Origin of the sequence: Vampirovibrio chlorellavorus, assembly GCF_003149375.1 — a bacterium.
Lineage (GTDB): Bacteria > Cyanobacteriota > Vampirovibrionia > Vampirovibrionales > Vampirovibrionaceae > Vampirovibrio > Vampirovibrio chlorellavorus_B.
The window spans coordinates 173,015-215,583 of record NZ_QFWH01000006.1; the positions used below are offsets into that span (position 1 = coordinate 173,015).

Below are 42,569 nucleotides of genomic sequence, written 5' to 3' on the forward strand. Positions count from 1 at the left end.
GAAGATTGAATTCCCCGGCAGGCTAAATCGCCCAACGGCAGGGCTGAATGCCCGACGAAGCGGGGGGATGGATTAATCGTCGGAGCCGGGGCTGATGGGCAGGGGGACCGTCACCTGATTTTCGGGCTCTTCCTGTAGCTCCAGACGGCGTTTTTTGGCCTCTTCTTCCGCTTTTTTCTCGGCGGCGGATTTGGGCACCACCGGGCGTTGATCCACTACGGCGCCAGCCCCGGCGGGACGGGCGTTCAAGGGGGCCTTTTTAATTTCTGCGGGTCTCATGGGCTGAACGGACGGGGTATTAACTGGGCTGGGCGTGGCGGCCGGTACTGGGCCCCCTGCACCGGTCTGGGCCGAAGCGGGTTTGCTTTCCGAAACGGCTGGGCTGTTGACTTGGGCGTTGGTGGACGCTTGCTGGCTGTCTGTGGCTGGGGCCCCATTGGTGGATGCGGTGGGTTGTGTTCCGGCCGTCTCCGTTTGCGTTTGTGTTACAGCCTCCGCGGTCGGTTCCGGCTTGGGGGCGGTGGCGGCATCCAGGGCCCTGCTTTGGGCCATGCACTGTAAAAAGGCCTTGTCCTTGGCGATCCAGTACAGGCCGTTGAGTTGAAAGCTCAGCCCATTGGGCACAAATACCAGCTGCTCTTCCATACTCCCCAACCCACGCTGTACTTTTCGGTTCAGTACATCCAGGAAACGCTGAGGGTCTGCCTTGCCGGATTTATCTTTCAAAAACTCCCGGCGAAAACCGATTTCATTGCGGTCGTACTCTTCCAAATCCCCCAGAAAACTCTCCACGCAGTTGGTCATAATCATAAACTGGCGGCGACCCACGCCCTTTTTAAACGCTTCACTGGCGTAGTCGTCGTAAATAACGCCGTACCGCTTGTTTCGCTCCAGTTCCTGAATGTCATCGGCGGCCATTTGCAACAGGGCCAGTTCGTCCTTGCGGTAGGCGTACTGCGGCGCGTTAGGGTCTTTGGGATCGACACTGACCCGATCGCTGCGACATCCGGCCAGACACAGCACCGAGAGCAAGCCCAGAAAGAGAACAGCGCTTACTTTTTTAGCGGACAGTGGATTTAACTCCTGTAGTACTAGGAACGCCATGCGCCTGAACCAAGCCTCATCCGATTCTTATTCGCACTGATTATGCTTTGATCTCATCTTGATCTTGCCGGGAGCTGAATACGCTCTACCAAACAGCGAGCAACAGCTCTGGTATTGTACTTTTCCATTGTAACGCAAATTGAGCCCTGATGACTGTCTCTGTTCCGGGTCTTTTTATTCAGGTTTTCCAGGAATTTCGCAGGAAAGGGAATACAGGGGGCCAGCCGGTGTGGGCCAGTCCCTCCTGACCTAATCGATTTTCTGGAACATGTAGCCGATACCGCGCGCGGTCAGAATCAGCTCCGGGTTGCTGATATCGGTTTCCAGCTTGGAGCGCAGGCGGCTGATATGCACATCCACGACCCGGGTATCAATGCGATGATCCGGCGGGTAGGACCAGACGTGCTGCAAAATTTCCCCGCGAGAGAAAGGCTTGCCGGAGTTGTTGACCAACAGTTCCAGCAGGCTGAATTCCATACCGGTCAAGCGAACCCGCTCATTTTTCTTGAAAACCTGGCGCTTGTTCAAATCCACCTTCAGGTGACCAATGGCCACCACGTTGTTGGTTTCCTTGCTGGCTGCGGGCGTTCCGCCGCTTTTGCTGGTCGTCCGCCGCAGGATGCACTTGACCCGGGCTTCCAGTTCCTTGGGGCTGAAGGGTTTGACCACGTAATCATCGGCGCCCAGTTCCAGACCGGTAATGCGCTCGGCCACATCGCCCAGGGCGGTCAGAATGATGACCGGGGTGTCGGCCTGTTTTCGAATTTCCTTGGTGACCCCATAGCCGTCCATTTTGGGCATCATAATGTCCAGCACCACAATATCGGGCAGGAATTTGTTGAAAACGTCCATGGCCTCTTCACCATCAGCGGCGGTAGCGGTGTCAAAGCCCAGCATCTTGAAGCGGGTCTCCAGAATCCTGCGAATGCTGGCTTCATCATCGACGATTAAAATTTTGTCAGCACGCCCGGTCGATTTTTGGCCGCTTGCGGATTCTTTTTCAGATGTAGCACTCAATGGGGTAAACCTCTCTCGCCATTTCTGATGATTTTAATAAAAACTGTGGTGTTTCAGGGAAGCCACGGTCTGTGCTGGGGATTTGGCGTGGATGACGCAGAACATGTGTGCCGTCTGGCATCCATACAATGTAAACACCCTGTCCACAGCTCAAAATTGACTCTCTTTTATAACGTTTGCCTGATCGCACTCCCTTAATCATACTAGAGACCGAAAGCACAGTAAAGTCACAATCCGCTGGTTGGATGGCACCGCCCGCTTCGGAGCGGCAGGCTGGAAACCGCCGCTTCACAGCGGGCAGACAAAAAGCCCGAGTCCGTGAACCGGGCTTTTTGGGCTATTGGACTGTGGCTTCAGCTATTTTGAATGACGGGCTGACCAACCAGATAATTGTCCAGAATTTCCTGGAGCATGGCCGGGGATGGCTTTTTTCCGAATTCCTGCAGGAACGTTTGCTCCAGCATGCGGCTCATCAGGCTGTGGCCTTCCGGGCTGATGGTGCCCATAAAGCTGTCCATGGCGCGCTCAACACTGGACGGGCTGCCCCCCAGCCGGGCGTGCATATGTTGAGATTTGCCCTGTGCGGCCAAAAGATCGAGCATTCGGTCGGGCGTGATTTTGAGATCGGCGTACGGATCGCCCGGCTCACCGGCTGCGGACGTGCCGGTTTCAGGGGCTTCCTGTTTTTTTTGTTTGCTACCGGGCGTAAAATGAGCGCCCAGTTTCTTATCGGGGTTAAAACCGTTCATGTCAGTCATTGGGTCTTGTTCCCTCGTTGTTTAAGTTCACTCAATCGGCTTCGGCAGGACGATGAAAATCTTGAGGCCCGGGTGTTGAAAGATTTACAAATCTTGTAACGGGTTATTTGTCTGTATTTATTATTTTATCAAACTATTGACAATCGGCATGGCCCGATGGTGGCCCAGGCTTCATGGTGCTGGGTGGACCATCCACAGCAGGGCGGCCCGAATGGCTGCCGGATGTTTTATGGCGTCTCCCCTGAAAGTCCGATCCCGGCAGGGGGCATGTCCATTATACGTCGGGACGCTCCGGCATGGTCTGATTTTGGGCCTCGGGGGGCGCAATCTCCTTCATGTGGAGTAGGCTGTGATTCCGGAAGCCGCCCTGTCCCGGAAAATCCCGGCTGCTCGTGCTGCCCGGCCTGCGCTTTCGTCCGGCTGGGTCAATCCGGATTGATTTTTTGTTTTTATTGTATATAGAAAGCGCAAATTTGAAAAAAGAAAAACCTGCTAATGGCATTGAGAGGTGTCCTGTTATGCCCAGAAAGAAAGCTGGCAAGGTGGCTGCCACCAAAACCGCCGCCACGTCCGAAAAAAAAACGCCGCTGACCCAACCCCACGCTAAAACCCGGTCTAAAACCCTGAAAGACAGGGAAAACAGACTGGCCCTGATGGGATACGTGCGGGGCAAAGACTGGTCCACGGAACAGATACGCAATTTGCAGGCCATTGAACAGGCTCTGGAAGAGTGTTCTGTTGTCCTGAAGGCCCTGCCGGAACAGTCCACGGAAGAGGCTGGAATCATTGAGCGACTGCAAGCCCTGGAAATGGAACGTTTCCAGTTGCTGGGCCAACTCCACGGCAACCGGGTGAACGATTACCACCTGCTCATTTCATAACGCCCGCCACTAACCGGCATTAATGCCAACGGGTCTTGAAATTATTGAAATTATTGGGCATTCCCCCCCCCCGGCGGGAGGAGAAACGTCCGTTCGCCCTCATCTCAAGTCGATCTCAACTTAATCTCAAAGTGACCGGAGCGCCCCTTTGCCCCGGACTTCTGGCCCATTCGCAGGATGACGGAGCCAGGAATATCCACCATACTGAAGGCTAGAGCAAAAAACGGAGTGGTGGGCCCTCTGGCCCCTGTATCGATCAATGACCAATGTTTTCGCTCAGGAATTGGGAATCCCCCTGCCCCGATGCTGCAATCTGGGTTCCTGCTGTAAAGGGGCCTCTCCCAGCACACCTTACCATCAGCTACTGCCCCGGGCGGTGGCTGGCGATGATTTCGCCCGTGGGTTTTTCTCCATTATGGTGCCGTATGCCACCCATGCGGAAGCGGAACAAGTGGTTCCGGGCATTGTGGAACGCACCCTGAAAGCGGCGGAAAAACAGGAGGCCTTCGCTTCCCCGGCGGATGTGGTGTTTTACCGTTGCCGCTACCAAACCGAAGATAACCGCTGCGGGGTGTGGGAAGATCGTCCCCAGTTCTGCCGGGATTACCCGGACACCCCCTTTGTGGTGATGGCCCCCGGCTGCGCCTTTGAAGGGTGGGGCAAGGCTTGCAAGGAAAAATTTTACGCCCTGAAAGCGGAAGTTTCCCGCCTGAAAGAACTAAAAACCGAACTGGACGTTTTGAAAAAAGCCCAGTCCCTGGGCTTATCCGCAGAGGCCAGTGCTATCTCCGATTCTGAAGTCCTTGCGCCGGAGACTGCTTACAGTCATCCGTACACGAAGATTGACGAGTTATTACGGGCTGTCCATAATACAGAAAACTTGAGTTTGATCTTGTCCTTAACCCGTTTGTATGTGGCTTCGCCACTGCCATCGGTTTATTTTATTCGCTTTGGGTTTTAATTTTTCCAAAAAATTGCTATATCCAAAAATTGCTATACGCAGGGGGTCTTCATTATGTCTTATTTTGAGATGTTGCAAACACGCGGGCACGAAGGCGTGGTCTTCTGCTCGGATGCTCAGACCGGGCTAAAGGCCATCATCGCCATTCACGATACCACCTTGGGGCCCGCGCTGGGGGGATGTCGCATGAAAAGCTACGCCTCCGAAGCCGAGGCCCTGACCGATGTATTGCGCCTGTCCCGGGCCATGACCTACAAATCCGCCATGGCCGGGTTGAATCTGGGTGGCGGGAAGTCGGTGGTCATTCTGGAGCGGCCGGAGCATAAAACCCCGGCGTTGCTGAAAGCCTTTGCCGAGCGCATTAACCTGTTGAAAGGGAATTACATCGGGGCGGGCGATGTGGGCTCCAATACCGACGATTTGAAAATCCTGCGCCAGCATTCTCCTTACATTACCGGTCTGGCGGAAGCCGATGGGGGGCTGGGCGATTCTTCCATCCTGACCGCCCTGGGGGTCTTTCGGGGGATTCAGGCTGCTGTGTTTCAAAAACTGGGCCGCAGCGATCTGGATGGGGTCAAAGTGGCCATTCAGGGGGCCGGGAAAGTGGGCTTTCACTTGCTGGAGCATCTCCTGAAGGCGGGCTGCACCGTCTTTATTTCGGATCTCAACGACGCGGCCCTGGCGCAGGTGCGAGAATGCTACCCCACGGTTAAAACCTGCGACATTTTGCGCCTTTACGAGCAGGAGGTAGACGTCTTCTCTCCCAATGCCATTGGTGGCGCCATTACCGAGGATATCGCCCACGCCCTGAAGGCCCGCATTGTGGCCGGTGGGGCCAATAATCCCCTTTCCAGCGAGAAGGCGGCCAAAATCCTGCATCAGCGAGGCATTTTATACGCCCCGGATTTTGTGATCAACGCCGGTGGGGTGATTATGGTGGCCTGCGAGGTGGAGCATCTTTCCTTTGAAGCGGCCCGGGAGAAAACCATGGGCATCTACGAAACCACCCTGCGGGTGTTTGAGTATGCCCAGCAATCACATCTGCTGCCTTGGAACGCCGCCCAAAAGCTGGCCCTCAATCGCATTGAGGAGGCCCAGGCACGAGGGTATCATTACGGGCGGGGACAGCACACCGAACGGGCCGCCCTGGTCTGATTGCAGACTTTCAGCCCGGTCCAGACGCCAAGGGGCACAGTCTGAACTATACCCTTAGGGGCCAAAGCCGCTGAAGGTGCTTTTGACACTGGCATTGGCCTCGCTGAGGGGCATGACGGTCAGCCCGAACTTGCGCAGCTTACCATCCCGCAAGATGGTCAGGGTCACCACATCGCCCGGCACGTCGGAAATCATGGCGTCCAGTTCCCACAGGCTTTGGTGCAGGGTGCGAACGCCGTTAATGGCCAGGATGGTATCCCCAATTCGCAACCCCTGGGTTTGGGCAGGCGTCCCCCGGAACACCCGCTGCACCACCGGGTAGCGATCGGGCTCCACCAGCATGTCCAATCCCACGATTCCCTTGTTGTCCAACGGGTTGTTGGCCGCTTGGCTGTTCTCCCGGTAGGTCTCCCGGATCACAAAGGGCTTGCCCGCATCCTTGCTTGTGGCGGCGGGGGGCTTTTTTGTGGATGCAATCTGTCCGGCCTGCTGTCTGGCCTGCGGGGCGGGGGAGGCGGTCCATCCCGAAAGGTGCGTGGACAGGACCATGAGGACTGCCAAAATCCCCAGTGGTATTGCCTTATCAGATTGACGCATGCACACACTCCTTCCGCTGGGAATGGTTTTCTGAGGGCCTTTTCAGAACTGTATACAAATCCTTCGAAAAATCAGTGGATAGCCGCGCGCAGGTTTGCCCTTCGAGTCCAATCTTTACAAGAGACGGCTAACATCCTTACAATAGAGTGCCACCGAACACTGTGAATGACATCCTCTCCGCAAGGGAGACCCGGTTTGAGGAGACGCCGTTCGAGCCCTTCCGTTCCTGTGGCTGAGGCCGAGTTGAACCCACTGCCCGCGTGGTGAGTCAGGTTCAGGAATAAGCCAGTCAGGTGACAACCCAGTCAGGTGAAACCCCAGTTAGGTGATAATAATGTCTTCAAAAAACGCAACTGACATGCTGGTGGCCAAGCGAATCATCGTGTCCGGCAAAGTGCAAGGGGTGGGGTTTCGGTACGGCTTGGCCGAGGTGGCCCGGGGCCTGCATATTTGGGGTTGGTGCCGTAATGTGCCCGATGGCACCGTAGAAGCCTTTTTGCAGGGAGAGGCCGGACGGATGGCTCAGGTTCTGGAATGGATCCGGCAAGGTCCCCCCGGGGCTCGGGTGCAACAGGTGCGGATCGAGGATCAGGCGGTGTTGGAGCCCATGCTGGAAGAGACCATTCAAGTTTTTGAGATTCGGCGATGACCGGCTGGCCTTGGCGAATGAGGGGGCCTCGGGTCGCAGGGGGCACGGGACGGATTTTGACGGTGCTTGCACCCTCAGCGCTGCTTGCAATCTTGACGCTGGTGCCGGTCAGTGTGGCCCAGCAGTTGGATCTGGAGTTCCTGAAACCTTCCCCGCCTGCCAAAACAAGAAGCATCCCCATGCCGCAGCGCCCGGAGTCCATGGCCGAGCCTGCCGCACTGCCAACCATGCTGGATGCCCCCGGCGGGGGGAGTCTGGGAAAGCCTTTGACCGTGACGGTTTCCAAAACCCTGTATTTGCCCCCGGCCATGTACGGGCAGTGGTCGGTGACCGGCATAGTGAAAGAGACCAATATTACGGGGCTGGTGCCGGTGGCCAATGACCTTTGGGTGCTGCAACGGCAAGGCGATGAGGTGACCATTACAAACCCGGTCAACGGTGCTTCTGCCTCCATTCAGGTGGATGCGGTGGAAGGAAACACGGCTACTTTTCACCGTTCTGGACAGTCTAACCGGATCAATCGCTCGGAAACGGTGACCCTGACGGTGAACGGAGATACCCTGTACGGACGCAATATGCGCCGGGAAGAGGTTATGCGCAAGGGGCAGGTGGTTAAGGTCAATTATGCCCTGTTTGAGTTGCAGGGCACCCGCATCGGGGGAGCCCGGGCCGTCTTTCGACCTGAAGCCCTGCAAGAGGGGCCGGATCTTCAGATTGATGAAGTGAAACGTTTTCCCTGAGCCTTTGGGCACGGGCCTGCCGCTTTTTTTGTAAATTTTATTTAAAGTTTGCCGGTTTTGGGTTTCAGATTTTTGCAACCGTGCCGATGACTCTAAAAATGAGTCTTTTTCTCATCCCATGATTTCCTGAACTCAGGGGCCATTTTGTCATGACCCCAGTATTCAGGACCCAGGCGCTGGAAGACGAAAGGGTGTTTTATGCGTTTTCAATCACGGTTAAAACGATCCCTGCGGGCAAACAAGGTATCGGGCAACGCCCTGATGGAATATGCGGTTCCGGCCAGCATTATTCTGCTGTCCACGGGCTTGTTGGTCACACTGGCCGATTCCTCTTCGCTGATGGCCGGTTATTTCCTGTCGGCCAGCGGCAGAAGCACCGCCAGTCTGAAGGGAACAACGCTTGAAACCCAGGGTCTGGCTGAGCGTGCCACTGGCGATAACGGGATGGGGTATGAAGGCTTTTCGGGCGCTTCTTTTGCCAGTGTGTCCGGGGCTTCCGCCGGAGCGGGGGCTTCTCCTGTCTTTTATTCGGGCACGGTCACCCGGAAAGGCGGGCGTACTCAATCCCCTTCTCCTGAATATCTCTACAAATGAGTCATTCAAGTCAAAGGTTCTGTATGATTCGGAAATATCAATCGTTTACCACACCCTTGCAAGGCCAGTCGCTGGTTGAATTTGTGCTGGTGATGCCCATCATGATCATCATCCTGCTGGGCGCCTTTTGCTTTGGCTTGGGAACCTATCAGGCGCACATGACCTCGGACGCCATTCAGTTGCCCCTGCTGAGAAGCATGGATATGGCAAACCTGCCGGGGGCCGTCAGTGGCGGACAACTACAGGGCTATATTACCAGTGGGGGACTCCGTGGCAGTCTGATGGCCGGAAATCTGGTTGACAGCATTCAGGTCAACCCAGCCACCGGCATCCTGATCGCCAAGAAAAACTACATTCCGCTGGTGGACATCATCCCGGGTTTTACCATTACGGTGGGACAGTCTGTCAACCCCAGTCTTCTGAAAGCGACCGCTACCGGCGGGACTGCCCGCCCCCTGGCGACCCCTTGGGTACCGGGTGGTGTGATGCAGCCCCCACCCTGGGCTGCAGGGGCAGCGGCACCGGCACCGGGTACAGCGACCCCGGATGCAGCGGCTGCGGACACGACGGCCCCTCCCTAGACAGTGGCCGTTCCGGACAGCGCCTGTCGCTATATTTCTCCGTGTTTAGCAATTCTCAACCCTTAGGAGCCGATTCGTGTCCCCAAGAAGCAGAGGCCCTATCTCCCGAAAACGCTGTATGGGCGCCAATCTGGCCCTGTTTTGCGGCGTAGCCCTTTTATTGATTGGCTTTATGGGAATTTGCATTTACACGGGCCTGCAAGCCTTTGTGGAAGGAGACTTGCAACGGGTGACCATGAACGCGGCAATGGCTGGGGCCTCCCGCTTTTACAGTGAGACGGGCAATTTTGGGAAGCCCATGCCCAGCCCCGGAAATGCCACGGCCTATGCCCAGCAAACCTTCAACCAGATTATTCAGGGCTCCTCCCTGAAAGGGTTTGACGCAAAAATCACGGGGGTGTCCGCTACGGACGCCAGTGACAGCGTGACGGTGACTTCGACCGCCCTCATCCAGACCGCTTTGCTCAGCGCGGTGGGCATTAAGAATATCAAGTTCAACGCCACAGCCACGGCCAGGGCCATCAAGTACGAGCCCACCCTTTTTACCGGGCCCATCCAGATTTTACCCGATGGCCAGAATCTGGAGAGCTATTCCAAAACACTGACCCTGAGCTTCCCCCTGCTGGATGGAGAGGGTACCGACCTGTACGTGGAGCAGCCCGCGGAAGCCCAGCAGGGCTATGTGGTGGAGGCGTGCAATCCGACATCCTGCTACAACATTGTGGAGGCCGCCACGCCGGTGGGTACCAGCCAGATTTTGACGGCAACCAATGGGGAGCGCCTGATTTACGGCACGGCCACTTTTGACCTGAAAAAAGTGGGTGTGAACAAAGTGACCCGGTTGCGTTTCACTCACGGTAACGATTTTGAGGGCGGCTACTACAATGCCGGGGTAAAAATGGACTATACCACCAATCAACCCGCCGCCGCACCTGCGGCTGATCCCGCCGCACCTGCGGCTGATCCCGCCGCACCTGCGGCTGATCCTGCCGCACCTGCGGCTGATCCTGCCGCGCCTCCGGCTGATCCTGCCGCACCTCCGACGGATCCCGCCGCGCCTCCGGCTGATCCTGCCGCGCCTCCGGCAGCCGCGCCAACCGGGGCGGGAATGCCGTTGACCCTTCAAAAAGTTATGATTTTCGGCCACGCCAGTACCTGTTCAGCACCTGCGCAATGCGCCATACCGGCAGGGTTTACCCCGGTGGAATAAATGCGATGACTGAAGCTAGCGGCTAATATCGATGTAAAAAATCTCGGAGGACAGGATGTAGTCCTTAAAGACGGATCGATCCTGGTTTTGCCGGGCCGCAAATTGCTGATTGGCCCGAATCACTTCATTTTCATCAATTTGGGCCATTTTTTTACGTTCATCAATGACAACGCTGAGAATGCCGGAAGCCATGGGTGGGGTATCCTTTACTCGGGGCGGCTTGAAGCCCTGTTAAACTATTTGTGCCAGAACACCAGTGTGTCTCAACAGGTTCTATGTTTTACCAAGCAGAGAAACGAAAAACATATCGGAAAAGTGCGGGCCTGTTGCGGCTTGTTTCAAAAAACCACGAAAAAATTCATAATGGAGGCCAACACCTTAGGTAGTGAGCCATTGGGAGATGCGGGCTTTGGCCCATTCCAGCCGTTCGTCTAAATTCAGCGTGTCGCAGGCCAGCCAGTGAATCTCCGGGTTTCGTCGGAACCAGGTCATTTGCCGACGGGAGTACTGGTGAATATTCAGGCGCACCCGCTCCAGCGCCTCCGGCAAAGTACATTCCCCCAGCGCCACGCTCATCAGTTCCGGGTAGCCGTGGGCCACATGCAGGGCGTGGGCCTGTGGGCCGTATCGCCGAACCAGCGATTCCACTTCCGCCAGCCATCCCGCCTGCATCATGGCTTCAATGCGCTGATCAATGCGAGCCCTGAGCAAATCCCGATCCTGATACATCAATCCCAACCACAACACGTCCAGCGATTTCTGAACGGGCGCGTTGGGGACGGGCAAGCCGGTGGCCTCAATAATTTCCAGGGCCCGGATAATGCGAACGGTATCGTTCGGGTGTAACGCTGCTGCCCGAATGGGGTCCAGGGCCTTGAGCCTGTCATGCAGATGGGCAGAGCCGTGCTGTTGGGCCAACCGGTGCATGGCCTCCCGAAAGTCCGCATTGGGTGGCACGCCGGGGATAAAATCGGCTTGCAACAGTGCCTTTAGATAAAATCCGGTGCCGCCGGTGACCACAGGTATCTTTCCGGCCTGTTGAAGGATTTTCAGTATGGCGCTGGCTTCTGTCTGGTAGTTGGCGGCGCTATAGGCCTCGGTGGGCTCGGCCACGTCAATCAGGTGGTGAGGAATGCCCCCTCGCTCTTCCGGGCTGGGCTTTGCGGTGCCAATGGTCAGCTCCCGGTAAATCAGTTGAGAGTCCGCGGAAATGATTTCCGTGCCCAGCCATTGGGCAATTTCAACGGACAAGGCGGTTTTGCCGGTGGCGGTGGGGCCCAATATGGCAATGACCCTGGGAAGGCTGAGCGTTCTGGCGGAGGCTGACATGTCGCTAGGGGGCAGGCGGGGTGTTCAGGAACTCATCCGGTTTGTCGGCTTCCTCCGCTTCCGGTGGCAGTGGCTTGCCGATTACTTGATAGCCATACAGGAATATGAGGACGGCAAAGAACACCTGAAGCAACAGGTTTAAAAATTGCAGGGCAATGGCCAGAAACAGGTTGCTGGGCCCTGCCAGGCCGGAAACCAGAAACAAGGGGATACCCAGCAAGGCCAGAATGAGAATCAGCGCCACGTAGCGCAGGGGGTCCCGTAGAAACTGCCCCATACTGCTAAAGCATGCCTTGATCCCACCCTGCCGATAGAAGATGACATAGACTGGCCACAGCAGGGTTAAGGCCCATAAAACGCCGTAGATGAGGGCCCCTATCATAAACAGGAGCGAGAATTCACCTACCGCCAATTTTTGGGCGATGCTGAGGCTGTTAATAAAGGCTTCTCGTTGGGCGATGGGGAGCGTGGCCGCTTTTATAAGCAAGGGGTTTGCCTTGAGCCAGCTGGGTCGAATCCAGTAACCCAGCCCGCTCAGGATCAGGGCGTTCAGGCCAAAGACCAGGGAGAAGGAATTAAAAAATCGGCCCACGCCAGGAAAAAAGCTCTGAAACAACCGCATGGATTCCAGCACGTAATTCTGCTGCAAGGCTTCTGTTCTGGGGACACTTAGAAACCGGATACAGGCCTGGGCCACCATGTTGAACCAGCCTGCCATGATGGCGGCAAACAGCAAAAGCAGAATAAGCCCGTAACCGAGCCACTGAACGCTCAAATCGGGCCATTGGTTTACATTGAGCAGGCTTCCGAACAGGAGCAGGCTGAAAAGCAGAATGTAAACAAGCGTAAAGTTCCGTGCGCTGATCACGAAGCTGTCTGTCAAAAGGGTAAAAAGCAATCGCATGGCTGGAAGTTTAGCATCAACATCCCCAAGCTAAAAGCTGTAAAATAGAATTAGCCGAATGGGGAATGACATTTTCCTTTTTTGAAAATATAATGATTGCTATCTTTGCGATAGCGCTTGGCTATCATTTCTTTCGATACGGTGAGGGAGTCCGGTTTCAGTGAGCTTATTGAATTTCGCTTTCATCCGGTGGGCCGGTTCCCGGAATCCTGAATTTTTTAACGAGGCACCAATGACATAAACTGAGGGACTATAGGCATGTTACAAACGCCAACGCCACCCAGGAAATACCGTCCGCTGCGAGGAAGACACCCGGAATCAGGGTACTTTGCCGCCAAAGTCGGGCAATATGGGAGCTACATGAAGTCAGGGACTACCTACGGCGGTAATCCCAGTTTTATGCAGTATCGTCTGGGTCCTGGCTCCGACTTGCCTCAGGCATCCCTGTCCAACGCCGATTTGCGCTGGAGTAATTTTCGGGGCGCCAATCTGTCCGGCGTTCAACTGTCAGGCTCCATTTTGTGGGGGGCCATCCTCACCAACGCCAACCTGCGGGGCGCTGATCTGACCAACGCCGACTTTACCGGGGCGGACATCATGGGCGCGGATTTAACCAGCGCCAAGACCCAGGGCACCTGCTTTGTGGGAGCCCGCTACAGTCCGGAAACCCGATTCCCCAAAGGCTTTGGAGATCCGGAGAAAAAGGGCATGCTCAGCCTGCGGGAGTCCATGCAGATCAGCTAGCCAGGATGGCAGGTACAAAAGCCCGGCACCCGGTTCGCACCGGGTCTTCAAGATACGGAGGGAGTCCTTTGGGGGCTCCCTTCCCGTTTTTTCAAATATTGGGACGGGCTGTTATTGATTGCCGGGGTTACTTAACGGTAAGATGTCAGCAACGTTTATTGATTGATTTAGGAATTGGAAAAATGTCTGCTGACGAGATTCATGCCCTGGCTGAAGAGAAAATGAAAAAGGCCATTGCCTCGGCTCAGTATGAAATGGCTGCCATTCGTACTGGACGTGCCAACCCGCTGATTCTGGATCGGGTGACCGTGGATTATTACGGCTCTCCCACCGCCATTCGGCAAATGGCCAATGTGTCTGTTCAGGAAGGGCAAACGCTGGTCATTCAGCCCTACGACAAGACCGCGCTGGTGGAAATCGAGAAGGCGCTCTCCAAATCGGACATTAATTTGCCAGTGAACAACGATGGGCAGGTACTGCGCCTGAATGTTCCACCCTTGACCGAAGAACGCCGTCGGGAACTGGTGAAAGTGGTCAAAAAAATCGGCGAAGAAGGTAAAGTGGCCATTCGGAACATCCGTCGGGACGCCACCGGGGATTTGGAAAAACTGAAAAAGACCGAAAACCTGCCCGAGGACGAGTTGAAAACCCGTCTGGACAAAATTCAGAAACTGACCGATAAATACACCCAACAACTGGATCAACAGGTTGGGGAAAAAGAAAAAGAGGTCATGGAGGTATAGGTGACTGTTCCCGGTCAGCCCCCTGCGGTTGAAAAAGCGCCATCCACGGCTTCTGCTGAACCCGGTGTCCCGCCCAAAAAACTGGGGCTTTCACGGGTACAAATGGGGCTGATTATTGCCCTGATTTTTTTTGGCTGCGCTTTTCTGGGGGGCTGGTGGTGGTCGGCGCTGGTAATGGCCTCCATCTACTTCGGTCAAAAGGAGCTGGAAGCGCTGCTGGGTAATATTGGCGTGAAACCGTCTCGTCTCATTATTTTTTCCGCGGCCTTGCTCATGGTGGCCGCGGCCAGTGTGGACAAGCCCCAGTTTATTTCCCCCATTCTCACTCTGGCCATCATCGCCAGCTTTTTTCGCCTGTTGTTCCGCAGCCCCCGGGCCAAGATTGGCGATATCGGCGGCACCTTGATCGTGGTTTTTTATATGGTGTATCTGCCGGTGCATTTCATCCTGATTCGGCATGTGGGTGCTGCGGATTCCCTGCCCGCCTGGCAGCAGCCGGGTTTGCACTACCTGTGCTTTTTGCTGTCAGTCATCAGCGCTTCAGACATCGCCGCCTATTATGTCGGCAAACGCTTTGGCAAGCACCTGCTGTACCCGGAAATCAGCCCCAAGAAAACCCGGGAAGGGGCCATTGGCGGCCTGTTGGGCGGTATTTTTCTGGGTTTTCTCAACGCCTGGCTGTGGGGTTTTGACCTGTTTCAGACCCTGGTTTTAAGCGTGCTGCTGGTGATTGTGGGGCAGTTGGGTGACTTGACCGAATCCATGATGAAGCGGGAAGTGGGACTGAAAGACTCCGGGGCTTTATTGGCCAGTCACGGCGGATTTCTGGATCGGGCGGATAGCTATATTTTTTCAGGGGTGGTTTGCTACTATTATATCCACTGGATTGTGCTGCAACAGGGCCTGGCCCCTGAGGTCATGCACTGGTTCCATCAATTCACCCGGGGAGCGTCCTGAAACCCGCCTATGATCTCAGGGCGGAGGATGTGGATTCCCTGATGGCCGCTCGCTACTCTCACTGCTCCCGCCCTGCCTCTTGTTTTAAATCCCTCTGATTGCTCCACAAGGAAAGTTTGCTGAATGTCCTCCCCTGTTTCAGAATCGCCATCCACCCAGCCAGAGTCGATACTGGACAAAACTCGCAAGCAGGACCTGATTCGGTTGCTCAAGAGCCTGAACATCAAGCGCTCCCGTCAATATGAACTCTACGATCGGGCCTTGACCCACAGCTCCTTTACCTACGAGAACAAGCTGTCCAACCTGGACAACAACGAACGACTGGAATATCTGGGCGATGCGGTCTTGAAGCTGCTGGTCAGCGAATATCTCTTTGAGCGTTTCCCGGATCATCGGGAAGGGGAGTTGACCAAAATTCGGGCCGTGGTGGTCAGCGATGCCCGGCTGGCCCAGTTGGCCGAATCTATCCATTTGGGAGACTACATTATTTTTGGAGCCAGTGAAGGCCGCAATGGAGGACGCCGCAAGGTGTCCAATCTGGCTTGCGCTTTTGAGGCCCTGTTGGGGGCCTTGTATCTGGATGGCAAAATGGCGGAAGCCGCCGAGCTGATTCGCCGTTTGCTGGAATCCATGGTCACCGAGCTGGGGATGAGCAAGATCAAGGACAATTACAAGGCGGCTCTTCAGGAGTTGACGCAGGGGGATGGGGGCGTTTTACCCGTTTACCGCACCGTGCAGGAAACCGGCCCCTCTCATAACCGGGTCTTCTGGGTGGAAGTGACCATCAACGCGGAAGTGATGGGCGTGGGGAGCGGCAAATCCAAAAAGGAAGCCCAGCAGTTGGCGGCCCGGCAGGCGCTGGAAGCACTGAACGAACTGGAAGCCTGAATTTCCCCTGAGTCTCAATTTCCCCAGTGAAGCAATAGCCAAACCTTTTTGCTTGCTCTATAGTGCTAACATCAGTTTTATCACCAAAAGGAGGCGCATTTCATGGATCACGCTTATACCGAACTGGTATTCGAGTTGCTCAAGCAGGATTTAAGCGCCCCAAGAGTGTTACTGGAACAGGTGGTGAATTATATCAACGACCGCTATGGCTTTCCCCCCTCGGAGCTGAAGTCGTTTTTTGCCGAAAAATTTCCCACGCTGGAGGAATATGAGGTGGATTTGGCTTTTTCTCCTCAGTATACCCCGGCGGAACATCATCGGTTGGCCTACATTCCCGCTTTGGGCGCCAATGCCCTGACTGTATCCGAGTTGGGGCAGCTGAAGGCCCGCTTGCTGGAATGCGGGTTGCAAACCGCTTTCACCACGGCGGATTGTGATGAGCCGGTTTCGGTTCAGGTGCATGAGGTCTTTATTGAGCGTTTCGTGAACCTGTTGAAGCTGGACCAGCCCGTGGCCGAAGGCATTTATACCGAAATTCTGAAAACGGTGCCCCAGGCCTCCCATAATGAAGTGAACCTACAGGCCAGAGACAGCGTTTGGCAAAATGGGCAAAAAGCGTTTATTCTCAAGGCTTTTCTGCGGACTTTTCATGCCAACAATAATTTTTCGACGCTTAAAGTCAGCTTTTTGACCAATTTTGTGCGCACTTACCGTCCGGCCAGTCTGCTGGAAATGGAAGCTCTGCTGAGCAGCCTGATCAAGTCTTGTCAGGTGGACATGGAGAATGTGGCGGGGCGGGGCTTTCACGACGAGTACCTGAAGGCCCTGAATACTGGAAACTCCCTGACTAAAGGCACCGAGCGCGATGTTTGGCAGCATTATCACCACATGATGGATCTGGCCACTCAGCTGAAAGAGGACTTGCTGAGTATGCCCACCGTGGTGTCCGAGGTGTGGGCCGAGGCGCAAAGCGTCCCGGTCTAGAGACTCGTATGGGCGCCCGTGCGCCTGTTTTAATCGCCCATTTCAATCCCTAACATTCAATCACCCACCGCGAAATGGCTCCTCATCAAGCGGCGTGAGCCCGTTTGCCTGCCCGCCATTCAGCCTGCTCAGGAGTAAGGTGCCATGAGAGCGGGATATCCGCTGTAACGACAGCTGAGCAAAATCTGCTAAGATATAGAGTGTGACCTCTCAGGACTATCGTTGGGAAAGCGGGTATTAGCGGAATATGGCGGATTTGGCGAGCGCGGTGGAAAGCCCCCCGATCATTCAGCAAGGACGACTGGTGGCCTTTTTCGCCTTTGATCTGGGGTACGAGATTTCCCTGGAGCGTGTGGGCAGTATGCTGGCCTCCAGCCCCATGCAGCCCCTGAGTCGTAAAAAGCAAACGCCCAACTACCTGCAGTTCGCCTACCGCCCTCAGGTTTTAAACCTGGGCGAAATGGAGGCTTTCGGGGATCTGCGGGGCGAAATACAGGCCACCATATTTGATTTCGGGGCGGTCAGTATTTCCTACCACTGGCTGTTGTCCGATGGAAACAAACCCCTGACCCTGGCGGAGTTACCCGGCCTGAGCCAGCGGATGTTTGATTTTAATCTGGAGGATCACGCCCGGGCGCAGGTGAAGAGTGTCATGTCCCGTATATTACCGGCCATCACCCGGCCCGAACTTTCCACGCTGGTGGAAGACTACTACGTGTTTGTGCTGGAACGCTTTGATACGCCCTTGCCTGCGGAAGACTTCCTGTCCCGGTACTCGGAGACCCTGGCCCAGATTTTACAGTTTGACACCCAGTCCCTCAGCCACGCCCAGCGTGTGGATACCTTGTCCAAGGCCATCTCCTATTACGAGCGGGATTTGGTGCTGATCGACTGGAACGCGGCCATTGTCTATGACTCCGACTACATTGACACCCTGAACGTGCTGGAACTGCTGAACGTGGAGTTACTGGAAGCTCGCTACATGGATGATCAGCTGGACAAGCGCATCAAGAACTATGAGCGCCTCAGCCAGAAGCAGCCAGCCTGGTGGATGCCCCTGTCTTTGCCCTACCGGCAATCCATTAACGAGCTGGCCGAGTTGCGCATTGAATCCTCGGTGCTGGCGGAGCGGGTGGATAACAGCCTGAAGCTGATTGGGGATCTCTACCTGGCCCGGGTGTACTCTGCGGCATCCGAGCAATTTTACCTGCCCACCTGGGATGCCTCCATTTCCCGCAAGCTGGATATTATCGCCAACCTGTACCAGATTTTGACCGATCGGGTCAGTAGCTCTCAGGGGCAAACCCTGGAGCTGATTATCATCATCCTGATTTTAATAGAAATTGTCCTCAGCCTGTTGCGGGGCTAGGGCCCATCATTCCGGCGAGCCAGCGTTAACCCGTCCCCAATGGGCAGCAGGCTGATGGTAATTCTGGGATCGTGTGCCAGCTTGGCGTTCAACCGACGAATGGCCTGGGTATCCTTGTCCGGGCTGTGGGCATCCACCACATCCCCACCCCATAACACGTTGTCGATCAAAATCAGGCCCCCCGGACGCACCAGTTGCAGGCCCAGTTCATAGTAAGTGTCATAGCCGCCTTTGTCCGCGTCAATGAACATCATGTCAAACCGGTTGGCTTCCCCCTCTGCCAGCAGTGTTTTCAGGGTTTCCGCCGCCGGGCCCAGCTTTAACTGAATTTTATTTTGCACCCCCGCTTGTTGCCAGTAGCGCTGCCCCAACTGTGTCCACTCGGCGCTGAGGTCACAGGCCACGATCTCCCCCTGCTCAGGCAGAGCCAGGGCGCAAGCCAGGGTACTGTATCCGGTGAAGGTGCCCACTTCCAGCAGTCGGCTGGCCCCGGTGAGTTGCACCAGCAGGGCCATAAACTGTCCCTGCTCCGGAGAAATTTGCATGCGCTTGATGTCGCCCAGTTCGGCGGTGGCCGCTCTCAGTTCACGCAAGACGGGGGGCTCTCGCAGAGACTGTTCGATGATGTAATCGTACAGGGCATCCGTGATAGTAATGGTGCGGTTGGACATAACTTACCTCCCCTTTTTGGAATGATGCTAACCATTTTGCCTCAAACAGGCTGGAACAGGCGGGCTTAAATGTTTTTACACTGGTAGTAATTTGAGGTAGTATAACCGGGCTTGATGCAATCAGGCTTCAGGCAGCATTCAAGCCTGATTCAAGTGGTTAAATTCTGTCCTGCCTGAATAACAGGTTTTACTGACCCTGTAAGTAACTGGAGTAACTGGTTTCGTGTTTCAAAATCGTAGCGGCTTTTTGAGTGCCTGGATGGCTGTTTTAATTCTGGGCTTCGCTGGCTTCCGACCTTCCGACGGGCTGGCGGCTACCCCGGCCCGAAAGTTGAACACGCCGAGCAAAGCCGCCCCGGTCCGAGGCAGGACCACCACCCGGCCCACGACCGTTAACCGGGCTGTCGGTGTGAAGCCCGCTGCCCAAAAGCCGGGCTCATCCGCCGGAGCGGTAAAAGCAACGCCCAGTCCCAACGCTTTTCTGGCTTACTTCAACACGGGCAAGCAGGCCTATGAAGCGGGACGTCTCGCTGAGGCCGAAACCAGTCTCAAAAAGTCCCTGAGTCTGGCGATCCAGACCATGTCCCCCCAGCACCAGAATATTGGCATTCTCTACAATTTGCTGGGCCTGATTCAGATGAAACGCCATAACTACCCGGGCGCTACGGCTTCCTTCAAGCAGGCCGTGGCCATTTATTCGCTGCGACCCGAGGGCCCGGAACGCAACGGCTTTTTGCTGAACGAATACCTTCGCATGGGGCTGATGGCCATGTACGATGGCCGTTTCACGGAAGGCCACCAATACTATCAAGCCGCCTTGCCGCTGGCCGAAGGGTTGGGAGACCCGGAGCAAGTGCAAGGCATTCAGCAGGTTTTGAGCGAAATTGCCCGCATTGATCACGGGCCTGATTATCTAAGCGAAGCCAGTCAGACCGTCACCCGATGGAGTCACCCCGAACAACCCATTCAGATCTACATTGCCGATGGGGCAGACTTTGCCGACTGGCGCCCCGGCAACAAAGCCATTGTGCAGGAGGCCTTTGGTGAATGGCAGCAGGCCATGGGCACCCGCTTGCGCTTTGTCTTCGTGGAAGATCCGCAGGCCGCTGATATTCAGGTCAGCTGGATGAATGTGCCTTCGGCCAACAGTGCCGAGGGTCGATTTTCCAGTCAGTCCGAACTGCGCCACGGGATTTGCGAAACCCAGGCCATGAATCAGTTCCTGATTAAGGATAATATCCGGCTGGCTTTGCATAATACGGACGGGTCCGCCTTTAGCGCCAATGTTCTCTACAATACGCTGCTGCACGAGATTGCCCATGCCATTGGCCTGATTAGTGGACACAGCCGTAACCCGGCCGATGTGCTTTACCCCAACATCCGGTATGAGGATGGACGGCGCAAGCACCTGAGCGCCCGGGATATTGCCACCGCTCACAAGCTCTATGCGTTACCGCCAGCGGTTACCAATCCCGCGGGTATTCATCTGGTGCGCTTCAACCAGTTCGCCGAGACGCGACTGAAGGCCTCCACCGCCTACAACGGGGGCGATTACCCGTCGGCGTTCAGCCAGTTTCAGCAGGCCCTGTCCATCTACCCTCAGGATGCCGATTCCCGGTTCTGGATGGCCATGTCGGCCTGGAAACTCAAGCAGTACGATGTGGCGCTGCCTCAGTTTATGGCCGCCGCCAACCAGTCCGGCCAATTTCAGGGAGAGGCCCTTCGCATGGCCGGCTCCTCCCTTATTTTGTCCGCCCAGCAGGATGATCAGTCCGGTAACCATTCGCAGGCGGAGGGCCAGTATCAGCAAGCCCGTGCTTTACTCACGCAGGGGCTGCCTCGTATTTCGATGAAGCCTGAACAGGCCACCGCCATTCAGGACACGTTAAGCTGGTTAAATCAACGTTTGGCCATGCGCTCGAACATTCAGTGGGCATCCACGGATGTCCGGAATACCGCCAGCGAAACCTCCGGCAAAAAGAAAAAGCGGGGCTGGTTCTCCGCCTTGTTTGACCCCGGTACGGGCACGAATCAGGTGCCCATCAACATGATGATGCCTTCCCGGATGATGGGCTATTAACTCTAAAAAGCCGTTTTTCTGTTAGGCTTTTTGAAATAGCTACGTGACTATCGCTGATTTGTGAAGAAGGGTTCATCATGGGTATTGTTCAGGATTTTAAAGCGTTCGCCCTCAAGGGCAATGTGGTGGATTTGGCCGTCGGCGTGGTGACGGGCGGGGCCTTTGGCAAAATTGTCTCCTCCCTGGTTTCGGACGTGATTATGCCCCCTCTGGCCCTGATTACCGGTGGCATTAATTTTACGGATATGAAGCTGGTGCTGCGTGAGGCGATGGTTCGGGCGGACGGCAAAGCCCTGGAGGCCATCACGCTGAACTACGGTAATTTTATTCAGCACAGTGTGGACTTTTTCCTGATCGCCCTCAGTATTTTTATGGTGATTCAGGCCATGGGTCGTCTGCGGGCGGCCAAGCCCGAGGAAGTTCCGGTGGTGGCCGATGCCACCCCGACAGAGGTGGCACTGCTGAGCGAGATTCGGGATCTGCTCAAGCAAAAGGCTTAGGGTCTACTTCATGGAGGTGTGGCGCTGATCCCGGACGCCCAGAATGAGCTGATCCTCTTTGACGGTGATGTCCATCCCCTGAAAGAAGTTCATACCCAGCAAGCCGCTAAGTAACAGATCGTCCCCGTTACCCAGTTCCTGCACCACCACGCTGATTTCCGGGACATTGACCTGCCCGATGCTGATGTTGTGGAGTTTCACCAGCGGGGCCTTGATGGGCCCATTGGCCGTGACCAAAGAGATTCGAGGCGTTTCGGGCGTGATTATCACACCCAGTTTCGCAGCCAGCCGTGGGGTGATGACCGTGTAACTGGAGCCGGTATCCAGCAGAAACGTGGCCATAACCTTCCCATCAATCAGGGCGGGCACTGCCAGGCTGGTATCGGGCTGCTCCAGCAAGGGTACGATGACCTGACGGCGAACGGCCCTGTTGCCTTGCAGCTTGTTCAGACTTTCACGGGCCAGACTGGCAATCAGGGGGTTGCTACTTTCATTGGCCAGTTGATTAAAAAAGACTGTAGCCTCGCTGAGCTGTGGACTGACATCCTGCGCCTGTGCCGGGACTTCCTGCTGAAGGTAGGTAAGCGTTGCCGCCAGTAACGTCATCATCAGACCAGCGGTGGCACTCTTGGGGCTATTCATAAAACACTCCTGTTGAAAGGACTCACTGCCTTGTTTAAATCCTCTCGACCGTGTGAATGATTTCTTTAATCTGAATTAACAAAACCATATAAAGGAGTGTGCGGGCATCCCCTCCCTACACTACATAACAGGCCCCTTTTGCGCGCCCTGGGCAGACTTCCGGCCTATTGCTCCCCGAAGGCAATTAGCCAGTCGCGCTAGAAGGCGCTCATGTGCATCAGCATGCCAAAAGGGCCGATCCTGAGTCGAATCGGCCCTTTGAGATGTTTATACTGAAAAAATCAGTTTTGGGCTGCCTGAATGGTTTCAGCACCATCTTCCAGCATTTTGTTGGAGCTGATGACCTTCTTGGCTTCGTTGATCTTTTTGGCCTGTCCTTTGCGACGAGGTTTCACGTTGACCGTGGAAACATCCTTGCCCCAGGACTTGTATTCATCCGTCAGCAAATCGGATCGAACCCCAAAGTGAATCCGTGCGGTGGGCTGGGAGTTGATTTCAATGTCATTGCGATCCAGCAGTCCGAAGCCAAAATCCACGTAGCCTTGCATGTACTGGGTCAAGCGGGCCCGCACTCCCAGACCCGCACTGGCCAAGCTGGTATAGCCCCGCTGGTTGGGGTTGGTTCGGGTGTTTTTGCTGTCATTCCACACCCGGCCATAGTCAAAAAACGTGGCCCCCTGAACATGATCCGCCAACCAGGGATTGACCCGTCGCAGACCGGGCACCGGCCAGCGGTGTTCCACGGAGAACTGGTATCCCCGATCGCCAATCATCAGACCTTCGTTGTAACCACGCACGCTGTAAGCGCCGCCCAGCTGGAACTGTTCAACCGGGGGCAATGCGGTGGGGCTGTACTGGGCATAACTACGCAGAATCAGGTAGTTGCTTTTGGGCAAACGAACCACCCGGTTGACCACTGACTCCGCTTTCCAGAACTGGCGATTGCCGCCAAACCAGGTGGTGCCCACCGAAGTCTGGGCCCGGGCGAAAGTACGCCCCCAGCGATCGAACTTGTCAAAATTCAAACCGAATTGCAGGGAACGCACATCATCCTGGGTCTGATCCCGATTGTCGTTCAACCAGGAGCTTACCCGGCGAAAGTTCAGGGCGGCGTCCGCCACAAAGATATGCTCCCGATCCAGAGGCTGGGAGACGATTAACCCGTAGTTGAAGGCCTGACCGATAATGGTGTTGGTATCACGCACCTTGGGTAGATCCACATTGACCCGGGTGAAGCCGAAAGTGGTTCCGATTTCGGTACCGTAACGGTTGATGGGCACAAAGTAGGAGCCCAAAACGGTCTGGGTGCCAGCGGCCCCAATCCAGCGGGCGCTGAAGCGATCGCCAATGCCGGACACGTTCCGGTTGATCAGTTCGGCCCCCCAGCGCATGGTCCCAATGGTGGGACGACCCTGGTTGTCAAAAGTCAGGGCCACCTGCAAGGGCTGACGTTCTTCCACATCCAGCCGCACGTCGGTTTTACCGGCGATGGCGTTCGGACTTAACGTGGCCCGCACCCGGAAATCCCCCTGACGGTTGATCCGTCGCAGGTTTTTCTCCAGCTGAGGAATACTTAAGGCGTCCCCGGTGCCCTGATCCAGGTAACGGGCGACCACGCCGGTGCGATAAAACTTGTTCCCGGCAATGGAAATATTGCCCACCTGCCCTTCCAGTACCCGAATTTGCACTGTACCGGCGGTAATGTCTTGCGGGGGAATGTAGGCAATAGAGGTCAGATACCCCTTTTTGCGGTATTGCTCGTTGATCTTGTCGACCAGCTGCCCCAGCTCGTTCAGGCTGACGCTCTTGTTCTCATAAATGGATACAATGGGCTTGAGAACCGTGTTATCGACCAGCGTGTTCCCCAGCACCTCGATCTTGTTCACATGGAACTGGTTGCCTTCCAGCTCGACAATACTGGGTGGCTCCGGAACATCCAGGTTGACCTCAGGCAGTTTGTCCAGCTCCGGGTTAACGGCAGGCTGTTTACTATTGCTTCCCGGCGGGGTGTTTAACGGGGAGGTGTTGAGCAACCCCGGGTTCACCTGGGCGGGAACCTGGCTTAACTCCTGGGAAAACGCGGGGCAGGAAAGACTCAGGGCCAGACCTGTTCCCAGAAGGGCAGCGAGGGAGATACGGCTGGATGGATGGAAGCTAGTCATTAGATGTTCAACTTCTGCCTATATTAATGATGTAAGAGATTTTGACTTTGACCGGGTGTGTAACCCGTTTAAAACGGTGTGAGTCATCGTGTTTTTTGATGGCGTTTTGAAAACGTGAGAACTTTTTACTGGCCTCTGGTTCGGTGTTGGACTGCCCTATATAAGGAACCGTTCAACCGTTAATCCTGCTAAAACAACCGTAAAACATCGATGTTCAAGGTTCACCTGGATACTCTACTGGACATTTTCTGTCTTGAGGATCCCACAACTACCAATTGCTTTTTACTTTTAACAAAAACACAGCCCGGAAGTCCAATGTTTTTTTGAATGGTTGAGTTACAGGAGGGGCACGGGTGCGTGCCCCGCTATGCGCCACCGGCTTTAGCTCTTCGGTCTTCAAGTGGGCGCAGGCTTGGTTCTGGAAATGAATTAAAGTTAAAGGGGTTTTCTTTTGCCTTTTTGTAAGATAGAGTATTGGCACTGAAAAATTTTTCGTTAAAGTCATTGATTCTGCTAGTATGGCGAAAAAGGCCTGTTGGTAGTTGGTATTGGTAAAAGCGCGACTGTTTCCCCGATGAAACCCTAAGGGTCGCCATTCCCCTTTACTCACTTTCTGTGGGCTTTCACCGTCAATCCACCGTCCTGAAGGAGGTTCTTTAATTATCATGGTATCCCGTCGTCCATTATCCCGATATTTTTGGCCCATCTCTTTAGCGGCGAGTGTTGCGGTTGTCCCGACCTCGGTATTTGCAGATCCGATGCCCGGCGATGCGATTGGTTCCGGAACGCCAGTGAACCAAACCATTTCCGGTAGCAATACAGTCAATTCTGACACCTATTACAATACACCGGGTGGCTCCACGACCTTTACTAGTAATACTTCCCTGACCTTGCCCACCGGTGGCGCTGTTCGTGGTCTTGAAATTAATACGGCCACAGTGAACTCGAGTGGTACTTTTTCCAATGGCAGCTCTGTGCTGACCGGTAATGGTGGAAGCGTCATTTTTAATGCCCCCATTGTTAAGCTGAATGGTACTGTTGACGTGAGCGCACTTCAGAATTCAGCTGGGAATTATCTTGGTAATGGCGGGAATGTGACGGTCAATTCCACTTATTATTATCAAAGCGGCAAGATTTATGCCAATGGGGCCAATGGAGGCTCTGTTTTTCTGAATGTCTCCAGTTTAACTATGACCCCGGATGCAGCCATTTACGCAAAGGGCTTTGGTCAAGCAGGGGATAACTCTGGGACTGGTGGGGTTGTTCTGATTGGAAGAGACAAGAACAAAGGCACCATCGATATTCAAGGTGATGGCAACAAAACTGCGATTATTGATACTTCCGGTTCCTCCTACACAGCGAATCAGGTGATTGGCACCGTTGATAGTAATTTGATTCGTATTGAAGGCGGATTAATCAATTTAAATGGGGTTCTATTGGCGAATGGTATGAAATCAGCGGCCAACGGTAATGGGAATGGCGGCCAGATTGTTCTGATTGCCAACGGAAACACAAAATCTCTGGATCAGATGCTAACCCCTCAGCAGATTGCCGATGGTGGCATTAGCCCCGATGAAATAGCAAGTAATAAATTGTTAGCTACTACATCTGATGGGAACATCATTTTGGGTAATCAAGCGAGGGTATTAGCCAACGGACAAGATGGCATCAACGCTTCCTTTCCAGATAATGCTTCTCCTATATTTTCTACTGTCGGTGGAAATGGTGGGAAAATTATGTTAGTTGCTAAATGTGGTAGCATTGAGAACAAAGGGGAAATAGAAGCCAATGGTGGCAAGGGGGGAGACGGTAGAAGAACTTGTGGAAAGTCTGATTGTGGCGCAAGTATTTCACCGATCATTGAGCCCGAAGCTGGCGGAAATGGTGGCACCATAACCCTTGAATTCCAAAAGAATCTAACCTCATTGGCTGCTGATAGCATTGCAGCCAAGGGCGGTGATGGTGGTGATCCAGCTCAGGGTAATAATCCTGGCAACGCAGGAGCTGGTGGGAAGGTTATCCTTTTGGGAGGAAACGATCCCAGTAAAACGTCTCCTGCTGGCATAAATAAAAAATCTATCAATGTTGAGTCTGGCCGTGGCAAAAATCAGGAGAACGGGACTGTGTCCTTTGAGCAGGTAAGAGATCCAAATGCTTCCTGCCCGTCTTGCGACACCCCAACGCCGACACCTACCCCGACGCCGACGCCGACACCTACTCCTACGCCAACGCCGACGCCGACGCCTACTCCAACGCCGACACCTACGCCGACGCCTACTCCAACGCCGACACCTACGCCGACGCCTACTCCAACGCCGACGCCGACACCTACCCCAACGCCGACGCCGACACCTACCCCAACGCCGACGCCGACACCTACCCCAACGCCGACGCCGACACCTACCCCAACGCCGACGCCGACTCCCACGCCGGAGAATCCTCCCACACCAACCCCTACACCCACACCGACACCAGTCAGCGGCGATGTTAACGGCTTGTTCCAGGATCGTCGTCCTGTCTTTACCGAACCGGTGAACCGACAGATTCCGCCGTTGATGATCGCGCTGGGTCAAAGCAAAATGTTCCTGGCCAAAACCTATACCTCGGTCACCCAGGAGATTCTGAACCTGGCCTTGCGGGAATATAACCGTCTGCTGGCCATCGGTCGCCCCTCCGGGCAGGCTTTGTCGGAGGCCAAGGAACTCCTGCGGCGCTCCGGCGTGGATCAGGAAGTGTCCGTCTCTCTGCTGGAGCGAATCGAGTCCGGCAGATTGCAGGCCAGCACTCAGGTCATTCAGATGTTGAAGGAACTTTCAACCACCAAACAGCCTTCGCAACCTGTTAATACCACCATGCCCAACAAGGTGTAGTGTCGCAGAAAGCGAATCCAGAAAAGCCGGGTTAAATGCCCGGCTTTCTGCTTTTCTTCAATAGGAGGGGTGGTCGCTTGGTACGGATGGAGGATGTTTCGGGATCAGAGCCTAGCACTGATGGCTAATGTTTTATAATCTGAAACTGTTATTATTGACATAATTTTGTAAATTGGGCAGACCTTGTAAATTAGCGGTTCGTGCGAATGTAAGTTCAGTACGTTATTGCTTTTGAACGGCAATCCGCCGCTTTCCCAATTTAACATGACAAGAACAGGTTAAGTTTGTCCTGTCCAGCCCGGCCCTCCCATTTAGGCCATTTGCAGGCAATAATGGGAATTAAATGGGGAGCCTTTCAAGCTCTAACACCAGTTTATAAAGGCTTACGTTCAAATGTCTATGTTTGACAGGCTAGAGGCCTTGTTTCTTGAAATTGAACAGAAAACAGGGCTCAAAAAACACAGAATTCTCCTGGAAGCTGGTATTGATCCCGCTCAGTATCGGGCCTATAAACGCGCCTCTCGCAGCTTGTCGGACGATATGCTGGAACGCCTCGGAAAGTCTGAACAGGTGCATGTTTCCGTGACCCGTTTGAAGGCGTGGAAGGCCATTGATGAATTTGGCTCGGAAGTCCTGCAGGAAGCCATTGCCGTGCTTCAGGCCGAACAGGACGCCTGAGCCGGGGCCGAGCTTTGGGCGCACAGACGAGTAGGAGAAGCCTAACCTTGCGGCGTCTGGCTTTGCGATTTCGCAGGGTGCGGGAGGATGACATCCTCTTTGATTTTTCCATCCAGCAGCCGTATGACCCGATCCGTTTTTTCGGACAAGGCCTGCTCGTGGGTGACAATCACAAACGTGACCTGCTCCTCCTGATGAATTTCCCGCATGAGTTCGTAGACAGCGTTGCTGGTCTGAGAGTCCAGCGCGCCGGTGGGCTCATCGGCAAACACGATTTTGGGGTTATTGACCAGGGCCCGGGCGATAGCCACCCGTTGATTCTGCCCGCCTGACAGTTGTCCGGGGCGATGATGCAGCCGATCGGCCAGCCCGATTCGCTCCAGCAAGTGTCGCGCCTTGGCTATGCCCTGACTGCTCAGGGTTTTGCCAATGCGTAGCGGAATCAGCACATTTTCCAGGGCCGTAAATTCCGGCAGCAACATGTGGGCCTGAAAGATAAAACCCATTTCCCGGTTCCTAAACTCGGAGCGACGGGCTTCTCCCCACTGGGACGACTCCTCGCCCAGATACTTCAGGGCGCCGCCGGTGGGCCGATCCAGCAAACCCAGCACGTTCATCAGGGTGCTTTTCCCGGAGCCGCTGGGCCCTACAATGCTGAGAAACTCTCCCTGATGAATGGTGAGACTGATATCATTGAGGGCGTACACCGGTTGGGCGTCGCCGTAGACTTTCATCAGCTTTTCGGTTTGCAGGAGTACGGTGTCATTCATGGTGGGCTGCGCTGTGGTCACTGGTTAATGGCTTCTACGGGGTCCAGGCGGCTGGCCCGCCAGGCCGGGAATAAACTGGCCAGAATGCTGCTAATCAGGGCGTAAATGATGGCCAGAATGGCGTATTCCGTGTTCATGACCGTGGGGGGGCGTTGAATCCCCAGAATGGTTTCGCTTTTGGCCATAGGGCTCAAATTGTAGAGGGTAATCAGGCCGTAGGCCCCGATGAACCCGGCCACAATGCCTAACAGACTCAAGCCGATCCCCTGAATGATAAACAGGCGCATGATGGCGTTGGGGGCTGTGCCCATCGCTTTCAGAATGCCGATTTCCCGTGATTTTGAGGCGACCACCATGATCAGGATGCTGGTGATGCTGGTGGCCGCCGCAAACACGATCAAAAAGTTAATGACCGCAATAATCACCCGGAAGTTGCCAATCTGATCCAGGAAAATCTTGTTGTCCTCCATCCAGCTGCGGGCTTTCAGTTGGTAGAGGTTGGCCAGCACGCGAGCCGTATTTTCAGCCTGATAAATATCGGTAATTTTCAGGCCGATATTGGTGACCTGATTATCCAGGCGCAGCAATTTCTGGGCGGACTCCAGCGGTTGCACAACGGTGCTTAAATCCTGCTGATAGACACCCGTTTTAATGAGCCCGGAAACTTTGTAACTGCGATTTCCGTAGGGGGTGATGAGCTGGACGCGATCGCCCAGACCAGCGTTGAGTTCCTCGGCCAGAGCGCTTCCCAGAAAAACGTCGTTGGGTCCCATGGCCTCCAGATTGCCCTCGATCACATCGGTCTGGAGGCTGGAAACGGCCACTTCCAGCGAGGGAACAATGCCTTGCAGACTGGCAGTCCGGTTTTGGCTGCCTTTGACGATAATGACCTGCTCTCTCACGCTGGGGGCCACCGCCGTTACCCCGGGAAAGCGCCCCAGTTCGGTCATTAGTCGCTTGTAGGCCGAGATATTGCGACGTCGGGTATTGGTTTGATCTGAAAACAGTACCTGCGTTTGCGGACTTTCCTGCTGTAGCAGGGTTTCCACGGCTTGCCGGGTGCGAGGCATGGTGTCCAGCTCCCGGGTCAGGGTAATGTGCGGGGCGTTCTGCACGGTTTTATCCAGAAAATACTGAAAAAAGCTCAGGTTGATGGAGGGGATAAACACAATCAGGGCCACCCCAATGCCCACTGCCAGCATAATAATCAGCGATTGCTTGAGGTTGGCCGAGACATAGCGGCTGGCGATGTACACTTCAATGGGCAGGATGTCTATGAATCTGGCAGCCACGGCGCTAGGGTTTCTTGTTGTCTGTTGTGGGAGGAGCGGGATGCACTTTTTTCTTGGTCAACAGGGTGTCATTGGCTATGGTGGCCACCCAGTCCCCTTCGTTCAGTCCGGCGTTCACCCGAAAGTTCTCCATGGACAGCCGCTCTCCCTGAACGGCCTTCTTGCGGATGCGCTGATTTTGAATTTGATAGACAAACCAGCGGTTGCCTTCTTTTTTCACCGCGGAGGCGGGGAGTATCAGGGCCTGCTTCAAGCGTCGGGTCAGGATGCTGACATCGGCGGTCATGCCGGGCATCAGGCCGATGCCCTTTAACTTGGGCCATTCACTGTCCAGCAGGGTCACATGGGCTTCCACGGTGCCATTATCCTGATTAACCTGATGCCCAAGGCGTTTTATCTTGCCCTTCAGCGCCACATCGGGAAACGCGTCCAGCACCACCAGTGCGGTGTCTCGTATCTGCACCTTGGACAAATCATTTTCCTCCACCGAGCAAAGCACTTCCAGCGTGTGAGGGTCCACCACGGTCAGTATGCTTTCTCCGGGACGGCCCAAATCCCCGGGATCTTTGGGGCGATCCACCACCAGCGCGTAGAGGTTGCTGTGGATGGCATAGTCCCGAACCTGAGCCCGGACGGCCTTGGCGTTATCCTGGGCGGCACGGTAGGCGGCGAAGGCGGCAGCCAGTTCTGGCCGGGTGGGCCCGTTTTCCGCCTGAGTCAACTGGGTAATCAGTTGCGCTTTCTGGTTTATGACCGCGCGCAAAGTGGCCTGGGCCTGTTCCACCCGTTGGCTGCCGGTACTGGCTTGCAGTTGGGCGTTGTCGTTCTCCTGGGCGCTGACCAGTTCCTGCTGAAAGAGTTCCTGAAAGCGCCGTGCGTTTTTTCGGGCATCGATTAACTGGGCCTCCGCCAGATTTAGGGCGGCTTGCGCCTCTTCAATACGATGATCGGCCTCGATCAGGCGTTGTTTCCGGTACTGGATCTCTTCGGGACGGGTTCCTTGTTTCAGGTTCAGGTAGGTTTCCTGACTTTGCCGAACCTGAGCCATGGCCTGCTGTAACTGGGCCTTTTGTTCATCGCTTTCCAGTTGCACCAGCAATTGTCCGGGCTGAATCAGATCCCCTTCATCCACGGTAATATTGGTGATCCGGGCTGTTACTGGCGGGCTGAAGTCAATGGTGGTGTCGCCTTGCACCTCGCCAGTAACAGTCAGGGTGGCGATAACGTTCTGACGGTGGAGCTGGACGGCGGGAACCGGTTCGCCTTGATTGACCAGAAAGGTGAGGCAAAGAGCTGTCCCTGTCAGGACGATACCGGTTATGATCCATTTTTTTTGCATGATGAGGCCATCAATCCAGTGTTTAAGCGTTTAAAAGAGGAAAGCCAGCCCAGTGAAACGGGCGGTTAATCCCTACTATTAAACCTTAAAAACAGCCTTGCAAAAATGACCCGGCAAAAATGGGCCTGCACATAGCGGGCTTACTGCGGCGTTAGCACATACTGCCTTTGCTGACGGCCAGTTTTTGAAGCACCACATCCGTGTGATGTCTCATTGCGTTGTCCTGATCGGAGCGCTCATCCAGCCGGATGGTGGTAATAACCCGTCGGGCCCCTTCTTGAAAAGGGGCCTGGTGCATGCGTTCCAAAACCCGCAGCACGTCCTCTCGTTCGCCCTCAATGGTGGTGGACATGGGATTGATTTGATACTGAAGACTGCTGTTGGCTTCCACCGCCTTTTTCAGGGCCCTTTCCGCGGCTACCACGTAGTCGCTTTCGGTGGGCTCCTGTGTGCCAATGGGATCCACGGCGATTTCCGCAATCAGACGACTCATGGGGGCTACCTCCATTCTCTCTTTTTCAGTTCAGTTCTTTTTAGTGCAAACCTCTTTTAGTCCTTGAAGCCGCTTTGGGTTTGCCTCAGGGCTTCGGGCTTCATTCTGAATCAGGTGTTTTTCTTTAACCATTCTCCAGTTGGAGACCCGCTGTTAATAAACCATTCAGGGAAGCGCTCTATGAGGGCTTCCCTGAGTGGTTTAACCAGAATTGGCTGCAGTGGTGTTAAAGTGTGGCAGGCACCGCTTCAATAATGGACACCATGGTCGAAACCGGAATAATGCGGAGCAAAGAGAATCCAGCCTGAGCAAGCAGGGCTTCATACTCCGCCCGGGTACGCTCCCGACCGCCGGGGGTCATCACCAGCATGTTCAGATCCATCAGGGTACTGTTGATGGCGTTGGGGCCGGGCAGAATGACGGTTTCCGCCAATAACAGTTTTCCGTTGGGGCGAATGACCCGGCGGATGTTCTTCAATATCTCCAGAGATTTACTGTCGCTCCAGTCGTGAATGATGTGCGACATAATGTAACCATCGGCGTTGGCCGGAACGGCCTGGAAGAAGTCGCCTCCTTCCGCTTTGGCCCGATCGCTCACCCCATCCTGCTCAAAGATGGCCGCCGCGCCATTGACCACATGGGGCAAGTCAAACACCACCCCGCTCAGCTGTGGATGCTGCTTCAGGATGCTGGCCAGAAGCCTGCCATGGCCGCCGCCCACGTCAATCAGTTGCTCGAATTGGCCAAAATCGTAAGCCGCCGTGACTTGGGACACTTCATTTTCCACAAAGGAGGTCATGGCCGCGTTGAAAAGGTCACCGGCCCGCTGGTTTTTCTCCATATAATCGAAACACTGGGTGCCAAATTCCATTTCAAAGGGAGTCTGACCCGTTTTTACGCCATCCAGCAGCCGGTTCCAGGCCGTCAGATGTTCTTCCCCCATCATTAATACAATGGCTCGCATGCTGTTGGGCACGTTTTCCCGCAGCAGTTGTCCCAAAGGGGAAAGCGAAAACTGGTCGTTGTCATGGGATTCTAAGAGGCCCATGGCGCTGCTGGCACGCAACAGGCGGAATAAAAAGTCCGGGTTGGCCTCCAGGCGATCGGCCAGTGTTTGGGCACTGGCGGGCCCGTTTTTCAATTCTTCGGGAACGCCCAGCTTGGTCAGGGTGTAAATGGCCTGAGATACCCAGTAACCGGTGATGTATTGCATCATCATCCCGAATGGAGAACACTGGGACTGGGGGGCGGATAATTGTGCTTGCATTGTGTTTAACTTTCCTGGTATCGACAAAGAACAGGGCCATTATCCCCGAGGTGGGGGTGTTGTGTCTATTTGCTTTTCCCGGGTGGCTCAGCGTTTGGCCCAATGGGGTCCTGGCTTCAAGATGGTTCAGTCTCTCTGCTCTATGCGTTTGCCTCCAGGTGTTTGCAAAACTGCCTACCGCTCAGGCAAACCATGGGATTGCCGCTGGCAAGATCTGCCAGGCCTTCATCTTCACTCGCTGGGCTCAAACAGGTAAAAATTTCTTGGGAAGGGTTGCTGATCCAAAGTCTAGACAGACGGCCAATGTCAGTTTTGCTCTCGATTTTTTATGCTGGATCACATGTCCGTCTGGCAGGGAACTACTTACCTGCAAACTTTGACGCCTGCGTTTACATCCATTTTAAAGGCTTCTGAAAAGGCTTTTGACATGTCCATTCCACCCGGCAAGCTCAGTCCCGTTTCTGCGGTTACCAAAAAACTGGTGGCCGATCATAACGACATGACCCAGCTGATGGACCAGCTGATTCGCTGTCTGGAGGAGATTTGCCAACATCAGGCCAGCCAGTCTCTCAGTGAGGCCCGGGCGGTGGCTGAAGAATTGGTGCAGCGCATGAATGTGCATGCCGCTTGTGAAGATCAGGTTATTTTCCCGGCTTTGTCTAAATATCACCCCATTCCCATGCTGGAGATTGAGCATGAGGAAGTGTTATTGCAACGGGCCGCTGTGGTCACCGGCATCCTGAATTATACATTTCCGGAAGATTGCAATGAAAAATTGCTGACACAGGCAAATGCCTTCGTGGACTTGGTGAAGCGTCACTTCGCCAAGGAGGAAAAAGCTGTTTTTCCCTTGCTGGAAAAAAGTTTAACGCCTTCGGAAAAACATCAGGTGATGGCCCGCATGGAGGATATTCTGGCCAAATCCCGGGTGATGCCCATTGAATCGTCCGAACCTTCTTCCAGACGCTATCTTCAGTTTCATTTCCCTATTGAGCAGCCCGTCACGCACCAGTTGCATACGGAGTCCCTTCTGGAAACGCCCAACGTTCAGCTCAAGGTTTGGGAACTGCAGGCCGGGACCGCTTTGGCGACCCATTGGACGCCCATGAAAGCGGTGATTTTACTGTACGCCGGAAAGGCCCAGTGGATGGGGCCCGATGCCACGGTTGAACTGTCCGCCGGGGATGGCATTTATATGGATGCCAAACTGGCTCACTCCCTGAAAGCCCAAACCGATTGCCGGTTTTTACTGATGTTGCAGAAAGAATAGGCCTTGCGAACAGGTCTTACAGGATGCGGTACATGCGGTTGAAATACTCCAGCATCATGCGATCCGAGTGAAAATAGATTTCTGAGTTGTGAATGGACTGGGCCATCAGGGCGGCCCAACGGGCAGGGTCCTGGTAATAAGTGGGAATGATGTCCGTTTCCAGAATGTCCATCAGGGATTCGTAATCCTGCCGGTCTCGCTCATCCCGCTGGCAAACCGGGGCTTCTGAAATGCGGTTGCACGTTTCGCAGTGGCCTTCCGGGTTGATGATATAGCCGTTGATGTGGTGGAACGTTCCCTCTACGGCCCAGCCATCGTAAGTGGAAAAATGCACCGCGCCGTTCATGCTGGCTGACATACCCGACGTGCCGGAGGCCTCCAGTGGGCGTAATGGCGTATTGAGCCAGACATCCGCGCCGCATTTCAGTTGCTTGCTGAGGGTGAGTTCATAGTTCAGCAATACGGCAATATTGGGCAATGCCTGACTGTAGCTGAGAACCTGATTGAACAACTGACGCCCCTTGGCATCGTTGGGATGAAAACGCCCGGCAAAAATTAGTTGGATCTGATTGGATTGCAGGCGCTTTTTTAAACGATTCAGATCTCTGAAGATGAGCGTGGGCCGCTTGTACTCCGTAAACCGCCTGGCCCAGACAATGGTTAACACATCGGGGTTCAGTTTTTTCCCGGTTTCTTGTTCCACACGCTGGAACAAGGATGCTTTCATCTGTCGCTTCAGGGACAACAAACGCCCCGAGGCGCCCGCCTGCCGAAATCGGGAATCCTGCCAGTAATGGAGGTTGACCGAGTTGGTAATGGCGATAATGGGGCATCGGTTTTCCAGCGTTTCCCAAAGTTCATTGGCCACTTTTCCATGGATAAGAGACACCCCGTTGGCAATGCGACACATCCGCAGGGCCGCCGCGGTCAGAGAAAACGGGCTGCCTCCCTGGGCGATGGCGATGGCTTCAGTCGTTTGACCAAAGTACCCCGCCTGGGTCAGTAATTGGGCATCGTGCGTTTCATTCCCCGCGGCGATGGGGGTATGGGTGGTAAAAACACACTGCTGACGCACCGCTTCCAGATCTCCACCCGCCGCCGCAAGCAGTTGAAAGAGCAGTGGCGCCGAGTGCCCTTCGTTCAGGTGATAGACATCGGGCAGTGGCCCGACTTGTCGCAAAATCTGGTAGCCCCCAATGCCCAGTACCATTTCCTGACCGATGCGTGTCCGCTCGTCGCTGTCATACAGCTTCTCCGTGTATCGGCGAGCGGCGGGCGGATTTTCAGGGGTATCGGTGGATAAAAAATAAACGGGAGCCGTGCCAAAGCGCTGCGGAGGCAGGTAGTAGGCTTTGACCCGCACCGGCTGATCAAATATCGGAATCACCGCACTGAGGCCGGTTTCTTCCAGCCCGTCCCGGCTCCAGCTTCTGTATTCAATCTCCGCTGTGGTCGCCGATGTGAGTTTCTGTTGACCGTAGCCTTGTGACCAGAGGATGGAAATTCCGATGAGGGGCATTTCCATTTCCCAGGCGGAACGCAGGAGACTTCCGGCCAAAAAGCCCAGGCCGCCCGCGTAAGTGGGAATGGACTGATCAATGGCTACCTCCATGGAAAAGTAGGCAATAGTGGGCAGGCTCATGGATCCTTTTCCGTTTTCAATGTCTCACGCCCCGCTTGGGGGAACAACCGTGTTTTCAAGGCGAGGCGTCCCGGGTGATGTCGACCGCCGGAATACGAAAGTGTTGTGGAGAAAGCCAGTGCAGCCGATGTCCACTGGTTTTGGGCTGTAGCAACAGGAACACAAAAAGGAGAACGCCAAGGATGATGAACCAGTAAATTGCCCGATGGATCAGGACGGTGTTCATGGTGATGCGCTCCTGGTGGTTGTGTATGCTGTTTCGGATCGACTTGTCAAAAGGCCGATGGAAAGGTTTCCGGAATTTCACCCTGCTCCCAGTGGATATTTCGCTCCAGTGGCTGGACGGCCCGGGTGTTGTCCAGGTGAATAACGGCGTCAAACTGCTGGCTTAAACGGGCCTGAAAATAATGACTCTGGCGTTCGGTTCCGGGTTGATAAATCACCCCGATGGCCCGCTCCAGTCGGGGGCCTTGCAGTGTCAGGGCCAGTTCGGGATCCCGTTTAAAACCCAGCCAGAAGTCGGGAGCATCCAGCTGATGAAAAAGCTGCTCGTAGCTTTTTTCCAGTGCGGGCCGGACCTGCCGTTTCAGCGGAAGGCCGTCCCAGCTTTCAGCGGCCGTGACGGTGCCGGTATACGTGGTGAATCCGATGGCGTAACACTGCGGCCCGTAGCGCTGCCGCAGCAATTGACCGATGTTCCATTCCCCTTGCCAACCCATCTCAGTGGCTCGGGCATCTCCAATATGGGAGTTGTGGGCCCATATCACCACTTTGGCCGGTTGGCCGTTCTGTTGCCGCAAATGCTGCAGTAAGGCCTGCAAGGTCTCGGCCATGTGGGCGTCCCGCAAGTTCCAGGATTGGACGGCACCGGCGAACATCGTTCGGTAATAGCGCTCTGCGTTCCGAATCAGCCGTGCGTTTTGCTCAATGTTGAACCACAGTTCCCGTTGCTCGCCGCTGTCGTTTGCAGGACGATTCAATCGGGCCTGTTGCAAGTCCATCAGTTGCTGAACAACGGGCTCCCGGCAATTCGCCTTGATGCCAATGCTAGCGTTATAGGCATACTTCTGAATGTTGCCCAGATAGGGATCAAAACAGGCGTAACGGGCGCGGGCCATCTGACCGGCAGCGGGATCGATGTCATCCAGCAGTTTCAGCACGGTCTGTATGGAGGTGGAGAGGCTGTATAAATCCAGTCCATAAAAGCCGATTTTGGGACCCTGATTGGGAATGTCGGCGAATAGACCGTCATTGTATGTTCGGAGCCATTGCAGAAAGTTGACCACATTGGTATTTCGCCACATCCAGGCTGGAAATCGCCGGAAGCCACCCAATGCCTCCTCGACAGATTGACTGTCTCCCTGCCCCTGCACATACCGATTGGCCTGATAGGCATCGGGCCAGTCCGCTTCTACCGCGACGGCGTGAAATCCTTTTTCCACAAGCAACCGCCGGGTCAGGAGGGCCCTTTCCCGGTAAAACTCGTGGGTGCCATGGGAAGCCTCGCCAATGGATACATAGCAAGCGTCGCCAATGTCCTCGAGCAGCGCGTCGTAGTCATGGGCGCCGCCATCCAGTGGATGAAGCGAGTGGTTGATTAACTTGAAGGGAGCCAGATCTGTGGATACCGTATGCATGAGAATCCCCGTCTCCGTAGGGATATTTTAAATCCTGAACAGAATTTGACCATTCCTTGTCTGGCTAATTTCCGAACGCCAGGGAGGGTGCTACAGCATGCACTGTAGACACCCTCGCATGGTACAGGATTAGAACCGTTGTCAGGCCTTAAAGCCCAGAAGCAGTTGCTGAATCATGGCTATTATTTGTTGAAGCAGTTTTTCCAATTCGCTTTTAATGTCAGGCGCCGGGGGTGGGTTGGAAGTGATCTGGTAAGCGTCAATATTCTTCTTGGGTTTTGTGAGCCGGATGTTGTCCGCATCGAAGGTCTCACCCAGTAAGCCGGATGGATTGACACCATCGGCGCCGACGCCATTACCGCCGGATTTTACCGCGAAATCCAGGCGCTGTCCTTTTCCGACGGACTCAAAGAGGATGGTGTATTCTCCGGTTTGAATGAGGGTGCTGCCATCAATGGTTTTGGCGATGGAACTGTTGGGGCCCAGGGTGACGGGATCAAAATTCTTGAGTTCCTTACCATCGACAGTGGTCTTACCGGAGGCGTCAATATGAATTTTCTTGCCATCGATTACCAGATCGGCGCTTTTGGTGACCGTGGGGCGCTTGTCATTTTTGGGATCAATGATCTCCCCGGCTTTGGCGGGCACCTTCTGGAAGTCTGCCGTGAAAGAAATTCCCTTGTCTTTCAGGATGTTGAATTTTCCTTCTTTCTGAACGTCGAATCTGCCACCATCGGCTTCCCGGAAATGGGGATCGCCCCATACAAAAGCCCATTCGTTGGCGGCAATGGGTGTGTAGATATCAGGCATATAGGCTTTACCTGCCTGGGGTGCGCCGTTCAGCGTGGTGGCCAGGCTGGCCAGTGCGGCAGCTGGTTTGGGGTTGGCCGTTGTGGGGGCTTTGAGATTGGTTTGCATTTCAGCCTTCAATAAGGAAATCTGTGGACTTGTAATCCCAGTCGTGCTCATATGCGATGTCCTATTTTTACTGTGCCTATGTCGGATGATTGTCCCTTATGTTTGTATATAAAAAATATTGAATATAAATATTGATCATCTGCAATATTTAGTTACATTTTTGGGGCGCCTGAAGGCGCAAAACTTTTCAGCCGTCCAATCGGTTGGCGATGTCTCACAACACGGCAAGAATTGCCTTGTTTGGGTTTGGATTAGTCAACGCAGTCTGTTCAGATTGTCCGCCCATGATAGTCCAGCCAAATGGAGTAGCGCCCGCCCATGTCCATTCCCCGCCTCCGGTTTTCAGGTCAATGTCTCAGTCTTAGCACCCAGCCAGTTCAGCAGTCCGCCGCCAGCGCCCGGCAGCCGGGAGATAGTCCCTCATCTGGCAGGGATCGCTTTGAAGCCAGTCTGGAAACGAGAGGCGATGCCGCTACCATGGCTTCTCTACCCCGGGATGTGATGCCCCTGATTCTTGAAAAGCTGACGCTGGACCAGCCGGACAACTACGCCAGGTTTCAGGCCCTGCACGCCTTGCGGCTCAGCAGCAAGGCTATTTTTGAATGGCCGGTGCGACAGGTGGGAGACAACCTTTATCAGCGTTTGCAAGGGCAAATAAACGGGTATAAAAAACTTTGGGATGCGGTCCAGAGTCCGCAGTACTCCCCGGAGCGCTATATTGATTCCTGGGAATTGGGTCTGCTGGGACGGGGGACGCGTCAAACCCTGATCGACCGGGTGGTGGCCATGGAACCGGGGGAGCATAAAAGTTGTACCATCCTGAACCTATGTACTCGTCCCGCTGTCTTTAACGCAGCGCAGCGCGGGCAGTTGGTCCAATTGGTGCAGGGCATGGAGGAAGGTGATTCCAGAGCTGCCGCTATGGTCGCATTATCCAGAGAACTGGGCAGTCTGACTGCAAATCAGCGGGAGCAGTTAATGCAAGTTGCTGGATCGACCCGGGATGACTGGGCCAGAGCTTGTGCCATTGCGGCGTTGTCCCATGGGTTTGGCGAGCTGAATGAAAAGCAGCGCGGACAGTTGATTCGGATGGCCAAAACGCTTCGGAAGGAGTTGGACAAGTCTGTGGCTATTACCGGACTGGGGGCCAACCTTTTCCATTTAAACGCTTCACAGCGAGACAAGGTAATCGACATGTTCCAGTCCCTGGGCGACGAATTATCCAAAAACATGGCCATTGGTAGTTTGAGGGACAGCTTGCACGTTCTGAATGATGCGCAGTTTGAACGGTTGCTGGCAATGACAGAGTCCCTGCAGCATGAATCCTCCAAAGGCATGGCTATTGCCAGTTTAAGCGCCAACCCGGATGTACTGAGCGAGGCCCGACGAGGGCGGCTGTTGGCAATGGCAGAATCCTTGCGGGAAGATTATCTGAAAAGCATGGCCATTGCCGGTTTGAGCGCCAGTTTGGGGGTGTTTGATGAGGCGCAGCGAGGGCGGCTGTTAGCAATGGCAGAAGCCCTGCAGGGTGATTTTGTCAAAAGCGATGCCTTGGCCGGTTTAAGTAGGAGCATTGCTGCCCTTAGCCCTGCGCAGCAGGCCCGATTGGTGGAAATCACACAATCCCTGCAAGATGACTTTGCGCAAAGCCGGGTTCTATTCGCTTTGGGCAAAAATTTGGTTCATGTGAGCGACGATCAGCGAGATGAGGTGCTTGGCATGACTAATGCCCTACAGGAAGATAAGTATAAACAGTCTGTCCTGGAAGGTTTCAGTCTCGCTCTTGATGGGCTGAACCCCACTCAACGCGATCGGTTGCTGGAGATTGCCCAATCCATTCATGACAGCTTTCAGAAAAGTTGGGGCATTGCCCATCTGGGCTCCGGGCTGGCGCATTTAAACGAGAACCAGCGCGATCAGCTCATCCAGATGGCACAGGCGATCGAGGAACCACCGTTTCGAGGTAATGCCCTCAAAGGTCTGTCCTCAGGGCTGGCGCATTTGAGCGAGACTCAGCGTGATCAGCTGATTGAGATGACACAAGGGATTGAGGAAGATCAATTCAGAAGCACTGCCCTGAAAGGTCTGGCCTCCGGGCTGCCGCATTTGAACGCCGAGCAGCGGAATCAGTTGTTCAGCATGACCCTTGCCATGCAAGCGGAGGGTGAACAAGGCGCGGTCATCGCGGAACTGGGTAAAAACCGTGACGCTTTGAATGAAGCCGAGCGAGAGCAATTGGTAGCTTTGGCCTGTGACATGTGGCAGGATCATCCGAAGAGTGTAGCCATTGCCGGTCTGGGCGCCGGGCTTGCCCATTTGAATGAGGAGCAACGAACCCGGTTGATTGCGGCAACGAAATCCTTGAGTCGGGTTGGCTTTCAGGGCGAGGCCGTTAAGGGCTTAAGTACCGGTTTTAGAGCGCTGGTGTAGCACGGCAGCTTTTTTCGCCAGCATCCGCTGATTCAATCACTCTTGCAGGGCCGCGGCTATTGAGGAAGGCGATCCAGGTATTTTTGATATAAATTCTTTTTCTCGTTAAACGGACTGGACGCTGTGCCCACCCATGGAACGTTGGGATTGAAGTGTTCGACCCTTTTTTTCAAAAGCATCGCGACATTCTGGAAGCGTTTCATATCCCCGACCTCTGCAATGATGGGTGCATAGAACGATTCTTCCAAGGCCACGCCGAGTTCCAGCATTTTGGCAAAACATTTCTCAGCGTCTTGCTCAACCGCATGCAGGAGCGTGTCTGGCCCAATTTTAGTGGTGTCAATTATTGCTGTTAGAGGATGTCGTTTAGGAAAATTTTGACGCACAAAGAGAAAGGCCGCTTCTTCGGCTTTGCGATCCGTTTCAAAATAGCCCTTCTGGTGCAGGTTCTCAATCGCCTCTGGATTGTCAAATTTCAAAGCGGTCTGCAGCAGTCGGCCTGCCCTTGAGGACGACGGGGAAGAACTTTCCGCATTGAATTGATCCAGTGATTTCGATGCCTTCAGTGCATCCAATTCCGCCTTGAAGTGTCTTGTTTCCTCCTGGCGCTGAATGGTCTGCTTCAGTTGCTGAATTTGCTTATCCAGTCTGCATTGTTCCCGCATGGCGCAAGTTAAGGCTTCAATCACCGATTGAGTGCTTACGGTAGACTGCTTAAACTTGCTTTCAATGCTTTTAATGTCGCGGGAAAGACTGTTGTACTTTTGCTCCAGCCGTTCCTTTTGTCCGGTCAGGCTTGAAGTTTCCTGCTGGTCATCGTCCGAACTTGATGGCTGCCTAGAAAAGGCGTCTTCTTTTGAAGTGCCATCTTCCAGGCTTTGCGACCCGCTTTCAGGGGATTTCGGTTTGGGAGCCATGCCAAATTGAACGGATGGAGACCCAGGCTGTGGCGCCCGTTGCTGGATAGCGCTGTTCGAGATCACTGCATACTCCTTCGAGTGGTTTTAGCGTTTACGGGTTGTACCGTTCGAAACCGCCTCAAACTTTTTGCTTGTTAATTTATTAACTTTTGTAGCGCGTTTGAGATTGACAGGCGCAATGCCTCCGTTTCCTGGTCATGCCGGAACCGCAGTCCACCGGGATCGTTAAAGGCCAAGGTTTTGACTTGAGGGCACTGGTGACGCACGGGAGCGCAAATCTCAACCGGCCAGCCTGAAAGTGCTTTTGAGAGCCCCGTATGTGGGGCTGACAATCCTAAAGATTCTATTGTTTTTATATACATGATTGCATAAGGCCTTTTTTTGATTTTTTCCACCTGAAAGCGCGAGGTGTCTATGACATCCATTCCTTCCGGGCAGCTATCTGCCAAGCCGCCGAAACCTGCATCCCCCCCAAAATCCGACGAAAAGCCCAAAGAAGAGCCTAAAAAAGAGGAGGCGAAATCTGAAGCGCCTTCGCCTTCGCCTTCACCGTCCGCTTCGGGTAAAGCCAAAGAAGATAAGAAGCCTGAAGCGCCTTCTCCCTCGCCTTCCACTTCGGATAAACCAAAAATGCAGACAAAGTCTGGCGAGGTATCAGCTTCCGCTGCCCCCTCACCTTCGCCATCGGGAGCGCCTTCCGCTGCCCCCTCACCTTCACCTGGGGAGACGTCAGCGGCCGAGTCGACAAAGCCCCCCGCTTCTACAACCTTGCCTCAAAGCGCTCTGGAGCCCAAAGCCCAGTTTGAGGCCACTCAGGCCATGC

General features: G+C 54.6%; 42 protein-coding genes and 1 pseudogene. 21 read left to right on the forward strand and 22 right to left on the reverse strand.

Features of this window, described 5'->3' with window-relative positions; genetic code table 11:
- Nucleotides 1-72: 72 nt before the first annotated feature.
- From DF283_RS09375 to DF283_RS09385, 3 genes are all read right to left on the reverse strand, one after another.
- Entirely contained in the window at nucleotides 73-1,104 is a 1,032-nt protein-coding gene (locus DF283_RS09375) for a hypothetical protein (RefSeq protein WP_303674531.1), read from the reverse strand.
- A 249-nt stretch (nucleotides 1,105-1,353) separates the two neighbouring features.
- Nucleotides 1,354-2,121: a response regulator transcription factor RpaB gene (gene rpaB / locus DF283_RS09380; protein ID WP_303674532.1), complete on the reverse strand. Its 768-nt coding sequence runs from the start codon at nucleotides 2,119-2,121 to the stop codon at nucleotides 1,354-1,356.
- Between the two features lie 353 nt (nucleotides 2,122-2,474).
- Complete coding sequence (locus DF283_RS09385) at nucleotides 2,475-2,879, reverse strand: hypothetical protein (protein ID WP_303674533.1); 405 nt, start codon at nucleotides 2,877-2,879, stop codon at nucleotides 2,475-2,477.
- Nucleotides 2,880-3,397: 518 nt separating this feature from the next.
- On the opposite strand from DF283_RS09385, the gene DF283_RS09390 reads away from it, so the two are divergent.
- The 3 genes from DF283_RS09390 to DF283_RS09400 all read left to right on the forward strand — a co-directional run bounded on the left by DF283_RS09390 (nucleotide 3,398) and on the right by DF283_RS09400 (nucleotide 5,876).
- Nucleotides 3,398-3,760 carry a hypothetical protein gene (locus DF283_RS09390; protein WP_303674534.1) on the forward strand — a complete coding sequence of 121 codons (363 nt, stop codon included), beginning with the start codon at nucleotides 3,398-3,400 and terminating at the stop codon, nucleotides 3,758-3,760.
- A gap of 259 nt (nucleotides 3,761-4,019) precedes the next feature.
- Nucleotides 4,020-4,721, forward strand: coding sequence for a YkgJ family cysteine cluster protein (locus DF283_RS09395; RefSeq protein ID WP_303674535.1), 702 nt, complete (start codon nucleotides 4,020-4,022; stop codon nucleotides 4,719-4,721).
- A 54-nt stretch (nucleotides 4,722-4,775) separates the two neighbouring features.
- The gene (locus DF283_RS09400; RefSeq protein ID WP_303674536.1) at nucleotides 4,776-5,876 is read left to right on the forward strand and encodes a Glu/Leu/Phe/Val family dehydrogenase; all 1,101 of its coding nucleotides are present in this window, start codon (nucleotides 4,776-4,778) and stop codon (nucleotides 5,874-5,876) included.
- A gap of 54 nt (nucleotides 5,877-5,930) precedes the next feature.
- On the opposite strand, the gene DF283_RS09405 is transcribed toward DF283_RS09400, so the two are convergent.
- A complete protein-coding gene (locus tag DF283_RS09405) occupies nucleotides 5,931-6,473 on the reverse strand; it encodes a PDZ domain-containing protein (protein ID WP_303674537.1) in 543 nt (180 codons plus the stop codon).
- Between the two features lie 334 nt (nucleotides 6,474-6,807).
- Here DF283_RS09405 and DF283_RS09410 point away from each other — a divergent pair, with 334 nt between their 5' ends.
- The 5 genes from DF283_RS09410 (at nucleotide 6,808) to DF283_RS09430 (ending at nucleotide 10,247) form a co-directional block, all read left to right on the forward strand.
- On the forward strand, nucleotides 6,808-7,122 hold the full coding sequence (locus DF283_RS09410) for an acylphosphatase (RefSeq protein ID WP_303674538.1): 315 nt from the start codon (nucleotides 6,808-6,810) through the stop codon (nucleotides 7,120-7,122).
- A 62-nt stretch (nucleotides 7,123-7,184) separates the two neighbouring features.
- Nucleotides 7,185-7,862 (forward strand): hypothetical protein, encoded by a 678-nt coding sequence (locus DF283_RS09415; protein ID WP_303674539.1) that lies wholly within the window; start codon nucleotides 7,185-7,187, stop codon nucleotides 7,860-7,862.
- A gap of 198 nt (nucleotides 7,863-8,060) precedes the next feature.
- Complete coding sequence (locus DF283_RS09420; RefSeq protein WP_303674540.1) at nucleotides 8,061-8,456, forward strand: hypothetical protein; 396 nt, start codon at nucleotides 8,061-8,063, stop codon at nucleotides 8,454-8,456.
- Between the two features lie 23 nt (nucleotides 8,457-8,479).
- The gene (locus DF283_RS09425; RefSeq protein ID WP_303674541.1) at nucleotides 8,480-9,037 is read left to right on the forward strand and encodes a TadE family protein; all 558 of its coding nucleotides are present in this window, start codon (nucleotides 8,480-8,482) and stop codon (nucleotides 9,035-9,037) included.
- Between the two features lie 76 nt (nucleotides 9,038-9,113).
- On the forward strand, nucleotides 9,114-10,247 hold the full coding sequence (locus tag DF283_RS09430) for a hypothetical protein (RefSeq protein WP_303674542.1): 1,134 nt from the start codon (nucleotides 9,114-9,116) through the stop codon (nucleotides 10,245-10,247).
- 15 nt (nucleotides 10,248-10,262) lie between these two features.
- Here DF283_RS09430 and DF283_RS09435 read toward each other — a convergent pair whose 3' ends face one another.
- From DF283_RS09435 to DF283_RS09445, 3 genes are all read right to left on the reverse strand, one after another.
- Nucleotides 10,263-10,439: a hypothetical protein gene (locus tag DF283_RS09435; RefSeq protein WP_303674543.1), complete on the reverse strand. Its 177-nt coding sequence runs from the start codon at nucleotides 10,437-10,439 to the stop codon at nucleotides 10,263-10,265.
- A 186-nt stretch (nucleotides 10,440-10,625) separates the two neighbouring features.
- Nucleotides 10,626-11,576 (reverse strand): tRNA (adenosine(37)-N6)-dimethylallyltransferase MiaA, encoded by a 951-nt coding sequence (gene miaA, locus DF283_RS09440; protein WP_303674544.1) that lies wholly within the window; start codon nucleotides 11,574-11,576, stop codon nucleotides 10,626-10,628.
- A 4-nt stretch (nucleotides 11,577-11,580) separates the two neighbouring features.
- A complete protein-coding gene (locus DF283_RS09445) occupies nucleotides 11,581-12,444 on the reverse strand; it encodes a hypothetical protein (RefSeq protein WP_303674545.1) in 864 nt (287 codons plus the stop codon).
- 294 nt (nucleotides 12,445-12,738) lie between these two features.
- Here DF283_RS09445 and DF283_RS09450 point away from each other — a divergent pair, with 294 nt between their 5' ends.
- The 6 genes from DF283_RS09450 (at nucleotide 12,739) to DF283_RS09475 (ending at nucleotide 18,165) form a co-directional block, all read left to right on the forward strand.
- The gene (locus DF283_RS09450; protein ID WP_303674546.1) at nucleotides 12,739-13,224 is read left to right on the forward strand and encodes a pentapeptide repeat-containing protein; all 486 of its coding nucleotides are present in this window, start codon (nucleotides 12,739-12,741) and stop codon (nucleotides 13,222-13,224) included.
- A 182-nt stretch (nucleotides 13,225-13,406) separates the two neighbouring features.
- On the forward strand, nucleotides 13,407-13,967 hold the full coding sequence (frr, locus tag DF283_RS09455) for a ribosome recycling factor (protein ID WP_303674547.1): 561 nt from the start codon (nucleotides 13,407-13,409) through the stop codon (nucleotides 13,965-13,967).
- Nucleotides 13,968-14,924, forward strand: coding sequence for a phosphatidate cytidylyltransferase (locus DF283_RS09460; RefSeq protein ID WP_303674548.1), 957 nt, complete (start codon nucleotides 13,968-13,970; stop codon nucleotides 14,922-14,924).
- A 123-nt stretch (nucleotides 14,925-15,047) separates the two neighbouring features.
- Nucleotides 15,048-15,812 (forward strand): ribonuclease III, encoded by a 765-nt coding sequence (gene rnc, locus DF283_RS09465; protein ID WP_303674549.1) that lies wholly within the window; start codon nucleotides 15,048-15,050, stop codon nucleotides 15,810-15,812.
- Between the two features lie 102 nt (nucleotides 15,813-15,914).
- Complete coding sequence (locus tag DF283_RS09470) at nucleotides 15,915-16,796, forward strand: hypothetical protein (RefSeq protein ID WP_303674550.1); 882 nt, start codon at nucleotides 15,915-15,917, stop codon at nucleotides 16,794-16,796.
- Nucleotides 16,797-17,043: 247 nt separating this feature from the next.
- Nucleotides 17,044-18,165, forward strand: a complete 1,122-nt coding sequence (locus tag DF283_RS09475; protein WP_303674551.1) for a hypothetical protein — start codon at nucleotides 17,044-17,046, stop codon at nucleotides 18,163-18,165.
- On the opposite strand, the gene DF283_RS09480 is transcribed toward DF283_RS09475, so the two are convergent.
- Entirely contained in the window at nucleotides 18,162-18,836 is a 675-nt protein-coding gene (locus tag DF283_RS09480) for a class I SAM-dependent methyltransferase (RefSeq protein ID WP_303674552.1), read from the reverse strand. The genes DF283_RS09475 and DF283_RS09480 overlap by 4 nt on opposite strands.
- Before the next feature lie 223 nt (nucleotides 18,837-19,059).
- Between DF283_RS09480 and DF283_RS09485 the strand changes: the two genes are divergently transcribed.
- Both DF283_RS09485 and mscL read left to right on the forward strand, forming a co-directional pair.
- Nucleotides 19,060-20,916 (forward strand): tetratricopeptide repeat protein, encoded by a 1,857-nt coding sequence (locus DF283_RS09485; RefSeq protein WP_303674553.1) that lies wholly within the window; start codon nucleotides 19,060-19,062, stop codon nucleotides 20,914-20,916.
- A 77-nt stretch (nucleotides 20,917-20,993) separates the two neighbouring features.
- Nucleotides 20,994-21,416 carry a large-conductance mechanosensitive channel protein MscL gene (gene mscL / locus DF283_RS09490; protein ID WP_303674554.1) on the forward strand — a complete coding sequence of 141 codons (423 nt, stop codon included), beginning with the start codon at nucleotides 20,994-20,996 and terminating at the stop codon, nucleotides 21,414-21,416.
- Between the two features lie 3 nt (nucleotides 21,417-21,419).
- Here the strand turns inward: mscL and DF283_RS09495 are convergent, their stop codons facing one another.
- From DF283_RS09495 to DF283_RS09505, 3 genes are all read right to left on the reverse strand, one after another.
- Nucleotides 21,420-22,058, reverse strand: coding sequence for a retropepsin-like aspartic protease family protein (locus DF283_RS09495; RefSeq protein WP_303674555.1), 639 nt, complete (start codon nucleotides 22,056-22,058; stop codon nucleotides 21,420-21,422).
- Between the two features lie 281 nt (nucleotides 22,059-22,339).
- A complete protein-coding gene (locus DF283_RS09500) occupies nucleotides 22,340-24,220 on the reverse strand; it encodes a ShlB/FhaC/HecB family hemolysin secretion/activation protein (RefSeq protein ID WP_303674556.1) in 1,881 nt (626 codons plus the stop codon).
- A gap of 268 nt (nucleotides 24,221-24,488) precedes the next feature.
- On the reverse strand, nucleotides 24,489-25,046 hold the full coding sequence (locus tag DF283_RS09505; RefSeq protein WP_303674557.1) for a hypothetical protein: 558 nt from the start codon (nucleotides 25,044-25,046) through the stop codon (nucleotides 24,489-24,491).
- Between DF283_RS09505 and DF283_RS09510 the strand changes: the two genes are divergently transcribed.
- On the forward strand, nucleotides 25,012-27,090 hold the full coding sequence (locus DF283_RS09510) for a hypothetical protein (protein WP_303674558.1): 2,079 nt from the start codon (nucleotides 25,012-25,014) through the stop codon (nucleotides 27,088-27,090). The genes DF283_RS09505 and DF283_RS09510 overlap by 35 nt on opposite strands.
- Before the next feature lie 393 nt (nucleotides 27,091-27,483).
- On the forward strand, nucleotides 27,484-27,768 hold the full coding sequence (locus DF283_RS09515) for a hypothetical protein (protein ID WP_303674559.1): 285 nt from the start codon (nucleotides 27,484-27,486) through the stop codon (nucleotides 27,766-27,768).
- Nucleotides 27,769-27,809: 41 nt separating this feature from the next.
- On the opposite strand, the gene DF283_RS09520 is transcribed toward DF283_RS09515, so the two are convergent.
- From DF283_RS09520 to DF283_RS09540, 5 genes are all read right to left on the reverse strand, one after another.
- Complete coding sequence (locus DF283_RS09520; RefSeq protein WP_303674560.1) at nucleotides 27,810-28,559, reverse strand: ABC transporter ATP-binding protein; 750 nt, start codon at nucleotides 28,557-28,559, stop codon at nucleotides 27,810-27,812.
- Nucleotides 28,556-29,830 (reverse strand): ABC transporter permease, encoded by a 1,275-nt coding sequence (locus DF283_RS09525; protein WP_303674561.1) that lies wholly within the window; start codon nucleotides 29,828-29,830, stop codon nucleotides 28,556-28,558. Before DF283_RS09525 ends, DF283_RS09520 begins: the two co-directional genes overlap by 4 nt.
- Nucleotides 29,831-29,834: 4 nt before the next feature.
- Nucleotides 29,835-31,169 (reverse strand): efflux RND transporter periplasmic adaptor subunit, encoded by a 1,335-nt coding sequence (locus DF283_RS09530; protein ID WP_303674562.1) that lies wholly within the window; start codon nucleotides 31,167-31,169, stop codon nucleotides 29,835-29,837.
- Between the two features lie 151 nt (nucleotides 31,170-31,320).
- Complete coding sequence (locus DF283_RS09535; protein WP_303674563.1) at nucleotides 31,321-31,662, reverse strand: MTH1187 family thiamine-binding protein; 342 nt, start codon at nucleotides 31,660-31,662, stop codon at nucleotides 31,321-31,323.
- A 226-nt stretch (nucleotides 31,663-31,888) separates the two neighbouring features.
- Complete coding sequence (locus DF283_RS09540) at nucleotides 31,889-32,929, reverse strand: methyltransferase (protein WP_303674564.1); 1,041 nt, start codon at nucleotides 32,927-32,929, stop codon at nucleotides 31,889-31,891.
- Nucleotides 32,930-33,269: 340 nt separating this feature from the next.
- Here DF283_RS09540 and DF283_RS09545 point away from each other — a divergent pair, with 340 nt between their 5' ends.
- Nucleotides 33,270-34,199, forward strand: a complete 930-nt coding sequence (locus DF283_RS09545) for a hemerythrin domain-containing protein (protein ID WP_303674565.1) — start codon at nucleotides 33,270-33,272, stop codon at nucleotides 34,197-34,199.
- Between the two features lie 16 nt (nucleotides 34,200-34,215).
- Here DF283_RS09545 and glgP read toward each other — a convergent pair whose 3' ends face one another.
- The 4 genes from glgP to DF283_RS09565 form a co-directional block, all read right to left on the reverse strand.
- On the reverse strand, nucleotides 34,216-35,841 hold the full coding sequence (gene glgP, locus DF283_RS09550) for an alpha-glucan family phosphorylase (protein ID WP_303674566.1): 1,626 nt from the start codon (nucleotides 35,839-35,841) through the stop codon (nucleotides 34,216-34,218).
- Between the two features lie 55 nt (nucleotides 35,842-35,896).
- The gene (locus DF283_RS09555; RefSeq protein ID WP_303674567.1) at nucleotides 35,897-36,067 is read right to left on the reverse strand and encodes a hypothetical protein; all 171 of its coding nucleotides are present in this window, start codon (nucleotides 36,065-36,067) and stop codon (nucleotides 35,897-35,899) included.
- Between the two features lie 46 nt (nucleotides 36,068-36,113).
- Complete coding sequence (locus tag DF283_RS09560; RefSeq protein WP_303674569.1) at nucleotides 36,114-37,478, reverse strand: erythromycin esterase family protein; 1,365 nt, start codon at nucleotides 37,476-37,478, stop codon at nucleotides 36,114-36,116.
- Nucleotides 37,479-37,619: 141 nt separating this feature from the next.
- A complete protein-coding gene (locus DF283_RS09565) occupies nucleotides 37,620-38,396 on the reverse strand; it encodes a hypothetical protein (RefSeq protein WP_303674570.1) in 777 nt (258 codons plus the stop codon).
- 318 nt (nucleotides 38,397-38,714) lie between these two features.
- Between DF283_RS09565 and DF283_RS09570 the strand changes: the two genes are divergently transcribed.
- Entirely contained in the window at nucleotides 38,715-40,826 is a 2,112-nt protein-coding gene (locus DF283_RS09570) for a hypothetical protein (RefSeq protein WP_303674571.1), read from the forward strand.
- A 56-nt stretch (nucleotides 40,827-40,882) separates the two neighbouring features.
- On the opposite strand, the gene DF283_RS09575 is transcribed toward DF283_RS09570, so the two are convergent.
- Nucleotides 40,883-41,809: a hypothetical protein gene (locus DF283_RS09575; protein WP_303674572.1), complete on the reverse strand. Its 927-nt coding sequence runs from the start codon at nucleotides 41,807-41,809 to the stop codon at nucleotides 40,883-40,885.
- A gap of 71 nt (nucleotides 41,810-41,880) precedes the next feature.
- Entirely contained in the window at nucleotides 41,881-42,360 is a 480-nt protein-coding gene (locus DF283_RS09580; RefSeq protein WP_303674573.1) for a hypothetical protein, read from the reverse strand.
- Nucleotides 42,361-42,376: 16 nt separating this feature from the next.
- Between DF283_RS09580 and DF283_RS09585 the strand changes: the two are divergent.
- Nucleotides 42,377-42,569, forward strand: a pseudogene (locus tag DF283_RS09585) (hypothetical protein); the annotation flags it as partial.

Bases quoted from the DNA above. Each gene is read 5' to 3' on its own strand.
- DF283_RS09500 (WP_303674556.1), bottom strand. From the start codon at position 24,220: ATGACTAGCTTCCATCCATCCAGCCGTATCTCCCTCGCTGCCCTTCTG.
- DF283_RS09470 (WP_303674550.1), top strand. From the start codon at position 15,915: ATGGATCACGCTTATACCGAACTGGTATTCGAGTTGCTCAAGCAGGAT.
- rnc (WP_303674549.1), top strand. From the start codon at position 15,048: ATGTCCTCCCCTGTTTCAGAATCGCCATCCACCCAGCCAGAGTCGATA.
- DF283_RS09530 (WP_303674562.1), bottom strand. From the start codon at position 31,169: ATGCAAAAAAAATGGATCATAACCGGTATCGTCCTGACAGGGACAGCT.
- DF283_RS09395 (WP_303674535.1), top strand. From the start codon at position 4,020: ATGACCAATGTTTTCGCTCAGGAATTGGGAATCCCCCTGCCCCGATGC.
- DF283_RS09480 (WP_303674552.1), bottom strand. From the start codon at position 18,836: ATGTCCAACCGCACCATTACTATCACGGATGCCCTGTACGATTACATC.
- DF283_RS09555 (WP_303674567.1), bottom strand. From the start codon at position 36,067: ATGAACACCGTCCTGATCCATCGGGCAATTTACTGGTTCATCATCCTT.
- DF283_RS09450 (WP_303674546.1), top strand. From the start codon at position 12,739: ATGTTACAAACGCCAACGCCACCCAGGAAATACCGTCCGCTGCGAGGA.
- DF283_RS09400 (WP_303674536.1), top strand. From the start codon at position 4,776: ATGTCTTATTTTGAGATGTTGCAAACACGCGGGCACGAAGGCGTGGTC.
- DF283_RS09475 (WP_303674551.1), top strand. From the start codon at position 17,044: ATGGCGGATTTGGCGAGCGCGGTGGAAAGCCCCCCGATCATTCAGCAA.
- DF283_RS09495 (WP_303674555.1), bottom strand. From the start codon at position 22,058: ATGAATAGCCCCAAGAGTGCCACCGCTGGTCTGATGATGACGTTACTG.
- frr (WP_303674547.1), top strand. From the start codon at position 13,407: ATGTCTGCTGACGAGATTCATGCCCTGGCTGAAGAGAAAATGAAAAAG.
- DF283_RS09390 (WP_303674534.1), top strand. From the start codon at position 3,398: ATGCCCAGAAAGAAAGCTGGCAAGGTGGCTGCCACCAAAACCGCCGCC.
- DF283_RS09540 (WP_303674564.1), bottom strand. From the start codon at position 32,929: ATGCAAGCACAATTATCCGCCCCCCAGTCCCAGTGTTCTCCATTCGGG.
- DF283_RS09560 (WP_303674569.1), bottom strand. From the start codon at position 37,478: ATGCATACGGTATCCACAGATCTGGCTCCCTTCAAGTTAATCAACCAC.
- DF283_RS09545 (WP_303674565.1), top strand. From the start codon at position 33,270: ATGTCCGTCTGGCAGGGAACTACTTACCTGCAAACTTTGACGCCTGCG.
- glgP (WP_303674566.1), bottom strand. From the start codon at position 35,841: ATGAGCCTGCCCACTATTGCCTACTTTTCCATGGAGGTAGCCATTGAT.
- DF283_RS09420 (WP_303674540.1), top strand. From the start codon at position 8,061: ATGCGTTTTCAATCACGGTTAAAACGATCCCTGCGGGCAAACAAGGTA.
- DF283_RS09425 (WP_303674541.1), top strand. From the start codon at position 8,480: ATGATTCGGAAATATCAATCGTTTACCACACCCTTGCAAGGCCAGTCG.
- mscL (WP_303674554.1), top strand. From the start codon at position 20,994: ATGGGTATTGTTCAGGATTTTAAAGCGTTCGCCCTCAAGGGCAATGTG.
- DF283_RS09515 (WP_303674559.1), top strand. From the start codon at position 27,484: ATGTCTATGTTTGACAGGCTAGAGGCCTTGTTTCTTGAAATTGAACAG.
- DF283_RS09375 (WP_303674531.1), bottom strand. From the start codon at position 1,104: ATGGCGTTCCTAGTACTACAGGAGTTAAATCCACTGTCCGCTAAAAAA.
- DF283_RS09570 (WP_303674571.1), top strand. From the start codon at position 38,715: ATGTCCATTCCCCGCCTCCGGTTTTCAGGTCAATGTCTCAGTCTTAGC.
- DF283_RS09405 (WP_303674537.1), bottom strand. From the start codon at position 6,473: ATGCGTCAATCTGATAAGGCAATACCACTGGGGATTTTGGCAGTCCTC.
- DF283_RS09565 (WP_303674570.1), bottom strand. From the start codon at position 38,396: ATGCAAACCAATCTCAAAGCCCCCACAACGGCCAACCCCAAACCAGCT.
- miaA (WP_303674544.1), bottom strand. From the start codon at position 11,576: ATGTCAGCCTCCGCCAGAACGCTCAGCCTTCCCAGGGTCATTGCCATA.
- DF283_RS09435 (WP_303674543.1), bottom strand. From the start codon at position 10,439: ATGGCTTCCGGCATTCTCAGCGTTGTCATTGATGAACGTAAAAAAATG.
- DF283_RS09410 (WP_303674538.1), top strand. From the start codon at position 6,808: ATGTCTTCAAAAAACGCAACTGACATGCTGGTGGCCAAGCGAATCATC.
- DF283_RS09385 (WP_303674533.1), bottom strand. From the start codon at position 2,879: ATGACTGACATGAACGGTTTTAACCCCGATAAGAAACTGGGCGCTCAT.
- DF283_RS09535 (WP_303674563.1), bottom strand. From the start codon at position 31,662: ATGAGTCGTCTGATTGCGGAAATCGCCGTGGATCCCATTGGCACACAG.